57 protein-coding genes, 1 rRNA gene and 1 riboswitch (1 of these 59 running past the window's edge) are annotated in these 55550 nt (G+C 67.3%); of the genes, 34 read left to right on the top strand and 24 right to left on the bottom strand.

Features of this window, described 5'->3' with window-relative positions:
- The 3 genes in view from ACFWO8_RS22535 to ACFWO8_RS22525 are tightly spaced (at most 10 nt apart) and all read left to right on the top strand, a layout consistent with a single transcriptional unit that may run on beyond the window.
- Positions 1–656: the end of an amidohydrolase family protein gene (locus tag ACFWO8_RS22535; RefSeq protein ID WP_378955800.1), read on the top strand. The gene continues 958 nt to the left of window position 1, outside the view; the window shows 656 of its 1614 coding nt (coding positions 959–1614); its start codon lies beyond the left edge, outside the window; it ends in the stop codon at positions 654–656.
- Positions 653–1294, top strand: a complete 642-nt coding sequence (locus tag ACFWO8_RS22530; RefSeq protein ID WP_378955793.1) for a bifunctional 4-hydroxy-2-oxoglutarate aldolase/2-dehydro-3-deoxy-phosphogluconate aldolase — start codon at positions 653–655, stop codon at positions 1292–1294. The genes ACFWO8_RS22535 and ACFWO8_RS22530 overlap by 4 nt, the downstream gene beginning before the upstream one ends.
- Positions 1295–1304: 10 nt before the next feature.
- On the top strand, positions 1305–2735 hold the full coding sequence (locus ACFWO8_RS22525) for a GntP family permease (RefSeq protein ID WP_378955779.1): 1431 nt from the start codon (positions 1305–1307) through the stop codon (positions 2733–2735).
- Positions 2736–2741: 6 nt separating this feature from the next.
- Here ACFWO8_RS22525 and ACFWO8_RS22520 read toward each other — a convergent pair whose 3' ends face one another.
- The 4 genes from ACFWO8_RS22520 to ACFWO8_RS22505 form a co-directional block, all read right to left on the bottom strand.
- Positions 2742–3410, bottom strand: coding sequence for a response regulator (locus ACFWO8_RS22520; protein WP_378955761.1), 669 nt, complete (start codon positions 3408–3410; stop codon positions 2742–2744).
- Positions 3407–4432, bottom strand: a complete 1026-nt coding sequence (locus ACFWO8_RS22515) for a sensor histidine kinase (protein ID WP_378955737.1) — start codon at positions 4430–4432, stop codon at positions 3407–3409. Before ACFWO8_RS22515 ends, ACFWO8_RS22520 begins: the two co-directional genes overlap by 4 nt.
- Positions 4429–5841 (bottom strand): serine hydrolase domain-containing protein, encoded by a 1413-nt coding sequence (locus ACFWO8_RS22510; protein ID WP_378955715.1) that lies wholly within the window; start codon positions 5839–5841, stop codon positions 4429–4431. Before ACFWO8_RS22510 ends, ACFWO8_RS22515 begins: the two co-directional genes overlap by 4 nt.
- 92 nt (positions 5842–5933) lie before the next feature.
- Complete coding sequence (locus ACFWO8_RS22505; RefSeq protein WP_378955706.1) at positions 5934–6482, bottom strand: TetR/AcrR family transcriptional regulator; 549 nt, start codon at positions 6480–6482, stop codon at positions 5934–5936.
- A 100-nt stretch (positions 6483–6582) separates the two neighbouring features.
- Between ACFWO8_RS22505 and ACFWO8_RS22500 the strand changes: the two genes are divergently transcribed.
- Positions 6583–7680: an FAD-dependent oxidoreductase gene (locus tag ACFWO8_RS22500; RefSeq protein ID WP_378955694.1), complete on the top strand. Its 1098-nt coding sequence runs from the start codon at positions 6583–6585 to the stop codon at positions 7678–7680.
- Between the two features lie 166 nt (positions 7681–7846).
- Here ACFWO8_RS22500 and ACFWO8_RS22495 read toward each other — a convergent pair whose 3' ends face one another.
- Complete coding sequence (locus ACFWO8_RS22495; RefSeq protein WP_378955676.1) at positions 7847–8833, bottom strand: MBL fold metallo-hydrolase; 987 nt, start codon at positions 8831–8833, stop codon at positions 7847–7849.
- Between the two features lie 47 nt (positions 8834–8880).
- Between ACFWO8_RS22495 and ACFWO8_RS22490 the strand changes: the two genes are divergently transcribed.
- Positions 8881–9276, top strand: a complete 396-nt coding sequence (locus ACFWO8_RS22490; RefSeq protein ID WP_378955653.1) for a MerR family transcriptional regulator — start codon at positions 8881–8883, stop codon at positions 9274–9276.
- Between the two features lie 43 nt (positions 9277–9319).
- Here ACFWO8_RS22490 and ACFWO8_RS22485 read toward each other — a convergent pair whose 3' ends face one another.
- Positions 9320–10300, bottom strand: coding sequence for a helix-turn-helix transcriptional regulator (locus ACFWO8_RS22485; protein WP_378955638.1), 981 nt, complete (start codon positions 10298–10300; stop codon positions 9320–9322).
- Positions 10301–10362: 62 nt separating this feature from the next.
- On the opposite strand from ACFWO8_RS22485, the gene ACFWO8_RS22480 reads away from it, so the two are divergent.
- The 10 genes from ACFWO8_RS22480 (at position 10363) to ACFWO8_RS22435 (ending at position 19338) form a co-directional block, all read left to right on the top strand.
- The gene (locus tag ACFWO8_RS22480; protein ID WP_378955623.1) at positions 10363–10854 is read left to right on the top strand and encodes a pyridoxamine 5'-phosphate oxidase family protein; all 492 of its coding nucleotides are present in this window, start codon (positions 10363–10365) and stop codon (positions 10852–10854) included.
- A 195-nt stretch (positions 10855–11049) separates the two neighbouring features.
- Positions 11050–11619, top strand: coding sequence for a TetR/AcrR family transcriptional regulator (locus ACFWO8_RS22475; protein ID WP_378955610.1), 570 nt, complete (start codon positions 11050–11052; stop codon positions 11617–11619).
- Positions 11616–12170: a hypothetical protein gene (locus ACFWO8_RS22470; protein ID WP_378955600.1), complete on the top strand. Its 555-nt coding sequence runs from the start codon at positions 11616–11618 to the stop codon at positions 12168–12170. Before ACFWO8_RS22475 ends, ACFWO8_RS22470 begins: the two co-directional genes overlap by 4 nt.
- A 55-nt stretch (positions 12171–12225) precedes the next feature.
- Positions 12226–13449, top strand: coding sequence for a cation:proton antiporter (locus tag ACFWO8_RS22465; RefSeq protein WP_378955592.1), 1224 nt, complete (start codon positions 12226–12228; stop codon positions 13447–13449).
- A gap of 27 nt (positions 13450–13476) precedes the next feature.
- Entirely contained in the window at positions 13477–14535 is a 1059-nt protein-coding gene (gene argC, locus ACFWO8_RS22460; RefSeq protein WP_378955580.1) for an N-acetyl-gamma-glutamyl-phosphate reductase, read from the top strand.
- The gene (gene argJ, locus ACFWO8_RS22455) at positions 14532–15758 is read left to right on the top strand and encodes a bifunctional glutamate N-acetyltransferase/amino-acid acetyltransferase ArgJ (protein ID WP_378955569.1); all 1227 of its coding nucleotides are present in this window, start codon (positions 14532–14534) and stop codon (positions 15756–15758) included. Before argC ends, argJ begins: the two co-directional genes overlap by 4 nt.
- The gene (gene argB, locus ACFWO8_RS22450; protein WP_378955555.1) at positions 15755–16669 is read left to right on the top strand and encodes an acetylglutamate kinase; all 915 of its coding nucleotides are present in this window, start codon (positions 15755–15757) and stop codon (positions 16667–16669) included. The genes argJ and argB overlap by 4 nt, the downstream gene beginning before the upstream one ends.
- Positions 16666–17868 carry an acetylornithine transaminase gene (locus ACFWO8_RS22445; protein ID WP_378955539.1) on the top strand — a complete coding sequence of 401 codons (1203 nt, stop codon included), beginning with the start codon at positions 16666–16668 and terminating at the stop codon, positions 17866–17868. Before argB ends, ACFWO8_RS22445 begins: the two co-directional genes overlap by 4 nt.
- Positions 17865–18797: an ornithine carbamoyltransferase gene (argF, locus tag ACFWO8_RS22440; protein WP_378955515.1), complete on the top strand. Its 933-nt coding sequence runs from the start codon at positions 17865–17867 to the stop codon at positions 18795–18797. Before ACFWO8_RS22445 ends, argF begins: the two co-directional genes overlap by 4 nt.
- 37 nt (positions 18798–18834) lie before the next feature.
- The gene (locus tag ACFWO8_RS22435) at positions 18835–19338 is read left to right on the top strand and encodes an arginine repressor (protein WP_056824335.1); all 504 of its coding nucleotides are present in this window, start codon (positions 18835–18837) and stop codon (positions 19336–19338) included.
- Between the two features lie 121 nt (positions 19339–19459).
- On the opposite strand, the gene ACFWO8_RS22430 is transcribed toward ACFWO8_RS22435, so the two are convergent.
- From ACFWO8_RS22430 to ACFWO8_RS22410, 5 genes are all read right to left on the bottom strand, one after another.
- Positions 19460–20197, bottom strand: a complete 738-nt coding sequence (locus ACFWO8_RS22430) for a DUF4184 family protein (RefSeq protein WP_378955487.1) — start codon at positions 20195–20197, stop codon at positions 19460–19462.
- Between the two features lie 88 nt (positions 20198–20285).
- Complete coding sequence (locus ACFWO8_RS22425; RefSeq protein WP_378955477.1) at positions 20286–21086, bottom strand: aldose 1-epimerase; 801 nt, start codon at positions 21084–21086, stop codon at positions 20286–20288.
- Between the two features lie 73 nt (positions 21087–21159).
- Positions 21160–21315, bottom strand: coding sequence for a hypothetical protein (locus ACFWO8_RS22420; RefSeq protein ID WP_378917529.1), 156 nt, complete (start codon positions 21313–21315; stop codon positions 21160–21162).
- Between the two features lie 62 nt (positions 21316–21377).
- Complete coding sequence (locus tag ACFWO8_RS22415) at positions 21378–21509, bottom strand: hypothetical protein (protein ID WP_378955464.1); 132 nt, start codon at positions 21507–21509, stop codon at positions 21378–21380.
- A gap of 25 nt (positions 21510–21534) precedes the next feature.
- On the bottom strand, positions 21535–21675 hold the full coding sequence (locus tag ACFWO8_RS22410; RefSeq protein WP_378955457.1) for a hypothetical protein: 141 nt from the start codon (positions 21673–21675) through the stop codon (positions 21535–21537).
- A gap of 268 nt (positions 21676–21943) precedes the next feature.
- Here ACFWO8_RS22410 and ACFWO8_RS22405 point away from each other — a divergent pair, with 268 nt between their 5' ends.
- The 3 genes from ACFWO8_RS22405 to ACFWO8_RS22395 all read left to right on the top strand — a co-directional run bounded on the left by ACFWO8_RS22405 (position 21944) and on the right by ACFWO8_RS22395 (position 25123).
- The gene (locus ACFWO8_RS22405) at positions 21944–23146 is read left to right on the top strand and encodes an argininosuccinate synthase (protein WP_378955446.1); all 1203 of its coding nucleotides are present in this window, start codon (positions 21944–21946) and stop codon (positions 23144–23146) included.
- Positions 23147–23251: 105 nt separating this feature from the next.
- Entirely contained in the window at positions 23252–24670 is a 1419-nt protein-coding gene (gene argH / locus ACFWO8_RS22400) for an argininosuccinate lyase (RefSeq protein WP_378955432.1), read from the top strand.
- Between the two features lie 63 nt (positions 24671–24733).
- Positions 24734–24798, top strand: a riboswitch (guanidine-III (ykkC-III) riboswitch).
- A 10-nt stretch (positions 24799–24808) separates the two neighbouring features.
- Positions 24809–25123, top strand: a complete 315-nt coding sequence (locus tag ACFWO8_RS22395) for a DMT family transporter (RefSeq protein WP_378955418.1) — start codon at positions 24809–24811, stop codon at positions 25121–25123.
- 22 nt (positions 25124–25145) lie between these two features.
- Here the strand turns inward: ACFWO8_RS22395 and ilvA are convergent, their stop codons facing one another.
- Positions 25146–26369: a threonine ammonia-lyase gene (gene ilvA / locus ACFWO8_RS22390; protein WP_378955407.1), complete on the bottom strand. Its 1224-nt coding sequence runs from the start codon at positions 26367–26369 to the stop codon at positions 25146–25148.
- Positions 26370–26449: 80 nt separating this feature from the next.
- Positions 26450–27628, bottom strand: a complete 1179-nt coding sequence (locus tag ACFWO8_RS22385; RefSeq protein ID WP_378955387.1) for a serine hydrolase domain-containing protein — start codon at positions 27626–27628, stop codon at positions 26450–26452.
- Between the two features lie 106 nt (positions 27629–27734).
- Between ACFWO8_RS22385 and ACFWO8_RS22380 the strand changes: the two genes are divergently transcribed.
- The 3 genes from ACFWO8_RS22380 (at position 27735) to ACFWO8_RS22370 (ending at position 30757) form a co-directional block, all read left to right on the top strand.
- Entirely contained in the window at positions 27735–28457 is a 723-nt protein-coding gene (locus ACFWO8_RS22380; RefSeq protein WP_378955379.1) for a GntR family transcriptional regulator, read from the top strand.
- Positions 28458–28541: 84 nt separating this feature from the next.
- On the top strand, positions 28542–30029 hold the full coding sequence (locus tag ACFWO8_RS22375; protein ID WP_378955360.1) for an NCS1 family nucleobase:cation symporter-1: 1488 nt from the start codon (positions 28542–28544) through the stop codon (positions 30027–30029).
- The gene (locus ACFWO8_RS22370) at positions 30029–30757 is read left to right on the top strand and encodes an aspartate/glutamate racemase family protein (RefSeq protein WP_378955353.1); all 729 of its coding nucleotides are present in this window, start codon (positions 30029–30031) and stop codon (positions 30755–30757) included. The genes ACFWO8_RS22375 and ACFWO8_RS22370 overlap by 1 nt, the downstream gene beginning before the upstream one ends.
- Positions 30758–30764: 7 nt before the next feature.
- On the opposite strand, the gene ACFWO8_RS22365 is transcribed toward ACFWO8_RS22370, so the two are convergent.
- The 5 genes from ACFWO8_RS22365 to ACFWO8_RS22345 all read right to left on the bottom strand — a co-directional run bounded on the left by ACFWO8_RS22365 (position 30765) and on the right by ACFWO8_RS22345 (position 35671).
- On the bottom strand, positions 30765–31118 hold the full coding sequence (locus tag ACFWO8_RS22365; protein ID WP_378955346.1) for a hypothetical protein: 354 nt from the start codon (positions 31116–31118) through the stop codon (positions 30765–30767).
- A 187-nt stretch (positions 31119–31305) separates the two neighbouring features.
- The gene (gene idi, locus ACFWO8_RS22360; RefSeq protein WP_378955342.1) at positions 31306–31866 is read right to left on the bottom strand and encodes an isopentenyl-diphosphate Delta-isomerase; all 561 of its coding nucleotides are present in this window, start codon (positions 31864–31866) and stop codon (positions 31306–31308) included.
- Positions 31863–32735: a geranyl diphosphate 2-C-methyltransferase gene (locus ACFWO8_RS22355; RefSeq protein ID WP_378955326.1), complete on the bottom strand. Its 873-nt coding sequence runs from the start codon at positions 32733–32735 to the stop codon at positions 31863–31865. Before ACFWO8_RS22355 ends, idi begins: the two co-directional genes overlap by 4 nt.
- Positions 32732–34087: a family 2 encapsulin nanocompartment cargo protein terpene cyclase gene (locus ACFWO8_RS22350; protein WP_378955287.1), complete on the bottom strand. Its 1356-nt coding sequence runs from the start codon at positions 34085–34087 to the stop codon at positions 32732–32734. Before ACFWO8_RS22350 ends, ACFWO8_RS22355 begins: the two co-directional genes overlap by 4 nt.
- Before the next feature lie 12 nt (positions 34088–34099).
- Complete coding sequence (locus ACFWO8_RS22345) at positions 34100–35671, bottom strand: family 2B encapsulin nanocompartment shell protein (protein ID WP_378955254.1); 1572 nt, start codon at positions 35669–35671, stop codon at positions 34100–34102.
- A 175-nt stretch (positions 35672–35846) separates the two neighbouring features.
- On the opposite strand from ACFWO8_RS22345, the gene ACFWO8_RS22340 reads away from it, so the two are divergent.
- Both ACFWO8_RS22340 and ACFWO8_RS22335 read left to right on the top strand, forming a co-directional pair.
- A complete protein-coding gene (locus ACFWO8_RS22340) occupies positions 35847–35981 on the top strand; it encodes a hypothetical protein (protein ID WP_378955227.1) in 135 nt (44 codons plus the stop codon).
- A gap of 128 nt (positions 35982–36109) precedes the next feature.
- The gene (locus tag ACFWO8_RS22335) at positions 36110–39067 is read left to right on the top strand and encodes an AMP-binding protein (RefSeq protein ID WP_378955212.1); all 2958 of its coding nucleotides are present in this window, start codon (positions 36110–36112) and stop codon (positions 39065–39067) included.
- Between the two features lie 138 nt (positions 39068–39205).
- On the opposite strand, the gene rffA is transcribed toward ACFWO8_RS22335, so the two are convergent.
- Positions 39206–40342, bottom strand: coding sequence for a dTDP-4-amino-4,6-dideoxygalactose transaminase (rffA, locus tag ACFWO8_RS22330; protein ID WP_378955199.1), 1137 nt, complete (start codon positions 40340–40342; stop codon positions 39206–39208).
- A complete protein-coding gene (locus ACFWO8_RS22325) occupies positions 40339–41379 on the bottom strand; it encodes a glycosyltransferase (RefSeq protein WP_378957510.1) in 1041 nt (346 codons plus the stop codon). The genes rffA and ACFWO8_RS22325 overlap by 4 nt, the downstream gene beginning before the upstream one ends.
- Before the next feature lie 221 nt (positions 41380–41600).
- Here ACFWO8_RS22325 and ACFWO8_RS22320 point away from each other — a divergent pair, with 221 nt between their 5' ends.
- The 3 genes from ACFWO8_RS22320 to ACFWO8_RS22310 are packed head-to-tail and all read left to right on the top strand — an operon-like array spanning position 41601 to position 44509.
- Positions 41601–43841 carry a hypothetical protein gene (locus ACFWO8_RS22320; protein ID WP_378955186.1) on the top strand — a complete coding sequence of 747 codons (2241 nt, stop codon included), beginning with the start codon at positions 41601–41603 and terminating at the stop codon, positions 43839–43841.
- Positions 43838–44275, top strand: coding sequence for a GtrA family protein (locus ACFWO8_RS22315; RefSeq protein WP_378955173.1), 438 nt, complete (start codon positions 43838–43840; stop codon positions 44273–44275). Before ACFWO8_RS22320 ends, ACFWO8_RS22315 begins: the two co-directional genes overlap by 4 nt.
- A gap of 9 nt (positions 44276–44284) precedes the next feature.
- Positions 44285–44509, top strand: a complete 225-nt coding sequence (locus ACFWO8_RS22310; RefSeq protein ID WP_266287518.1) for a Trm112 family protein — start codon at positions 44285–44287, stop codon at positions 44507–44509.
- 122 nt (positions 44510–44631) lie between these two features.
- Here the strand turns inward: ACFWO8_RS22310 and ACFWO8_RS22305 are convergent, their stop codons facing one another.
- From ACFWO8_RS22305 to ACFWO8_RS22290, 4 genes are all read right to left on the bottom strand, one after another.
- Positions 44632–45267 carry a TetR family transcriptional regulator gene (locus tag ACFWO8_RS22305; protein ID WP_378955146.1) on the bottom strand — a complete coding sequence of 212 codons (636 nt, stop codon included), beginning with the start codon at positions 45265–45267 and terminating at the stop codon, positions 44632–44634.
- 29 nt (positions 45268–45296) lie between these two features.
- Positions 45297–46058: an ABC transporter permease gene (locus ACFWO8_RS22300; RefSeq protein ID WP_378955116.1), complete on the bottom strand. Its 762-nt coding sequence runs from the start codon at positions 46056–46058 to the stop codon at positions 45297–45299.
- Positions 46055–46789, bottom strand: a complete 735-nt coding sequence (locus ACFWO8_RS22295; protein ID WP_378955088.1) for an ABC transporter ATP-binding protein — start codon at positions 46787–46789, stop codon at positions 46055–46057. The genes ACFWO8_RS22300 and ACFWO8_RS22295 overlap by 4 nt, the downstream gene beginning before the upstream one ends.
- A gap of 73 nt (positions 46790–46862) precedes the next feature.
- Complete coding sequence (locus tag ACFWO8_RS22290) at positions 46863–48377, bottom strand: multicopper oxidase family protein (RefSeq protein WP_378955070.1); 1515 nt, start codon at positions 48375–48377, stop codon at positions 46863–46865.
- A 187-nt stretch (positions 48378–48564) separates the two neighbouring features.
- On the opposite strand from ACFWO8_RS22290, the gene ACFWO8_RS22285 reads away from it, so the two are divergent.
- The 8 genes from ACFWO8_RS22285 to ACFWO8_RS22250 all read left to right on the top strand — a co-directional run.
- Positions 48565–49743 (top strand): NAD(P)/FAD-dependent oxidoreductase, encoded by a 1179-nt coding sequence (locus tag ACFWO8_RS22285; protein WP_378955062.1) that lies wholly within the window; start codon positions 48565–48567, stop codon positions 49741–49743.
- A gap of 91 nt (positions 49744–49834) precedes the next feature.
- Positions 49835–50713: an RNA polymerase sigma-70 factor gene (locus ACFWO8_RS22280; RefSeq protein ID WP_378955055.1), complete on the top strand. Its 879-nt coding sequence runs from the start codon at positions 49835–49837 to the stop codon at positions 50711–50713.
- A gap of 71 nt (positions 50714–50784) precedes the next feature.
- On the top strand, positions 50785–51141 hold the full coding sequence (locus ACFWO8_RS22275) for a DUF4377 domain-containing protein (protein WP_378955046.1): 357 nt from the start codon (positions 50785–50787) through the stop codon (positions 51139–51141).
- Between the two features lie 59 nt (positions 51142–51200).
- A complete protein-coding gene (locus ACFWO8_RS22270) occupies positions 51201–51851 on the top strand; it encodes a DNA-3-methyladenine glycosylase (protein ID WP_378955037.1) in 651 nt (216 codons plus the stop codon).
- Positions 51852–51925: 74 nt separating this feature from the next.
- A complete protein-coding gene (locus tag ACFWO8_RS22265; RefSeq protein WP_378955031.1) occupies positions 51926–52351 on the top strand; it encodes a DoxX family protein in 426 nt (141 codons plus the stop codon).
- Between the two features lie 200 nt (positions 52352–52551).
- Positions 52552–53400: an alpha/beta fold hydrolase gene (locus ACFWO8_RS22260; protein ID WP_378955015.1), complete on the top strand. Its 849-nt coding sequence runs from the start codon at positions 52552–52554 to the stop codon at positions 53398–53400.
- Positions 53401–53428: 28 nt separating this feature from the next.
- Complete coding sequence (gene tyrS / locus ACFWO8_RS22255) at positions 53429–54715, top strand: tyrosine--tRNA ligase (RefSeq protein ID WP_378954998.1); 1287 nt, start codon at positions 53429–53431, stop codon at positions 54713–54715.
- Between the two features lie 546 nt (positions 54716–55261).
- Positions 55262–55550: ribosomal RNA gene (locus tag ACFWO8_RS22250) — 16S ribosomal RNA — on the top strand; the annotation flags it as partial.

The raw sequence follows: 55550 nt of genomic DNA, 5'->3' as shown, positions 1-55550 counted from the left end.
GGGCGCGGATCACCGAGGATGTCGACGTCAACGGCTCCGACGGCTGCCACGGCGTCACGGTCGAATGGGAGACCATCCAGATCAGCGGCGTCGGCGACGACGCATTGTCGGACGTGGTGGGCCGCACGCTCGCCGAGATCGCGGCCGAGCGGGGCATCGCCCCGGTGGCCGTGTTCTTCGACCTGCTGCGCCGCGACCAACTCGCCACCACGATCCTGCAGCACGTCGGCCACGAGGAGAACGTGCGCGCGATCATGGTCGACCCCGGCCACATGGGCGGTAGCGACGGTCTGCTCGTCGGCGCCCGACCACACCCGCGCGCCTGGGGCACCTTTCCGCGCTACCTCTCGCGCTACGTCCGGGAACTGGGTGTGCTCGGCCTCGAGGACTGCGTGCACCACCTCACCGGCCGCCCCGCCGCCCGGCTCCGCCTGGCCGAACGCGGCCTGATCCGAGTCGGTTACGCCGCCGACCTCGTCGTCTTCGATCCGGCGACGATCCACGACACGGCAACGTTCGAACACCCTAAACAGCAGGCTCGCGGTATCCAGCACGTGCTGGTCAACGGCGAATTCGCGGTGGAGAACGCCACCGCGACCGGAGTACGCGCCGGTCGTGCCCTGCGCCTTGACACCACGAAGGAGCGGACCCGATGAACCCGTTGCTCAGCTCGTCGTCGGAAGCCATGGATGTGATCCGCGCGGACCGTGCTCTCACGGTGGTCCGCGCCCCCGACATCCCCGACCCGGCCGCGCTCGCCGGAGCGCTCGCGGGTGCCGGGCTGCGGGCGGTCGAACTGACCTTCACCACCCTCGGTGTGCTCGACGCGATCAGCAAGGCCACCGCGGCCACCGGCGCCGTGATCGGGGTCGGCACCGTGACCACCCGCGAGCAGGCCGAGGCCGCCATCGAGGTAGGTGCCCGGTTCCTGGTGACACCCGCATTGCGCCCCGAGGTCGCGGAAGTGGCTGTGGCACACACGATCCCGGTCATCATGGGTGCGTTCACACCGTCGGAGGTCCTCGCCGCGGCGGAGATGGGGGCGGCGGCGGTGAAGATCTTCCCGGCCCGCGCGCTGGGTCCGCAGTACGTCAAAGATCTGCTCGGGCCGTTCCCGCACATGTTCCTGATCCCCTCGGGCGGGGTCAATTCCCACAACGCCCGCGACTTCCTCCGAGCGGGCGCGATCGCCGTCACCGCGGGCACCGAAGTGGTCGCCCCGTCCGACGTCGAGGCCGCGCGCTGGGCGCACATCGGCTCCAAAGCCGCGCATTTCGTTCATTCGCTTGATTGAGAGGTTTTCCATGGGCGCCACCGTCGACTGGTTGCGCACCACCACCCCCGGGTTGCTGGTGCTGTGCGGTCTCGCGATCGCAGTACTACTCATCGCCATCATCAAGGTCAAACTGGAGCCGTTCGTCGCGCTGCTGTTGACCGGACTCCTGCTGGCGCTGGCCGCCGGGCTGCCGATCTCCCAGATCGTCGGTACACCGCTCAAAGCCGGTGAGTCACTACTGGAAACAGGCTTCGGTGGCATCCTCGGCCACATCGCGGTGATCATCGGCCTCGGTACCGTGCTCGGTGCCATCCTCGAAAGGTCCGGTGGCGCCGACGTTCTCACCGACAAGCTGCTGAAGGTGTTCGGCGAGAAGGGCGCTCCCATCGCGATGGGCCTGCTCGGCCTGATCTTCGGCATCCCGGTGTTCTTCGACATCGGCATCTTCGTGCTCGCGCCACTGATCTATGTCGCCGCCAAGCGTGGTGGGCGTTCGCTGGTGCTCTACGCGATGCCGATGCTGGCCGGGCTGTCGATGACGCACGCGTTCCTGCCGCCGCACCCCGGTCCCGTCGCCCTCGGTGGGCTGCTCGGGGTGAGCCTGGGTTGGTTGATCCTGATGGGATTCGTCTGCGGTATTCCGGGTTTCATCGCCGCGGGCATCGTCTGGGGTTCCTACATCGGCAAGCGCGTCCAGGTGTCGGTGCCCGAGGAGTTCGTGCCACTGGAACCGGACGAGGCCGACAGCTCGGCGGGGTCCGGCGGCACCGCCGTCGTCACGAAGGCGCCGCCTTCGGTCGCGCTGATCGGTGCGATCATCGCGATCCCGCTGGTGCTGATCCTCGGTGCCACCTTCGGTTACCAACTCCTGGACAAGGATTCGGCGCTGCTGCAGGTGCTCACCTTCTTCGGTACCCCCGCCGTCGCGCTGCTGATCACCGTGCTCGTCGCGTTCTATCTACTCGGAATCCGGCGCGGCTCGACGGTGCAGGAACTGAGCACGATCACCGCCGAATCGCTCAAGCCGGTCGGCATGGTGCTGCTGGTGGTCGGCGCGGGCGCCTTCTTCGGCAAGGTCATCTCGGCCACCGGTATCGGCGCGGCGCTGGCCGACACGATGTCGGCGGCAGGTCTGCCGATCATCGTGCTCGCCTACCTGATCAGCTGCGGACTGCGCATCGCGCAGGGTTCGGCGACGGTCGCCATCGTCACCACCGGTGGCATCGTCGCACCGCTGGTCGCCGAGCAGGACTACTCGCAGATGTCGATCGCGTTGATCGCCATGGCGATCGCGGCGGGCTCGATCATTCTCAGCCACGTCAACGACGGCGGCTTCTGGATCATCGCGAAGTACTTCAACATGACCGTCAAGCAGACCCTCCAAACCTGGACGGTCCTGGAAACCATTCTGTCCGTGGTGAGTTTCGCGGTCGCCGCCCTGCTGTTCTCGATCGTCTGACACCTGTCAGGAAGCCGGGCTGTCCCCACGGGTCAGCCCGGCTTCGTATGCCAGGATCGCGGCCTGCACGCGGTTGTCCACGCCGAGTCGCCGCAGGATCGCGCTGACGTGGAATTTCACCGTCGCCTCGGCGAGGAACAGACTGCGGCCGATGTCAGCGTTCGACAGTCCACGCCCGACCAGCGCGAGTACGTCCCGTTCGCGGCCGGTCAGCGCTTCGATGCGACGGCGCGCCGCCGTGACAACGGGTGCGGCGTTGCCGGACCGCGCGATGACCTTCTGTGCGATTCGCGGGGACAGATAGGCCGCGCCGCCCGCCACGGCCCGAACACCGGTGAGGAGTTCACGGGGGTCGGCGGCCTTGAGCAGGAAACCGTCGACGCCGTGCGTCATGGCGGCGTCGACGTAGTCGTCCTCGTCGAAGGTGGTCAGCAGGACCACCGCCGTCGCGGGCAGGGTGGCGCGTAGCTCGGCGGCGGCACCGAGGCCGTCCAGCCGGGGCATGCGGATATCGAGGAGCGCGATGTCTGGCCGGTGGTGTCGAGCCAACTCGACCGCTTCGCGCCCATCGCCCGCCTCGGCGATCACATCGATCTCCGAGTCCGTCGCCAGGATGGCCTTGACTCCGGCGCGGATCAACGGTTCGTCGTCGGCGAGCAGCACCCGGATCGTCATCGGCTTCCCCTGTTCCGGTCGAGCGGGATCTGAGCCCGGACGACGAATCGGTCGTTCTCGGAGTCGGCGTGAAATGTGCCGTCCAGCAAGTGGACTCGGTCCCGCAGACCTGCGAGACCGACCCCGGTCGCCGCATCCGGTGGACTGTCCGACAGGTGGTTGTGGCCCATGCCGGGTGCGGGGGATGGCATGGCGCCGATCGACGCACTGCGTTGGTTGTCGATCGTCACCTCGACCAGTGTCGCGGTGCGCCGCACGCGGATCACGACTTCGGCGCCGGGGGCATGGCGCGCCGCGTTCGTCAGTGACTCGCGCACGATGTAGGACACGGTCCGCTCGACGAGCGGCGGCATCGGATCCCCGTCGAAACCCTGTGTCGTGACGATCATTCCGGCGCGGCGGGCATTGTCGACCACCGTGGTGACGTGCTCGATGTGCGGGTCGATCGGGCCCGCCCGACGCAGCACCCCGATCGTGTTGCGGAGCCGATCGGTGGCTGTCGCCGCGGATGCCCGCAGCTCGGCCGCCGCCTGTCGGTGCCGCTCGGACAGGTCACCGGCCAGTTCCAGCGCACCGGCTCGCAAGGCGATCAGCGCCAGATCGTGGCCGAGGCTGTCGTGGATGTCCGCGGCGATCCTGGTGCGTTCGCGCAGTTCGGCGCGCTCGGTGATCAGCCGCTGCTCCTGTTCGAGATGGGTGACGCGCTCGGCGCTCGCCGTGAGCAGTTCGGCCTGCTGACGCCGGAACCGGCCCGCCGACCAGGGCAGCGCGCAGGCGAGAACGAACGATGCGAGCACGCCGCTGCCGACCGAGAAGTCGACCAGCGTGAGCACCACCCCCGGCGCCGCCAGCGCGGCGAGCACCGTCCATTCGTGCGGGAACGGCAGCCGCCGTCCGTGCAGGTAGGCGGGTACGGCGAGCACGAGATACAGCACCTGCCGCCACAGCGGAAGATCGTCGAGGAACAGCCCGTTGATCTGGGTTGCTCCCGCGAGCAGCACCAGCGCGGCCCCGTTCCTCATTCTCCCGACCCTACCGATCGCAGCTGATGCAGCCGAGCCACCATGGTGACCAGCCCGGCCGCGCCTGCGATGCCGACCGCGATCGGGAGCGGCGCGTAGTAGGTCAGTTGCGCCCAGGTGACCGTTCGCCCGCCCATGATGATCGAGATGACCGCGGGGAAACCGGCGAACAGCAGGACGGGAATCAGCGCGGGCAACAGGCGCGCGCCAGTCCACCAGTTCGATTTCCCGAGCCTGGCGCGCGCCCACCGTCGCGCCCGGATGGCACCGAGTACGCCGAGTCCGAGTGCCGTCATCGCGGTCACCGCGAGCGCGACCTCGGTCCACCCTCGGGTGCCGCCAGGCGTTTCCGGTGTCTCGCCGCGGCTCATCGCGGCGAGCCCGAGCATGATCGGGTAGGTGTCATCGGCGAGTCCGGCGCTGTTGGTCATCACCGCGAAGCCGTATCCGGTGTCCGGGTCGATCCCCTGCGCGGCGTTGTAGGTGAACAGGTTTCCGGAATGAACGAGCAGATCTCCTTCTTCCTCGGTGCCCCAACCCATTCCGTATCGATGCAGGGCCGGGGTGTGCATAGTCGTCAGGCTCTGCGCGGTGACGAGCTGCGGGCCGTTACCGGTGTTACTGATCAGCCATCGGCCCATGTCCGCTGCCGTGGTGATGACCGAACCTGCTCCGCCGCCTTCGAATCCGAGCAGATCGGGCCGCGAAATCCACTGCCCGAACAGTGAATTGAAGCCAGGCGGTGCCGACAGGTCGGCATCGGTGCCGCTGGCGGTCATACCCAGCGGGCCGAAGACCCGCTCCCGCAGAAAGTCGCCGAAGCTGCGGCCGCTGGCCACCTCCACCAATCGTGCCGCGATGTCGTAATTGACATTGCAATAGGCCCAGCGGCTCCCCGGCTCGGCGCCCAGCGTGCCGGTGCGCAAGGTGGCGACGTAGTCGGTCAGTGACCGCGCCTCGTCGGTGGCACCGATGTCCACCGTCCGATCCGACAGCCCCGAGGTCTGATTCAGCAAGTGCCGCACGGTAATCCGCTCCGCTCGAGGATCGGACATCCGAAACTCGGGCAACTGCGCGACCACCGGCGCATCCAGTGCGAGCCGCCCGTCGTCGACCAGCATCATCACCGCGGTCGCCGTGATCGACTTGCTCAGCGAAGCGATCCGGATCGGCGAATCCGCCGTCATCGCCTCCCCGCGCGAATCCCGCCCCGCCCCGGTGGCATACACAACACTGTCGCCACGGGTGACCACCAGCGACACCCCCGGCAGCCCGGTCGAATCCATCGCGTCCGCTAGATAGGCGTCGATGGCAGCAGGAGAGAACTCGGCCGAGGCAGGCGCGGCGGCCGCACTCGACGCGGCGACTAGGCCGACAAGAATGGCGGCCGTGATCAGTACACGATGCATAGCTGAACGCTAGAAGCGGTGCGCCGGGGCCGGATCCGACGAACGGCCACGACCTGCCTAGACGAAAGTCGGGAAATGCCGGGCGAGATCGATCAGGCCAGTAGCGCGCGCGTCAGCCGGGCGAGCGCTTCGCGCGGGTCCTTGCCCGCCTCCGCGCCGGTCAGCCGGTGTACGACGGCGCCGTCCAGATAGTCGACGAGAATGCCGGTATCGGTCGCGGCCAGGCCGACAGCCGCGGCCATCTCGACGGCCCAGGCACGCAGCCGCTGGTGGCCTCGATGCACTGATTCGGCGAGAGTGGGCATCGTCTGCGACTCGCCGAACAGGGCTAGGCGTGCCTGTGTGCGGATGCGGTCGGTGGTTGTCGCATGAGTGACGAACAGGGCGAGGCCGTCGATGAGGTGCTCCACCGTGGCGGGGCCCAGTGTGCGGTTCAGCGTCTCCCAGTCGGCGTGATCGCGCTGCTCGAGGCGCTCCGCGACACCACAGAGCAGCGCTTCGCGAGTACGGAAGTAGTTGGACGTCGAACCCGGCGGCAGGTCGGCGGTCCGGTCCACCGCGCGGTGAGTCAGCGCACGCGACCCGCCGGTGCCAAGTACCTCGATAGCGGCATCGAGGACCTGCTCGCGTTTGGTAACCACGTGTCGATACTACGCCCGTAGTGAGACGCACTACATTCATAGTGTCTGGCACTACAGCCGTAGTACAGTCACGGTGGTACCTGAAACGAGGGAGTGCGCGATGTCTACAGCAATCGTCGTCGGTGGCGGAATCGGCGGACTGGCCGCGGCGCTCGCGCTGGCCGCGAGGGGTTGGTCTGTTCAGGTGCTGGAACGAGCGCCGGAGGTCGCGGAGGTGGGATCCGGGATTTCCCTGTGGTCCAACGCCTTACGCGCGCTGGACGCTCTCGGCGTCGGTGAGACGGTCCGTGCGCGGGGAATGGCGGAAGTGTCGGCCGGAATTCGAGACGACCGTGGGCGATGGCTCTCGCGCACCGATGTGGCGACGTTGCGCGCGCGGTTCGGAGCTCCGGTCGTGATCCACCGTGCCCGGCTGTTGGACATTCTGCGCGCGGCGCTCGATGACGGCATTGTGCGCACCGGCGTCACGGTGCGCGAGGTGCTCGCCGACGGGACAGTGGTCCACTCGGCGGGCACCTCATCCGCCGATCTGGTCGTCGGTGCCGACGGGATTCACAGTGTCGTCCGACGTGCGGTCTGCGGCGAAGTCGCACCGCGCTACGCCGGCTACACCGTCTGGCGCGCCGTGGTCGACGTCGATGAGCCGCTCACCGAATTCGGCGAAACCTGGGGTCGCGGGGCGCGTTTCGGCATTGCCCCGCTCGCGGACGGTCGCGTCTACTGCTTCGCCGTCTACAACGCCCCCGAAAACACCACCGGCAGCCTGGCCGAAGTCCGCGATCTCTTCGAGCACTGGCACCACCCGATCCCCGCCCTGCTCGCCGCCGCGGACCCGAACACGGTGCTGCACAACGATATCTACGACCTACCTGCCCTGCCCACCTTCACCGCGGGCCGCGTCGCCCTGCTCGGCGACGCCGCCCACGCGATGACGCCGAACCTCGGCCAGGGCGGCTGCCAAGCCCTCGAAGACGCGGTGGTCCTTGCCCAGCTGGCAGGCGAGTCCGACGGCCTCGCTCGCTATGACCGAGAACGCCGCCCGCGCACCCAGATGATCGCCGGACGCTCCGCCCGGATCGGCACCATCGCCCAACTGTCCGCGCGGCCCCTGGTTGTCCTGCGCAACACGGCATTACGCCTCACGCCCACATCGACCCAGCTCCGTTCGATGGCAGAGGTTCTCGACTGGACCTGCTGAGACGCGCTCAGCGGCCGTTCCGCCGACAGCCTTGAAGCCTGACCCGGCGGTCGTCTGGTTCGTCGTCACGGCGGTGCTGTTGGCCGCTATGAGGGGTGCCCGCACCCGCCCGCTCGTCGTGCAGGCAGACAGAATCAGAGCGGCGGTGAGCGTCGGAACGAGCTGGTCAGATCTCGCTCGGCCGGTGCGAGTGCGCGTCCTCGTTCCATGCGCACGCCGCCCGATGGTCGTGACTGGGAATGATGCGGACGGCGCCGCGGATCGCATGCAGGCGGTGGACGGTTCGCCAGGTCTCGGTGCGGTTGTCGTCGGCCAGCATGCCCGGATAGCCCGACTTCTGCCGCAGTTCCTCGGCCTGGAGGTTGTGCCAGATCGCGTCTCCCGCGAGCAGCACCGGTCCGCGTTCGGTGCGTAAGAGCAAGCCGATGCTGCCGGGGGTGTGACCGGACAGGTCGACGAGCATGACCGCGCCGTCGCCGAACAGGTCGTGGCTGCGGGCGAAGGCGAGAACGGGCGGACCGTCGAGCTCGTAGCAGTCGAGCGGTCGTTCACGAACGGCTCGCCGCACACCGCCGACCGGCGCCACCGGACCCGCCATCGCCCAGCTGTGTTCGGGTCGGTGGAGCCGCAGTGGCAGCCCGGGCAGATCGAGGAGGCCGGCGATATGGTCCCAGTGCAGGTGTGTCGGTAGCGCGAAGTCGATGGCGTGCGCCTCGATACCACTGCGGTGCAGGGACTCTCGGATATCGAGGACGTCCTTCGGCGGCGTCACCGCGAGCCGCAGAACCTGGGGGAGTTCGACCACCGCCTGGCCGTTGACATCGACGCAGATGCCGGGGTCGACAAGAAAGGTCGCCTCGGGATGCCGGACGACGAAAGCCGTCATCGCGGACTCGATCCGCCGCGGGGTGAACAGGCCTTCGACGACGGCCGCCGTCGGCACACTCCTGGCATTCTGCGCCAGAACTGTCAGCTCGACTGTCGCCGTGCCGCGGGGCAGGCCGCTGTCGGGCAGCGACGCGAGGAACCGGCGGTCGGGTCGTCGTGGCCGCACGGCACCCGTCACCGCCGACCCCACCGCTCGGCAACACCGCCACAGGTCCGGTGCCGCGACCGAGTCGATCATCAGTGTCCGATTACCGTTGTGTCCCATGCGAACTAAGCTAATACTTCAGGTCGACCTGAAGTAAAGGGGCGAATGTGTCGGATACCGCAGAGTCGCGTCGCATCGGTGACGCCGCCGCCGAACTGGGCGTCGCCACTCACGTCCTGCGTCACTGGGAGGACGCGGGCGTACTCGTTCCACCCCGCGCGTCCGGCGGTCAACGAATCTACGACGGCGAACTGATCGTCCGAGCCCGTCTCGTCCAGCTCTGCCAACGTGCCGGGCTGTCCCTGGCCGAGATCAAAGATCTGTTCGTGACCAGGTCCCGCACCCGCCGGGTGGCACTGATCGCGGACAAACAAGCGCAACTGCAAGCTCGCGTCGACGATCTCACCCGAACCATCGACTTCCTCGCCCACGTTCTGCGCTGCACCCACCCGCTCGTGGACGAATGCCCGGACTGCGTCGAGTTCAGTCGTCCGGCTCGATGAATGAGGCGGACGTTTTGTCGGCGTCGATGCACTAGGGCGTTGCCTATGTGCCCGTCGATCGGTGGTAGCGCGCGAGCATGGCTGCGGCGGTAGCGGTCATGGCCGTGCGGAGTTCGGGTGGGCCGAGGACTTCGATGTGTTCGCCGAGGGGGAGTAGGGCGTGGGCCAGGACTTCGTAGGACTCGGCGGGAATCGTGATGTCGGTCCAGCCGTCGGCGTCGGGGGTTCCCACGGATGCGAGGGCCTCGCGCACTGCCGCCGGGTCGTTCATGAGGCGCAGCAGGCTCAGCCGGTCGGTGGCGATCCGGCAGCGTGCGCTGACTCGCAGCATTGATCGCGCGAACTCCTCGGCCGCGGATTGCCAGTGGTCGGCGAGGTCGAAAGTGGCCGGGCGGCTGAAGGATTCGCCGGTGGGCTCGGCGGTGGCGATCCGGCTCGCCCGGTAGGAGCGGATATCGGATCGGTCGCGGGCGATCAGGTACCAGGTGCCTGCCTTCATGACCAGGCCGAGCGGGTCGAGTGTCCGTTCGACCGTGCGGTCGCGGCGGCGGTAGGTGATCGCGAGGCGGTGGTCGTGCCAGAGGGCGTCGGCAACCGTGGCGAGGGTGGGGGTTTCGTCGGGACGCTGGAACCAGCCGGGCATGTCGATGTGGACGCGTTCGGCGATTCGGGTGGCCCGGCCGCGGAGTTCCGGCGGGAGGGCGGCGAGCATTTTCAGCTGGGCGGTGGCCAGGACGGTGCCGAGGCCCAGGTCTGCAGCGGCACCGGGGAGGCCGGCGAGGAGGACAGCGTCGGCTTCGTCGGAAGTGAGGCCGGTGAGCCGGGTGCGGTAGCCGTCGATCAACCGCACACCGCCGCCGCGTCCCGGCTCGCTGTACACCGGAACGCCCGCCGCCGACAGCGCCTCCACGTCCCGGTACACCGTGCGCACCGACACCTCCAGCTCCCGGGCCAGCTGGCTCGCGGTCGCGCCGCCGCCCGCTTGCAACAGGAGCAGCAGCTGCACCAGCCTGCTCGCTCGCATATCCCGAGACTAGCCGCAAAACCTGACACAGGATGTCAAGGTTGCGTCGTACCGTACGAGATATGACCACGTGGAGCCAATTCACCGAAGAAGCACCCACCATCGCCGCGCTGTTCCTGCGCCGGCGCCAGGCCACCGGCAACCTGTGCATGCTCGGCACTCTGCGCGCCGACGGATCGCCTCGCATCAGCCCGATCGAACCGATGATCTTCGAAGGCATGCTCGTGCTGGCCGGCATGCCGAACACCCGAAAATTCGACGACCTCGCCCGCGACCCGCGCTTCTGCCTGCACACCGCCACCGTCGACACCATGGTCTCCGACGGCGATGCGAAACTCTTCGGCACCGTCGCCGATCTGCACGACGAGGCGGTCCATGCCCGCTTCGCCCAAAAGCTGTTCGACGACAGCGGTTTCGACATCCGCGGCGAGAAGTTCGACCACTTCTACGTCGCCGATCTCACCGGGGCATCCACCGTCGAGACCAGCGACGACCACCTCGACATCACCGTCTGGAAACCCGGCGCAGGCGAAACGATCGTCCGCAAGCACTGAGTAATCTCGCCGCGCATGCCCGCGCGAACGGTCTCGGCTGGATCGCCCGTTCCGGCGCCGGTCGCGCCGTCCGCCTGACATCGACCGGTGAATCCGGTCTCCACGAAACCCTCGGGACGCCGAGAGCGCTGTTCGGCGGCGGCCCTCAGTCGACGGCGTGTTGATTATGACTGTCTGGTCAGTCATAATCGGAACATGCCGAAGAGAGTGGATGTGCATGCCCGGCGCACCGAAATCCTGGATGCGGCCGTTCGGGTGTTCGCGCGCAAGGGGTTCGCCTCGTCCCGGATCGAGGATGTCGCGGCCGAGGCCGGTGTCGCGAAAGGCAGTGTCTACCTCGCGGTCAGCAGTAGGGAGGAGCTGCTGACCGCGGCGTTCGACCAGTACCGCGCTCGCGCGCAGGAGCAGCTCGCGATTCCCGCGACCGGGTCGGCGCTGGATCGGCTGGCCGAGCTGATCCGGGCGACGGTCACGATGCTGGCGGCTCATCCCGACCACGCGCGCGTGCTGCTGGATGTGTGGGCCGCCCGCACGCCGATCGATATGGCCGCCGTGTACGCGGACTACCGCGCGGCGATCGCCGAGTTGCTGCGCGAGGCGGGCGCCGAGGGGCAGTTGCGGGCGGGGATCGGGGAGGGGCACGCGGCGGTGATCGTCGGCGCGATCGAAGGGTGCTTGGTGCAGTGGCTCGCCGACGATCAGGTCCGGTTCGCCGACCTGGCCGAACCCCTCGTGGCCGTGTGCGTGGACGGTCTGCGGCGATGACGATCACCGACCGGCTGATCGCCCCGAACGCGACGAGAAGTGAAGCCACCCTGTGCTATTCGGCGGCGGTGGCCGGTGGCGCGACAGCCGGTCTGCTCGCCGGGCACACGGGCGGGTCCGCGCTGGTGATCGCCGTGGTCGCGCTCGTCGGCTTCGACCTGTTCGGCGGCGCGGTCGTGAACGCGACGGCATCGGCGAAGCGCTGGTTCCATCGGCCCGGCCGCGACGCCCGCCACCACCTCGCGTTCGTGGCGATCCACGGCCAGCCGTTCCTGCTCGCACTGGTGGTGCCCGGGTTCGGCTGGTGGACGGCGGCCGCGATCTATGGGCTCGTCGTCGTGGCCGCCGTCGTGGTGACCGCGGTGCCGCACGACCTCCGCACACCGGTTGCCTTCGCCGCCACTGTCTTCGGTACCACGATCACCACTGCCGTGCTCACGGTTCCCACGTTCCTGCTCTGGTTCGGACCCGTCCTGCTGATCAAACTCCTGCTCGCCCACCTGCTGCCGGAACCGGGCACCGCCGACGACCGGCTGCCGATAGTGGGGTGACGATCGGCCGCGCGGTTTCGGAGATCGGACGTGCCGCTGTGCCACGATGAGCCGCATGGATCTGCTCGCGTCCGCTGGTGTCGGCGATCCCTCGCCGATCGTCTCGCTGTTCTGGATCGCACTCATCGCGGTGGTCGCGCCGCTGCTGTCGAGACTGGTGCGCGGGTACCTGCCGGATGTGGTGATCCTGCTGGTGGCCGGCGCGGTGGTCGGGCCGCATGTGCTCGGGTGGGCGAGCAGCGCGGGCGGTGTCGACCTGGTCAGCGAGCTGGGACTGGGGATGCTGTTCCTGCTGGCGGGCTACGAGCTCGATCCGCGATTGCTGGGTGGCCGATCGGGGCGGACGGCGTGGGTCGTGTGGATCGTGTGTCTGGTGTTCGCTGTCGCGATTGTCCTGGTGGCGACGGACACGTCGAGCGGCACGCGCGTCGCGGTCGCCATCGCGCTGACCTCCACGGCGCTGGGCACCCTGGTGCCGATTCTGAAGCAGGCGGGAATCGTCGACTCACCGCTGGGCCGGGCGGTGATGACGCACGGCGCGGTGGGTGAGCTGGGGCCGATCGTGGCGATGTCGGTGCTGCTCACCAGTAGAGATGCGGGCAGTGCGGTGGTGGTCGTGTTGATGTTCGTGGCGGCGGCCGTGGTCGTCGGATTCGTGCCGCTGCGGATGCTCGACCGCACCCCTGATCTCGGCGCCGCGATGGCCAAGCTGGGCGGCGGTACCTCGCAACTGCCGGTGCGCGGGGTGGTGCTGCTGCTCTTGGTGCTGATGGTGGTCGCCGAGGTCTTCGATCTGGATGTGGTGCTCGGCGCGTTCGCCGCGGGCATGATTCTGCGGCGCCTCATCGCGGCGGGGCACCCGGATGTGGACTCGTCGCTGGAGGCCATCGGGTACGGGCTGCTGATCCCGGTGTTCTTCGTGGTGTCGGGGATGGGTATCGATGTCGCGGCGGTCGGGCGGAATCCGGCGCTGTGGCTGTGGTTCGTGGTCACCATCGCGATCGCACGCGGCTTGCCCGTCTGGCTGAGCGAGCGGTTCGTGCCGCGCGGGGACAACCTGACGACCGGACGCGAGCGCGTCGAATTGGCCCTCTATGCCGCGACCGGACTGCCGATTATCGTCGCGGTGACCCAGGTCGCCACCCAGACCGGCCTGTTGACCGCCGATGTCGCCTCGATCCTGGTTGCGGCGGGCGCGACGACGGTTCTGGTGTTTCCGCTGGTAGCACGCCTGATCGGGGCGTCGGAGGCGAAGTCGGTCACACCCGCTCATGAATGAGCTTGCATAGTCGTGCATAATCATCACATGGTTGATTCGTCGGGAGGACCCGTGTTGCGGGTGGCGGTTGCCGGTGCGAGTGGATACGCCGGTGGCGAAGTGTTGCGACTACTGCTCGGGCATCCCGAATACCGAGCGGGGCGCCTCGAGATCGGGGCGCTGACCGCCGGTTCCAACGCGGGTACCGCGCTGGGCGCGCTACAGCCGCACCTGCTGCCGCTGGCCGACCGGATCCTCGACGAGACCACCCCCGACATCCTGGCCGGTCACGACATCGTGTTCCTCGGCCTCCCACACGGCCAGTCCGGCGCGATCGCGCAAGCGCTGTCCGACGAGACGGTCATCATCGACTGCGGCGCCGACTACCGGCTCACCGACGCCGCCGCCTGGGAGAAGTACTACGGCAGCCCCCACGCGGGCAGCTGGCCCTACGGTCTGCCCGAACTGCCCGGTGCGCGGGCGAAGCTCACCGGCGCCCGGCGGATCGCCGTTCCCGGCTGCTATCCGACCGTGTCGAGTGTGGCGCTGGCCCCGGCGATCGCCGCCGGGATCATCGAGCCCGCGGTGAATGTGGTTGCGGTGAGCGGTACTTCGGGTGCGGGACGCAAGCTCGATGTCGGTCTGCTCGGTTCCGAGGTGATGGGCAGCGTTCGGGCCTACAGTGTCGCGGGAGCCCACCGGCACACCCCCGAGATCGCGCAGAACCTGAAAGCCGCAGGCGGCGTCGACGTCTCGGTGTCGTTCACCCCGGTGCTCGCGCCGATGCCGCGCGGCATCCTCGCCACTTGCACCGCCCCGACGAAGGTCGATGCCGCGCAGGCACGTGCCGTCTACGAAAAGGCGTATGCCGACGAACCTTTCGTGCACCTGCTGCCCGAAGGCGTACTGCCGCAGACCGGTTCGGTGCTCGGCTCCAACGCCATCACCCTGCAGGTCACCGTCGACGCCGACGCGGGTCTGCTCGTAGTGATCGGCGCGATCGACAACTTGACCAAGGGCACCGCGGGCGCCGCGGTGCAATCGATGAATCTGGCCGTCGGATTCGACGAGACCGCAGGACTTTCCACCGTAGGAGTGGCACCGTGACGACCCCTGATCCGCAGACCCCGGACCACGGCAAACTGATCCACACCCAGGGCGTCACCGCGCCGCTGGGGTTCCGCGCGGCGGGCATCGCGGCCGGCCTCAAGGTCAGCGGCAAGCCCGACCTCGCGCTGGTGCTCAACGAGGGCCCCGAGTACTCGGCGGCCGGTGTCTTCACCAGCAATCAGGTCAAGGCCGCGCCGGTGCTGTGGTCGCAGCAGGTGCTGAAGACCGGTCACCTGCGCGCGGTGATCCTGAATTCCGGCGGCGCGAACGCCTGCACGGGCCACGGCGGTTTCCAGGACACCCACAAGACCGCCGAGGAACTCGCCGCGGCACTGAGCAATTGGGGCACCGAGACGGGCGCGGGTGAGATCGCGGTCTGCTCGACCGGGCTCATCGGTGACCGCCTGCCGATGGACAAGCTGATTCCGGCGATCACCGAGATCGTGCACGAGATGGGCGGCGGCATGTCGGGTGGCTCCGACGCCGCCCACGCCATCATGACCACCGACACCGTCCCGAAGGAGTCGGCGTTCCACAGCGAGGACAAGTGGAACGTCGGCGGTATGGCCAAGGGCGCGGGCATGCTCGCGCCGTCGCTGGCCACCATGCTCGTCGTGCTCACCACCGACGCCGTCGCCACGCCCGACCAGCTCGACTCCGCGCTGCGCAAGGCCACGAAATACACCTTCGACCGGCTCGACGTCGACGGTTCCTGCTCCACCAACGACACCGTGCTGCTCATGGCCAACGGCGCCAGCGGGGTCGCGCCCTCGCAGGAAGAGCTCGACGCCGCGGTGTTCACCGTCTGTGACGACCTGGCCGCGCAGCTGATGGCCGACGCCGAGGGCGTCACCAAGCGGGTCCAGGTCACCGTCACCGGCGCGATCTCCGAGGACGAGGCGCTGACCGTCGCCCGCGCCGTCGCCCGCGACAGTCTGGTCAAGACCGCGCTGTTCGGCTCCGATCCGAATTGGGGTCGCGTGCTCGCCGCGGTCGGCATCGCGCCGGTGACCCTCGATCCGAACCGGATCGCGGTGTCGTTCAACGGCAATCCGGTCTGCGTCGACAGTGTCGGCGCGCCCGGCGCCCGCGAGGTCGACCTGTCCGGCGAAGACGTCGACGTGCTGATCGAGCTCAAGGTGGGCGAGGGCACCGCGATGGTGCGCACCACCGACCTCTCGCACGCCTACGTCGAAGAGAACTCGGCGTACAGCTCATGAGTAGCAGTGTGGTGCACACCCTTTCGGCACTGGACAAGGCGCACGTGCTCGCCGACGCGCTGCCGTGGCTGCAAAAGTTCCGCGACAAGATCGTCGTCGTGAAATACGGCGGCAACGCCATGATCGACGATGAACTCAAGTCGGCATTCGCCGCCGACATGGCGTTTCTGCGCACTGTCGGCGTGCACCCCGTGGTGGTGCACGGCGGCGGCCCGCAGATCAACGCCATGCTGAAAAGGCTCGGGATGGAAGGTGAATTCCGCGGCGGCTTCCGTGTCACCACCCCCGAGGTGATGGACGTGGTGCGGATGGTGCTGTTCGGTCAGGTGGGCCGTGAGCTCGTCGGGCTGATCAACGCGCACGGCCCGTACGCGGTCGGCATCTCCGGCGAGGACGCGCACCTGTTCACCGCCACCCGGCGCACCGTAGCGGTCGAGGGCGTCGCCACCGATATCGGCCTGGTCGGCGACGTCACCGAGGTCAACCCCGGCGCTGTGCTCGACCTGATCGACGCGGGCCGCATCCCGGTGGTCTCCACCATCGCCCCCGACGCCGACGGCGTGGTGCACAACATCAACGCCGACACCGCCGCCGCCGCACTGGCCGAGGGCATCGGCGCGGAGAAACTCGTCGTGCTCACCGACGTCGAGGGCCTCTACACCGACTGGCCGGACCGCTCCTCGCTGACCAGCCGGATCGACGCCGACGCGTTGGCGAAGTTGCTGCCGCGCCTGGATGCGGGCATGGTGCCGAAGATGGAAGCGTGTCTGCGCGCCGTGCTCGGCGGGGTCCCCAGTGCCCACGTGATCGACGGGCGCGTGCCGCATTCGGTACTACTGGAACTGTTCACCGGAGAAGGAATCGGAACCATGGTGACCCCCGCCGGGGCACCGGATGGAACGCAATCATGAGCGAAACAGAGATGCTGCAGCAGCGGTGGTCGGCCGCGATGATGGACAACTACGGCACCCCGAAGGTCGCGCTGGTACGCGGCGCCGGTGCGGTGCTCTACGACGCCGACGGCAAGCGCTACATCGACTTCCTCGGTGGCATCGCGGTCAACAGCCTCGGCCACGCCCACCCCGCCATCCTGGAAGCGGTCACCCAGCAACTCGGCACGCTCGGCCACGTGTCGAACCTGTACGCCAGCGAGCCCGTGATCGAGCTCGCCGAGAAGCTGCTTGCCCACTTCGGCGACGGCGAGGGCAAAGCGTTCTTCTGCAACTCCGGCACCGAGGCCAACGAAGCCGCGTTCAAGATCGCGCGGCTCACCGGGCGGTCCAAGATCGTCGCCGCCGAGGAAGCGTTCCACGGGCGCACCATGGGCGCGCTCGCCCTGACCGGTCAGGCTGCCAAGCGGGCGCCGTTCGAGCCGATGCCGCCCGGTGTCGTGCACGTGCCCTACGGTGACGCCGCCGCACTCGAAGCCGTCGTCGATTCCGACACCGCCGCGGTGTTCCTCGAGCCGATGATGGGGGAGAGCGGTGTGGTGGTCCCGCCGCACGACTACCTGGCTCGGGCGCGCGAGATCACCTCGCGGGCCGGGGCATTGCTGATCCTCGACGAGGTGCAGACCGGAATCGGCCGCACCGGAACGTTTTTCGCGCACCAGGCGGCGGGCATCGTGCCCGACGCGATCACCCTGGCCAAGGGCCTCGGCGGTGGTCTGCCGATCGGCGCCGTGCTGGCGCAGGGCCGGGCCGCCGAACTGCTCACGCCCGGCCTGCACGGCACCACCTTCGGCGGCAATCCCGTGTGCGCCGCAGCGGCATTGGCGGTGCTGCGGACGATCGACTCCGAGGACCTGCTGACCCATGTGGAGTGGATCGGCAAGCGACTCAGCGATGGGATCGCCCTGCTCGAACACCCTGAAATCGACCACGTGCGTGGCGCGGGCCTGCTCATCGGCATCGTGCTGAAAAACGACATCTCCGCCTATGTCGACGAACGGGCGCGCGAGGCCGGCTACCTGCTGAACCCCGCCAAGCCCAACGTGATCCGGTTGGCACCACCCCTGGTGCTCACCGAAACCCAGGCCGACAATTTCGTCGCCGACCTGCCCGAGATCCTCGACAAGGCCGCCGCCGATGCTAAGGGAGCGACCGCATGACCCTGCGTCATTTCTTGCGCGACGACGATGTGACCCAGGCCGAGCAGGCCGAAATCCTCGCCATCGCCGCCGAATTGAAGAAGGACCCCTTCGCGTACCGGCCACTGGACGGCCCACGCGGGGTCGGGGTGATCTTCGAGAAGAACTCCACCCGCACCCGCTTCTCGTTCGAGCTCGGCATCGCTCAGCTCGGCGGCCACGCCGTGGTCGTCGACGGCCGCGACACCCAGCTGGGTCGTGAGGAAACCCTCGGCGACACCGGCAGCGTGCTCTCGCGCTACGTCGACGCCATCGTGTGGCGGACCTTCGAACAGTCGCGCCTGGACGAGATGGCGGTCACCGCAACGGTTCCCGTGGTGAACGCGCTGTCCAACGAGTTCCATCCCTGTCAGGTGCTCGCCGATCTGCAGACGATCAGCGAGCGCAAGGGTTCGCTCGCCGGGCGCAACCTCACCTACTTCGGTGACGGCGCCAACAATATGGCGCACTCGCTGCTGCTCGGTGGTGTGACCGCCGGAATGAACGTGACCGTGGCCGCGCCCGCGGGCTTCGAGCCGCTGCCGTGGATCCTGGACGCCGCCGCCAAGCGGGCCGCGGAAACCGGTGCGACTGTGTCGGTCACGGGTGACCCGGTGGTCGGCGCGACCGGCGCCGACGTGCTCGTCACCGACACCTGGACCTCCATGGGTCAGGAGAACGACGGTCTCGACCGCGTCGGTCCGTTCCGCCCGTTCCAGCTCAATACCGAGCTGCTCGCTCACGCCGAACCGGAAGCGATTGTGCTGCACTGTCTTCCGGCCCATCGTGGCGAGGAGATCACCGACGAGGTGCTCGACGGCGGACACAGCGTGGTCTGGGACGAAGCCGAGAACCGCCTGCACGCGCAGAAGGCGCTGCTGGTGTGGCTGCTCGCGAAAGCCGCCGCGTGAGACCGCGAACCGGGGCCGGTGTGGAGGCCGTGCGATCATGAGTGCACCCGAGAAGGGTTCGCCCGCGATCGCCCGCACCCGCGCCGGCCGCCAGTCGCGCATCATCGAGTTGCTGACCTCCCACTCGGTCCGCAGCCAGACCGAACTCGCCGCGCTGCTGTCGGCCGAGGGCATCGAAACCACCCAGGCCACCCTGTCGCGTGACCTCGACGAACTCGGCGCGGTGAAGCTGCGGGCAGCCGACGGCGGCGCGGGTGTCTACATCGTCCCCGAGGACGGCAGCCCCGTCCGCGGTGTCACCGGTGGCACCGGCCGCCTGTCCAAACTCCTCGGTGACCTGCTCGTCTCCACCGACGCCAGCGGCAATCTCGCCGTCCTGCGCACCCCACCCGGCGCCGCCCACTTCCTGGCCAGCGCCCTCGACCGCGCCGCCCTGCCCTACATCGTCGGCACCATCGCCGGCGACGACACCATCGCCGTCATCGCCCGCGAGCCACTCACCGGCGCCGAACTGGCCGCGAAAATCGAAGACCTGGCCTGAGCCGACCACGGTTGGCTTGCCGTGCCGTTGCTCAACCATGCAGGCTTATGCGCCGCGCTGGGCGCGCAGGCCGGTGAGGCCACGACGGTGAGGAGTGGGGCGGCGGCAGGCGGCGTCGCCTTTACCCTTCCGCGGCATCCGCTCGCCCCGATGGCCGTGCTCGACTCGCACCGATATGCCACAGCACGGCGTAGATCACCCAGGCGCAAGCAGTCGCCTGGGCGGCACCGACGATCGTGTGGCGAACCAGGTCGTAGGTGCTGACTCGCGTGACCGGATCGTCGACAGCGAGCCCCGCGCCGATCGTGGCCGCCGCGAGGAGAACGGCGATGACGGCCCACCGCCACCGCATCGAAGCGGCGGCGGTGCGGCGGGTTCGGCGCACCAAGAGATAGGCGAGAGCCGCCGTTCCGGCGAGAGAGCAGACGTAACCGAGGACGTTATAGGTCTTGTGTGGCTCGACGACCGTCGTCCGCAAGACATCCCAGTGCTGGACAGCGAAACCCGTTGTCTGAGTGAAGGAATCCCAGAGTACGTGTGTCGCGGCGCCGACGAGAACGGCGGTAACGGTCCGCGCCACGCCGCGCCACGCCCGTCCGGAACCAGCCGGGACGGATAGCGACAAGGGCAGCAGCGCACCGGCAGGGCCTTCGGAGAAGCGGAATGCCGACAGCACCACGAGACCGACCAGCAGGTCCCACCACAGGATCCCGATGACCGAGTGGGTCGTGGAGCCGGACAGCGACACCGGCAGGTAGTAGACGACATCCGGGGCGACAGACCCGGCGACGAGGGCGGCAAGGGGAAGGTGCCTGGCAAAGGGCAGCACCGCAATCGGGTGGGCGAACGTGATCGGCACTCAGCCACCGTAATCGGTTGCGGTACTGCGCTACTCGGCCCTCGAACGCGGTGGGGCGCTGGTCGTTGGCGCCGGACCGGTCGAGCTGTCAGCTCTGCGACAGGCGCTGCCAGGTCCAATCGACGCGGATATCGAGGGGTGAGTCGGGCGTGACCAGCCGGGGTTCGGTGTTGAGGCCGTCGGGTGGGCCGGACTGGGCCTCTACGGACAGTGATTGCTCCGGCAGCGTCCAGATGACGACGTCGTGTACCGGGCTGGTGATGGTGAACTCGAGGAACCCGGGCCAGGTGAGGCGGGCGAGAACGCCGTTGGGCATGGCGAAGCAGTCGTCCCATGGTGGTGGCGTCGGCGCGATCTCGCGGCCGGTGGGCAGGTAGTCGTCGCCGCGTTCGTACTGCCATGCCGGGGCGAAATCGAGGCGCACCGGCCCGGTCGCGGGCGGGACTTCGCGCAGGAACCACGGATGCCAGCCGCCCTGGGCGGGGAAGACTTCGTGGTCGGTGGCGATGCGCATCGCCAGGGTGAGGCCGATGTCGGTGAGGGTGAACGTCTGGGTGACGGTGCCCGCGAACGGCCACGGGTCATCGAGACGGTGACTGATCGTCGCCGCGGTCGGCGAAGTCGCGATTACGTCCCACGCCCCGTCGCGCGCGGTGCCGTGGATGCTGTGCGGGGGATTGTTGATCGGCATCCGATACGCCTGGTCGCCGACGGTCAGTTCGCCGTTGCCGAGCCGACCAGCCCACGGCGCCATGACGAAACAGCCTGTTCCCGGGTCTTGCCGGAGCAGTTCGGTGCCGTCGACGGTGAGGCTGTGGATCGCGCCGCCGTCACCCGGGGCGATCGTGAGACCCGCGGAGCCCGCATCGAGCCGCACATCGTCGGTCATGATTCGCACCCTAGCTGCGCGGCTCCGCTATCGGCGGCAACTCGCACCGAAAGCTGGGGCGAGGGTGCGGCTCTCAGTTGAACGGGTACTGTCCGCCGCCCGCGCCGCCACCCTGGTTGTTCGGCGTGGCGATGTCGATGATGTTCTGGACCAGTTCGACGACGGCCCGGCCGACATCGAGAACACCGTTGCCGAGAGTCGAGAATTCCTGCGCGATGTAGTGGAGCATCTTGTTCGTCCTCACGTGTGGCGAGCCGAATAGTGCTCTCCCAGCGTGCCACACGCGGGCGATCAGGAGTTGAGGAAGTTCAGGATCAGCAGCGTCAACGGGGCGGTGATCTCGAAGGTCGTCTGCAAGACGTACAGCCCGAGACCGGCGATGGCGGCATAGTTGTCGGAGAGATACTGCAGGGCGTCGTCCACGGTGTGCTCCTCTGATCGAAATGGGTCAGGCGAAGAATCCCTGGAGCAGGGGAGTGCCCAGCTCGATGACGACCTTGGCCACGGTCAAACTCAAGTTTCCGAGGCCGATGACCACCGTTCCGATCAGGTCGTAGTTGGCCTCGGCGAAATCACGTAGCGACTGCATGATGGCTCCTCTCGGTCCCGACCCATAGCTATCTGCTGTGACCAACGTCTCACAGCCGAGGGTACTCGCCAAGGGTTGCGACGGTGTCGTCGCAGGTAATCGGCTATTTCGGCGTTGCGGGACCGATGCGGCACCCCCCAGTTATGAATGAGATTGCATCATCATGCATAATCATTTGTAGCAACGGCGTGAGCCGAACCGGCGGCCGGAGCATCCATACTGCTCAGGGCAGCCCTTTACGTACCAGACTTCGAGGAGCACAACAGACATGTCCGATCGCGTCGTACTCGCCTACTCCGGTGGGCTTGACACCTCCGTCGCCATCAGCTGGATCGCGAAGGAGACCGGTTCCGAGGTGGTGGCCGTGGCCATCGACCTGGGCCAGGGCGGCGAGGACATGAGCGCGATCCGACAGCGCGCACTGGACTGCGGCGCCGTGGAGGCCATCGTGGTCGACGCGCGCGACGAGTTCGCCGACGAGTACTGCCTGCCCACCATCCAGGCCAACGCCATGTACATGGGCCAGTACCCGCTCGTCTCGGCCATCAGCCGTCCGCTGATCGTCAAGCACCTCGTCGAGGCCGCGAAGTTCCACAACGCCACCACCGTCTCGCACGGCTGCACCGGCAAGGGCAACGACCAGGTCCGCTTCGAGGTCGGCATCGGCGCGCTCGCGCCCGACCTCGAGGTCATCGCCCCGGTTCGCGACTACGCCTGGACCCGCGAGAAGGCCATCGCCTTCGCCGAGCAGAACAGCCTGCCGATCAACGTCACCAAGAAGTCGCCGTTCTCCATCGACCAGAACGTGTGGGGTCGCGCTGTCGAGACCGGGTTCCTCGAGGACCTGTGGAACGCGCCGACCAAGGACGTCTACGACTACACCGCCGACGCGACGGTGAATTTCGAGGCGCCCGACGAGGTCATCATCACCTTCGAGAAGGGTGTGCCGGTCGCCATCGACGGCCGCCCGGTCTCGGTGCTGCAGGCCATCGAGGAGATGAACCAGCGCGCGGGTCGTCAGGGTGTCGGCCGTCTCGACATGGTCGAGGACCGGCTCGTCGGCATCAAGAGCCGCGAGATCTACGAGGCACCGGGCGCCATCGCGCTGATCACCGCGCACCAGGCTCTCGAAGCCGTCACCGTCGAGCGTGAACTGGCCCGCTACAAGCGCCAGGTCGAGCAGCGCTGGGGCGAGCTGGCCTACGACGGCCTGTGGTTCTCCCCGCTCAAGCGCGCGCTCGACGCCTTCATCTCCGACACCCAGCAGACCGTGACCGGCGAGATCCGGATGGTGCTGCACGGTGGGTCCGCGGTCGTCAACGGCCGTCGTTCCGAGCAGTCGCTCTACGACTTCAACCTGGCCACCTACGACGAGGGCGACACCTTCGACCAGTCCCTGGCCAAGGGCTTCGTCCAGATCCACGGCCTGTCCTCGAAGGTCGCCGCCCGCCGCGACCTGAATCAGAAATAATACGGGGAGAACCGCCCTCGTAGTCTCGATACCGGCCGGTCCCCACGGATCGGCCGGTGTCGTCATCATCCATGCCCGCCATCCCGACCGGAGGAGACATCGACTATGACCCACAGTGGAACCAACGAAGGTGCGCTCTGGGGTGGGCGATTCGCTTCTGGTCCGGCCGAGGCGATGGCGGCATTGAGCAAGTCGACCCACTTCGACTGGGTGCTGGCGCCCTATGACATTCGCGCCTCCAAGGCGCACGCCCGGGTGCTGCACAAAGCCGGGCTGCTCGCCGACGATGATCTGCCCGCCATGCTCGCCGGTCTGGACGCGCTCGCCGCCGACGTCGCCTCGGGCGCCTACGGCCCGGCCGATTCCGACGAGGATGTACACGGTGCGCTCGAGCGTGGGCTGATCGAGCGGGTCGGCACCGAGCTCGGTGGTCGGCTGCGGGCCGGTCGCTCGCGCAACGACCAGGTGGCGACCCTGTTCCGGATGTGGCTGCGCGACGGTGTGCGTCGCGTCGCCGCCGGTGTGCTCGACGTGGTCGACGCCCTGGTCGCGCAGGCCGCCGCACACCCCGACGCCGTGATGCCGGGCAAGACCCACCTGCAAGCCGCGCAGCCGGTGCTCCTCTCTCATCACCTGCTCGCCCACGCGCATCCGCTACTGCGCGATCTGGAACGCCTGCGCGACTTCGACAAACGCGCCGCCATCTCGCCGTACGGTTCGGGCGCGCTGGCCGGTTCCTCGCTGGGTCTGGACCCCGAGCAGATCGCCACGGAGCTGAATTTCACTGCTTCCGCGGCCAATTCGATCGACGCCACCTCCTCCCGTGACTTCGCCGCCGAGGCGGCATTCGTGCTGGCCATGATCGGTGTCGATCTGAGCCGGATGGCCGAAGAGGTCATCATCTGGAGCACACCGGAATTCGGCTACGTCACCCTCGCTGACGCCTGGTCGACCGGTTCGTCGATCATGCCGCAGAAGAAGAACCCCGATGTCTCGGAGCTGACCCGCGGCAAGGCGGGCCGCCTGATCGGCAACCTGACCGGTCTGCTGGCAACGCTGAAAGCCCAACCGCTGGCCTACAACCGGGACCTCCAGGAGGACAAGGAGCCCCTGTTCGACTCGGTCGCTCAGCTGGAACTGCTCCTCCCCGCCATCGCGGGATTGGTCGGCACTCTCACCTTCCACACCGACCGAATGGCCGAATTGGCCCCTGCCGGTTTCACTCTCGCCACCGACATCGCCGAATGGATGGTGCGCCAAGGTGTTCCGTTCCGCGTCGCCCACGAAGCGGCCGGTGCGTGTGTGCGGGTAGCCGAGTCGCGTGGAGTCGGCCTCGACGAACTGACCGACGCCGAATTCGCCGCCGTCGATCCGGCACTGACTGCCGGTGTGCGCGAAGTGCTCACGGTGCAGGGCTCCATCGCCTCGCGCAGCGCACGCGGCGGTACCGCCGGTGCGCGGGTGGCCGAGCAGCTCGACGAGGTTCGCAAGACCGCCGACGACGCACGCGCCTGGCTGCGCTGACCGGCAGGTGGTGACTTCACCCACCACCTGCTTGCCAAGTGGTTGCCGGTGTGACAGCTTGGCAGTGAGCCCGAACGGGGCTCCCGGACGAGGGTAGCCGTACCCGGAGTGCGACAAGACGGCCACAGGAGGCTCGTCATGTCGTGGATTCTGCTCATTATCTCCGGTGTACTGGAAGCGGTGTGGGCCACCGCGCTGGGCCGGACCGAAGGGTTCACCCGACTCGTTCCGACCGTGGTGTTCGGCGTAGCCCTGGCCGCCAGCATGACCGGACTCGCGCTGGCCATGCGCGATCTTCCCGTCGGCACCGCGTATGCGGTCTGGGTTGGCATCGGCGCCGTGCTGACCGTCGTCTATGCCATGGTCACCGGCGCGGAGGCGTTCTCGGTTGTGAAGGCCGTGTTCCTGGTGATGATCGTTGCCGGTGTGGTCGGGCTGAAAATGGCGCACTGAACTCGGTGAGGCGCACGGGTTTCTAGAGCTCGGCGTGTACGCGGAAACCCGAGTCACGCAGTGCTTCCAGGACGTCGTCGCGGTGCGCGGAGCCGCGGGTTTCCACGGTGAGCGACACCTCGACCTCGTCGACAGCCAACCACGGACCCGTCCGTGAGTGCACGACATCCACCACGCTCGCGCCCGCGCGCCCGACCACGGCGAGCAGTGCGGACAGCGCGCCCGGCCGGTCATCGATCGTGACGTGCATGGCCAGGTAGCGGCCCGCGGCGCTGAGACCGTGGCCGATCACGCGAGTGAGCAACAGCGGGTCGATATTTCCGCCCGACAAGATGGTCACCACCGGGCCGGGCGGGTCCTCGAGAGCGGAGGTGAGCAAGGCGGCGACGCCCGCCGCACCCGCGGGTTCGACGACGAGTTTGGCCCGTTCGAGGCAGAGCAACAGTGCTCTCGACAGGGCGTCCTCGTCGACGGTGACGATCTCGGACACCAGCTCGGCGACGTGGGCGAAAGGCACCGCACCGGGTAGCCCGACCGCGATACCGTCGGCCATCGTCGACATTCGCGGCACCCGGACCGGCCTGCCCGCCACCAGCGAATCCGGCCACGCCGCCGCCTCGGCCGCCTGCACGCCGATCACCCGGACATTCGGCGCCAACGCGTGCAATGCCACCGCGACACCCGCGAGCAGCCCACCACCACCGGTCGGCACGACCACCGTGCCCACCTCGGGAACCTGCTCGAGGATTTCCAGCGCGACCGTCGCCTGACCGGCGACGATATCGGGATGGTCGAAGGGATGGATCAGGGTCGCGCCGGTCCGATCGGCGAATTCCTGTGCGGCGACCAAGGATTCGTCGATTGTGTCACCCACCAGATGCACGTCGGCACCGTAGGCGCGGGTAGCGACCAGCTTCGGTAGCGAGGCCCCGACCGGCATGAACACCGTCGAGGCGATCCCGAGTTCGCTCGCCGCCCACGCCACTCCTTGCGCATGATTGCCCGCGCTGGCCGCCACCACACCCCGCGCCCGATCCGCCGCGGGCAGATTCGCGATCCGGTTATAGGCCCCGCGCGGCTTGAACGACCCGGTCCGCTGCAAGTTCTCGCATTTGAGTAGCACCCGCGTGCCCGCCCGCTCCGACAACACCCGCGACCCCACGATCGGCGTCCGCCGGATCACCGGCGCCAGCAGTCGCGCGGCTTCCTCGATCCGCTCCAGTCCCACGGTCTCCATCGGCCACATAGTGCCAGGTTCGGCATCGTGAGTCGGGTATCCAGGTGTTGCGTCCATATTGTGCAGTGATCAACCGCCCAGCCAGTGGCTCAGGGGAGTCGCGACGATGTGGCGATGTTGTGGGCGATGGTGCCGAGGCGGGTGAGGCGGGCATCGCCCAGCGGGGTGAGTTTGCCGCCGAGGCGGTTGGTGACGAAGGCGAGGGAGAGGCCGGTTTCGGGATCGGCGAAGGCGCCGGAGCCGCCGAGGCCGAAGTGGCCGAAGGCGGAGATCGGGTCGGCCTTGGAGGGTTTCATCGGGACGCCGTGGAAGCCCATGGCCCAGGGGATGCGGAATGCCAGGACGTAGTCGGGAGTGAAGACCTGACGGGTGGCGAACCGGGGGATCGAGTCGGGGGAGAGGATGCGGGTGCCGTCGAGTTCACCGCCGTTGGCGAGGGCGGCGTAGACGCGGGCCAAGGCGCGGGCGGAGAAGACGCCGTTCACGCCGGGCATCACCGAATCATGGACGCGCGCATCGACTATCAGGTCAGCGAACCCGCGCGGGGTGGTTTCCGCCGCGGCGGCGAAACGGGTGCGGGTCAGCAGATCGGAGCCGGTGTCCCAGTCCATGCCCGCGGCGCGCAGCCGCGGGAAGGTGGTGGCGATGCGGTGGCGCTGGTCGTGCGGTACGCGGAACCAGAGTTCCTCGGCGCCAAGGGGTTCGGCGAGCTCGGTGCGCACGACATCGACGAACTCACGACCCGTGACCCGCGCGACGATCTCGGCGGCCAGGTGCCCGTAGCTGATTCCGTGATAGCCGCTGGTGAGCTGGCGCCGTGGGTCGGGAGTAGCCGCGGCCAGGGCGGCGGTGACGGCGTTGTCGTCGAGGAAACTCTCGATCGGGCCCGGCAGCAGACCGCGCAGCCGGTGCAGGCCGGCCCGGTGGGTGAGCACATCACGCACGGTGATGTCAGCCTTGCCCGCTGCGGCGAACTCGGGCCAGTACTCGGCGACGGGGCTGTTGTAATCGAGCTGCCCACGATCGGCCAACTGGTGAATCACCGTGGAAGCCACGCCTTTTCCGGTGGAGAAACCCAATGCCACCGAATCGGCTGTCCACGGCACACCCGGACTCGCGTAGCCCGCCCACACGTCAACCACCGGCTCGCCGTGCAGATACACACACAGCGCGCCACCGCCGTGCGAGGGCTTGCGGAACAGATGGTCGAAGACACTGACCAAACGGACGAAACGGCGATCCACCGACTGCGCTGTCGAAACTCCCATCCTCCGAGCATGCCATCACGCACTAGGGACCGGTCGGTACGGTGATCGTTTCCCAACTGTCACATCGAACAGCCCGCGCGCAATACACGGTCCATAGCATGTTCGCATGCCCCCGAGACGACGATCGGCGCTGCTGGCAAGGCTTGTGGTCGATGAGCCAGGCCGACCGCAGGTCATTCTCGGCGAACTGCGCCGGGTGATCCTCGACGGTGCCGTACCGCCGTGCACCGTGATCCCGCTGCGCGAAGTCGCCGAGTTGTTCGGGGTGAGTCACATCCCGGTCCGCGAGGCGCTCAAGACGCTGATCGGGGAGGGGCTGGTCACCCACCGCCCGCAGCGCGGCTATCAGGTGGCCCAGCTCACCGCCCGTGAACTGCGCGAAATGTACATCGTGCGTGACACTTTGGAGACGGCATCACTTGCCGCCGCCGCGCTGCACGCCGATGAGCCCGAACGCGCACACCTGCTCGCGGTGAACGAGCTACTCGAACGCGCCATCCTCGACGACGATCCCGCGGCCTACCAGCGACAGTCGCGCAGCTTCCATGTGGCGCTCACGAGGCCGTCGCGGATGTTCCGGCTGCTGCACATGCTCGAAGCCGCGTGGAATGTCACCGAACCGGTGCAGTCGATGGTCCACATCGACCGGCTCGACCGCGAGCGCCTGCACATCGACCACATCGCCATGCTCGACGCGTTCCTCGCACGCGATATCGACCGCCTGCTCGTCGCCGCCGACGAGCACCACCGCAGGCTGGAAACGGTGGTAGCGACCCTGCCGACCGACACCGGACTGCTCGCGCCGGAAGATATATCTTCGGTGCAATAGGCGTGAAATTCCCGGGAAACCGCAGGGCAACCGCTGATACTTACCGTCAGTTCAGCAGATGTACCTTTTCGGACGGGAACGATCATGACCGACACCATTACGTCCTCGGCGATTCCCGCCGGTGAACCACCCACCTATGATCCGCGGCTGACGAACGAGGACCTGGCGCCGCTCCGCAAGCAGAGTTGGGGCACCTACAATATCTTCGCGTTCTGGATGTCGGATGTGCACAGCGTCGGCGGATATGTCACGGCGGGAAGTCTTTTCGCACTCGGCCTGGCCAGCTGGCAGGTGCTCGCCGCGTTGCTCATCGGCATCACCATCGTGTATTTCTTCTGCAATCTGGTGGCGAAACCGAGTCAGATGACCGGTGTGCCCTATCCGGTGATCTGCCGCAGCGCGTTCGGCGTGCTCGGGGCGAACATCCCCGCGATCATCCGCGGGTTGATCGCGGTGGCCTGGTACGGAATTCAGACGTTCCTCGCGTCGGCGGCATTGGATGTCGTTCTGGTGAAACTGTTTCCGGGGTTGGCACCCTACGCGATCACTGCTGATTACGGTTTCCTCGGACTGTCGGCGCTCGGCTGGGGCAGCTTCCTGCTGCTGTGGGTGCTGCAGGCGTGCGTGTTCTGGCGCGGCATGGAATCGATCCGCAAGTTCATCGACTTCTGCGGCCCCGCTGTGTATGTCGTGATGTTCCTGCTCTGCGGATACCTCATCGCGAAGGCCGGTTGGAGTGCCATCGACCTGAACCTCGGCGATGTGAGATACACCGGCTGGGCGTCGGTGCCGGTCATGCTCGGCGCGATCGCGCTCGTGGTGTCGTATTTCTCGGGGCCGATGCTCAACTTCGGCGACTTCTCCCGATACGGCAAGAGTTTCGCCGCGGTGAAGAAAGGGAATTTCCTCGGGCTCCCGGTGAATTTCCTGGTCTTCTCGGTGCTGGTCGTGGTCACCGCCTCGCTGACATTGCCGGTGTACGGCGAGCTCATCACCGATCCGGTCGCCACCGTCGCCAAGATCGACTCTACTTTCGCGATCGTGCTCGGTGCGCTCACCTTCACCATCGCCACCATCGGTATCAATATCGTCGCCAACTTCATCTCGCCGGCTTTCGATTTCTCGAATGTGAGTCCACAGCGGATCAGCTGGCGGGCGGGCGGCATGATCGCGGCGGTCGGTTCGGTGCTGATCACGCCATGGAATCTGTACAACAATCCCGATGTGATCCACTACACCCTCGAGGTGCTCGGCGCCTTCATCGGACCGTTGTTCGGGGTGCTGATCTGTGATTACTACCTGGTGCGCAAGCAGCAGGTATTCGTCGACGATCTGTTCACGATGTCGGAACAGGGGACCTACTACTACACGAAGGGCTATCACCCGGCCGCGATCATCGCGACCGCCGTCGCCGCCGTGATCGCGGTGTTCCCGGTGCTGGCCAACAGCCTGCCCGGCATGCACACCGCCGCCCAGTACAGCTGGTTCATCGGCTGCGGCATCGGCTTCGTTGTCTACTATCTGCTGACCGGCGCCAGGCGCGCGGCCGCTGCCGAGGAGGTCGGTGTCTGATGCGCATCCGGGTCGTCAACCCGAACACCACGCGGGCGATGACCGACACGATCGAGCAGTGCGCACTGGCCGTCGCAGGCCGGGGCACACTGCTCGACGCGGTTACCTCCGAGATCGGGCCCGCCTCCATCGAGAGCCACTACGACGAGGCGATGAGCGTGCCGGGCCTGCTCGCCGCGATCCGGCAGGGCGAGGTCGACGGCGTGGACGGGTATGTCATCGCCTGCTTCGGTGATCCGGGATTGGACGCGGCACGGGAACTGGCCTCGGGGCCGGTGATCGGGATCGCCGAGGCGGCCATGCACACCGCGAGTCATCTCGGTCGCGGATTCAGTGTCGTCACGACGCTCGGACGCACCATCGGGCGGGCCGCCGATCTGGCGGAACACTATGGGATGCAACGGTTCTGCCGGGGGATCCACGCGTGTGAGATACCGGTACTCGCGCTCGATACCGACCCGGACGCGCGCAAGATCGTCACCGAGGCCTGCCGGGCGGCCATCGCGCAGGACGAGTCCGACGCTGTGGTGCTCGGGTGCGCGGGAATGGCCGATCTGTGCGCGCACATTCGCGACGAGATCGGGGTGCCGGTGATCGACGGTGTCGCGGCGGCGACGTTGACCGTGCAGTCGCTGCTGACTATGGGGTTGCGCAAGTCGGGTAGGGGAGAGTTCGCGACACCGCCGCCGAAGATCTATGCGGGTCTGCTGGAATCCTTCGGCTCGTGAATGCTGTTCAGACGCCGGCGGTCTCGATGCTCAGTGCGTTGAGCACTGCCTCGAGATCGCCGACGTCGACGACCAGGCGGGTGAAGTCGGGCCCGTCCAGGTCGATCCGAACCGCGCTGCCGCCGAAGGTGGTGTCCCAGAACTCTTTGCGGCCCTTGCCGCGATAGACCCCCGCGGCGATCACGCCGGGGATGAAGGTGCCGGGAGCGCGGACCCACGGGGGCCGCAGGTCCACCTCGGCGGTGGCGATCTCGGTGATCGCCGCACGGTCGATCACGACCTGCTGGCGCAGGGCGAGTAGGCGATGCCCACCGAGCACATTGACCGTCACCGTGTCGTCGTTGATCTCGACCTCGACCATCACATACCTCACTCGCCGTCGCGGGGACCGTTCGAAGTCCAGCTTCGCCGGGTGGCCTGTTCGCGGACTGTGGTGAGCCTGTGATTTCGCCAAGGAACTAAGAAACATCGACAGATGTAGATATGCGCATCTATCCGGTCTTTGACCAGGGAAGGCCCGAATGCAAGAGATCGCAGGGACGGCCCGGTCAGGGCTGGTGGGCCTGACCGGCGATCTCGAGCACCTGGGCGAGCCATGGCGTGAACTTGCCGGGGTTCTCCGCCATATCGGCACGCACGGCCTGTGGAGGGAGCCACGCCCAGTGGGCGATCTCCGCCGGGTCCGGCCGTGGCGGCAGGTCGCCGACGACACCGATCAAGACGTGGTCGTATTCGTATTCGATGCGTCCGGTCGTCTCGTCGCCGGCGCGGTAGGTGAACACACCGACCTCGGTGAGCTCGGCCGCCATCCCGAACTCCTCACGCAACCGGATCGCGGCGGCCTCGGTCACCGCCTGACCGGGCGCCGGATGCCCACAGCAGGTGTTGGCCCACTGCAGCGGGAACCTGGTCTTCACCGCGGCGCGCTGCTGGAGCAGGACGTGCCCGTCCCGGTCGAACAGCAGCACGGAGAAGGCGCGGTGGAGCGTGCCCGGTGGCCGATGAGCATCGGCCACCGAGCACGCTCCGATCGCTACACCTGATTCGTCGACCAACTCGACAGGCAGGGCTTCACGGTCGGTCGACGGGTCGGCGAGCTGTTCGGTCACCTGGCCACCTTATCGGCGACGATCATCAGGTACTGGAAGCTCCCCTCGCGGTAGGCGGTGAGAAAGGGCTGCTCGACGCCGGTGGCGAGCTCGGAATGGGTGCGCAGATCCCAGTACGGGATGGTGTCGGGGGTGAGGTCGACAACCGTGGTCGGTACAAGGCCGCTGTCGGACAGGGCGCGGAAGTACTCGCTACGCGGGTGGATCATGCAGCCGTAGTGCGCGTCGATCCAGCTGACCGAGGCGGACCGGCCACCGGTGACATCGTTGGAACAGCCGGTGATGCACACGTAGCGGCCGCCTGGTTCGAGCACGCGAGCGAATTCGTCGAAGAGATCGAAAAGGTCGACGTACATGGTGGTTTCGTTGGTCCAGATGGCGCGGGCCGACTCGTCGGCGAAGCCGGTATCGAGCATATTGCGGAAGTGGAACCCGACCCGCTCGGTCACCCCGCGGGTCTTGGCCTGATCGTTGGCGAAGCCGACCTGGTACTCGGAGATGCTCACCCCGTCGACGTGGCAGCCGAACCGGTCGGCGGCCATGAAGCTGGTGCCGCCGCGCCCGGATCCACCGTCGATCAGGCGGTCGTCGGGGGTGATGCCGCCGAGGTTGTCTAGCAGATAGTCGGCCTGCGCGGTTTCGAGGCGGTGCAGTTCGCGCACGATCCGTTCCTGGCGGGTCTGTTCGGGGCCCTCGATCACCGACCAGTCGGGTTCGCCGATGCCGTAGTGGTGGTGGTAGAGGCCGTCGACCTTGCCCAGTTCGGTGTTGACCCGGTCGTCGTTGGGATTGTTGTTCCAGTACGCCGCGACCGAACGCTGGTAGGTGGTGCGCAGGACCGTGCGGTCGGGGGTGTTGACGATGGTCATCTGTCGTCCTCTCCTGGGGTGGTGTCGTGGTAGCGGCGGCTGCCCGCGTGCCAGGCGCGGTTGCCACCCATCCAGGCCCACAGGCCGGCCAGGAAGCGGCGCAGCTGGGGTGAGCCCGAGGCGGCGAGCGGGGCCGCCTCCCGTTCGAAGCGGTGCATCAATTCGTCGTGGATCTGGGCTGTTCGCTGCACGGCCTCGGCCCGGCTGCAGCCCTCCTCGGCGGCCAGGACCGTCGGCAGGTTGAATTCCCTGCCACCCGAAAGGTCCTCGCGCGCCATCGAATACAGGTCGTTCACCATCTGGGCGGCCAGCGCGGCGGTGGTGACCACCCGTCGGACCGCGGGGTCGGCGTAGTCGGCGGCGCTGAGTTCATAGCCGCCGACCGCGTCGATGGGTGCCATGCACGGCAGGAAACTATGTGGCTGCCGATTGGTCAGATACTCCCAGACCGGTGGCATCCGGTTCGCCGTGCGCCAGCCCGCCTCGGCACCGAGTGCGATGAACCATCCCGCGATCTCGGTGCGTAACCGGGCGAGCTGGGCCGGGCTCGCGTACCCCGCCAGGTGCGCGAACGAGGTGCGGAACGCGCGCAGGATCGGGTCGGCCTGCATGGCCTGTTCGAGCCTGGGTGCGTAGCGGACGGGTAGATGGGCTGGATCCATTGCGGCGGCGGCCAATTCGAGCCGTGGCCCGAGTTCGGCGGCGGCGCTGGACGGGGTGCCGTCGGGTGCGGTGTCGCCAGGGGCGTCCTCCTCGCAGTAGTAGTCGTCGACCGACCATTCCGCCACCGCGCAGCGCGCGGCGCCGAGCAGCAGGTCTGGGTCGTCGCAATCGGGATGGGCGAGCATGATCAGGCGTCCGAAATCGGCCTTGCCGAGCTCGTCGAGGCGTCCTTCGTAGAGCCCGATCTCGGCAGCCCAGGCGAGCAGACCCGTATTGACGGCCTCAGCCAATGCCGGGTCGTCACGCTCGGGAGGTGGGCAGTAGAGCGTCGGAATGGTTTGTGGTCCACCGGAATTCGATGATCCGGCAGGGGAGTGCTGCGTCGGGAACAATCGCAGGCCGGCAGTGCCCAGCCCGGTCGGGCCGAGTAGACGACGTGGCGTGATGGTGTCGACCCGGTGCGGCGCGTGGGTGGCGGCCTCGGACGGTGAGAGTGAAGCCCGTTGGGTGAGCGGTGATTTCGGGGCGCTGGGTCGGGGTATCGACAGCAGTGACGAGGTTTGCCGGGGGAGTGGCGCGGCGCCCGCGAATAGGTCGGCCGGGGCGGTGGCACCGTGTAACAGGGCCGCCACCGCGACCGCCAGATCGCCGGCTGCGATCGGGGCACCGGCCCTGGTGAGGATAGACACGGCCCGCGCCGATCAGTCGGCTCGGCGCGCGACGAGCACGTCGTCGAGCACGCCGAGCGCATCGGGAACGAGCACAGCTGCGGAGTAATAGCAGCTCACCAGGTACGACATGATCGACTGGTCGTCGATCTGCTTGAACCGGACGTTGAGGCTCGGCTCGTATTCGTCGGGAATGCCCGTCTGATGCAGACCTACGACGCCCTGATCCTTCTCACCGATGCGCATCGCCATGATCGATGTGGTCTGGGTATCGCTGACCGGGATCTTGCCGCACGGCAGCAACGGCACCCCGCGCCAAGCGGGCACCCGGTGCCCCTGGAACTCCACGGGATCGGGATACAGGCCGCGGCGGGTACATTCGCGACCGAACGCGGCGATCGCTTTCGGGTGTGCGAGAAGGAATTTGGTGCCGCGCCGCATGCTGAGCAGCTCGTCCATGTCGTCGGGAGTCGGCGCTCCGGATTCGGTGGTGATGCGCTGTTTGAGATCGCAGTTGTGCAGCAGACCGAACTCCGGGTTGTTCACCAGGTCGTGCTCGCGCCGCTCATAGAGTGCTTCGACGGTGAGTCGCAACTGTTGGTCGACCTGGTTCATCGGATCGTTGAACAGATCGGCGACGCGAGTGTGGATCCGCAGCACGCTCTGGGCCAGGCTGAGTTCGTATTCGCGGGGGCTGGCGTCGTAGTCGACGAAGGTGCCCTCGAGCAGGGGTTCGCCAGAGTGACCGGACGAGATCTCGATATCGGCTTCGCCCTTGGAGTTCTTGATCCGGCTCGACAGCTGGGCCGCTTCGGCGCGGATCTGAGCCAATTCCGGGTTCAGCTCGAGGAATTGCTCGAACTGCTGTCGAGGCAGGCAGAGAATGGTGGTTTTGGTCACGGTCTTCACCGTGTCCGGCCAGATCGCCGAGGGATCGGTGAGCATTTCCTCGCCGTAATAGTCGCCGCCGGACAGCATGCCGAGTTTGGTGGACTCGCCGTACTCACCGGAGCCGAGCCGGGCGAGTTTCCCGTGGACGACGAGGATCACCTGATCCATCGGATTGCCGAATTCGGCGACGACTGTTCCCGGATCGAGGTCGTATTGCACGAAGTTCTCCGCCAGCGGCCGCAACAGCTGATCGTCGTCGATATCACGCAGCGGCGGAAGTTCCCGCAGTTCCTGGGGAATCACCCTGGCCCGGGATCCGTCGACGACGAATTCGACTTCCCCGTTGCCGACGGTATGGGTGAGCCTGCGGTTGACCCGGTAGATACCGCCCGCGACCTGCACCCATGGCAGTGCGCGCGACAACCAGCGCGAGCTGATGCCCTGCATCTGCGGTTCGGACTTGGTGGTATGTGTGAGCTTCTGCGCGGCCGTGGTACTCAGGCTCTTGCGCACGGAATTGTCTGTGGGCAGCGGCATTTCGATGGTCATGGCATTGGTCCTCACCTCGGGACGGAAATTTGCACGGCCGATCGACCTGTGCGGCGCGACGGTGCGCGACAGGCTTAAGGGGTGGGTAACAGTGCGAAGCGAATGGTCCTGCGCGAAATAGATGGTCCAGCGCGGAGAAGTCTGGCATGTGAAACGGTGTTGCACGAAACCTGATGTGTGTCAGTACGTTCCGGACGTCAACGATGGTAGGTGGTCGAAGTGGCCGCGCGTCGGGAATTCGGGAAAACATGGTGATGACCGGGAGATCCGTTGTGCGGGAGGCGATTGCGGACAGCGAGATGTCCGGGGATAGCCTGCCGATCGACGTCGTGAACAGGCCGTGGTCGTTATGGTCGAATGCCGCCGTCGGTTCACCGTGTCGGCGATTCTGCTCAGCCCGCGCGTGGTGCGGCGGGCCTTCGAGCCCGAGCCCGGCGGAACGAGCCTGTTCGGCTTCTTCCTCGGCGCGATGTGACCCGAATCGCCGCAACATGCGGCCTGTCACAGCCGACACATAATGGAGGTCCGGTGTGGTTAGCTCATATGAGCACATCGGGGTGTGTGAGGTGTGTCACTTTAAGCAGGTAGGGCCAGGTGGGAACGGTGGATATCAGTCCAAAAGGTGTGGTCGGTTCGGTGCAGCGGTTGCTGGCTACCGCGCAGAACGGGCTGGAGGTGATCCGCTTCGGCGGGTTGTCACACGATGTCGAGTCCTCGCCCTTCGAGGTCGTCGAGCGTCGACGCATGTATCGATTGCGGCACTATTTCCCCGACGATACGACGCCCGGCCGTCCGGTGGCGCTGCTCGTGCCGCCGTTGATGGTGAACGCCGACATCTGGGACGTCAATGCGGCAGGCGGCGCGGTCGGCATCCTGCACGCCAGCGGAATCGACTGCTGGGTCATCGATTTCGGCTCGCCCGCGACGGAGGAGGGCGGCTGGGAACGCGACCTGGCCGACCACGTGCTCGCGGTGAACTCCGCCATCGACACCGTCTGTGAGGCCACCGGCGCGCAGCTGCACTTGATGGGGTACTCCCAGGGCGGCATGTTCGCCTACCAGACCACCGCCTACCGCTACGGCAAGGGCGTGGCCTCGATCGTCACCTTCGGCAGTCCCGTCGACATCGTCAACGGTATGCCGTTCGGCCTGCCCTACGGTCTGGTCTCCGAGGTCGCCGACTTCCTGGCCGACCATGTGATGCACCGGCTGCCGATCACCGAGTCGATGGTGCGCATCGGCTTCCAAATGCTCGACCCGGTGAAGACGGCCAAGTCGCGGATCGACTTCCTTCGGCAGCTGCACGACCGGGAAGCGTTGCTGCCCAAGGAACGTCAGCGCCGCTTCCTCAACAGCGATGGCTGGGTGGGGTATTCGGGCCCGGCGGTGGCCGATCTGCTCAAGCAGTTCGTCGCCCACAACCGGATGATGCTCGGCGGCTTCGTGATTCGTGATCACCCGGTATCGCTCGCGGAGCTGAAGTGCCCGATCCTGGCGTTCGTCGGCGAGGTCGACGACATCGGTCAGCCCGCCGCGGTGCGTGGCATCGTGCGGGCCGCCCCCAACGCCGAGGTGTACGAAGCCAGTTTGGTGGCAGGGCATTTCGGGCTCGTCGCCGGTTCGACAGCCACCAACCACACCTGGCCGATGGTGTGCGACTGGATCGCGTGGATGGACGGCAACGGCACCCTGCCCGAGCAGATCGTGCCCATGCAGGAACACGTCGCGAGCAACGCGCCGCGCACCGCCGCCACCCGGATGGTGCACACCGCCGCCGGTCTGGCCGAGGCGGGCGCGGGCGTCGGCAAAGCACTGGAAGGTATCGCGGGCAACACGATTCGCGGTTCGCTCGAAATGGCGGGGGAGGCCGCGCGGGCGCTGCCCCGGCTGACGCGGCTCGGGATGATCCAGCCGCACACCCGCATCTCGCTCGGCAAACTGCTCAGCGAGCACGCGAGCCGTGCGCCGCAGAAGGACCTGGTCCTCTTCGACGACCGGGTGCACACCAATGCCGCCGTCGAGGCGCGCGTCGACAACGTGGTGCGCGGCCTGATCTCCGTCGGGATCCGGCCCGCGATGCGCGTCGGCATCATGATGGAGACGCGTCCGAGCGCGCTGGCCTCGGTCGCCGCGCTCTCCCGCATCGGTGCCGTCGCGGTGCTGCTCGCACCGGGTGCCGAACTCGACCGGGCCATCGAGCTGACCGGCGTGCAGACGTTGATCACCGACCCGGAGAACCTGCGCACCGCCGCGGCGACCGCCGCCAGGGTGCTCGTGCTCGGCGGCGGCGACAGTCGTTCGCTCGCGGTGGCGACCAGCGACCGGGTGATCGACCTCGAGCAGATCGACCCGGTGAAGGTCAGGGTGCCCGCCTGGTACCGGCCGAACCCAGGTCTGGCGCGCGAACTCGCGTTCGTGCTCGTGCTCGGCTCCGGCGACCGCCTGGAGGCGAAGTACATCACCAACCATCGCTGGGCGCTGTCGGCGTTCGGCACCGCGAGCGCGGCCGATCTCGACCGGCGCGACACCGTGTACTGCCTTGCACCACTGCATCATTCGTCAGGGCTGCTGGTGAGCCTCGGTGGGGCGATCGCCGGTGGCAGCCGGATCGCGCTGGCCAGGCCGATGGGCATGGACCCGGGCCGCTTCGCCGAAGAGGTGCACCGCTACGGCGTCACCGTCGTCACCTACACCTGGACGATGCTGCGCGATCTGCTCGACGCCCAGGTCTTCCCGGCCGGCCATAACCACCCGATCCGGCTGTTCATCGGATCCGGTATGCCCGCTGGACTCTGGCGGCGCACGGTCGAACAGTTCGTCCCGGCCAGTGTGCTGGAGTTCTACGCCTCGATCGACGGTGATGTGGTGCTGGCGAATGTCACCGGCGCGAAGATCGGCTCGAAGGGCAGGCCGGTGCCCGGCACCGCGCGGGTGGAACTGGTCGCCTACGACCCGGTCAGCGAGCAGATCCTCGTCGGCGACGACGGATTCGCGCGCCGCTGCGCCGACAACGAACCCGGCCTGCTGCTCGGCAAGGCCGTCGACGGTGGTGACATCTCCGACGGTGGACTGCGCGGTGTATTCCAGGCCGGTGACGCCTGGTGGCCGACGGAGAACCTGTTCCGGCGCGACAGCGACGGTGACTACTGGCTGGTCGACCGTCGCGACACGGTGATCCACACCGCGCGCGGGCCGGTGTTCACCCAGCCGATCGTGGACGTGCTCAATGACATCACGCCGGTCGACATGGAGGTCGCGTTCGGGCTGAAGACCTCGGCGGGCACGATCGCGGCGGCAGCGCTGAGCGTGCGCCACGGTTTCCGGATCGAACCGGGCGATGTCACCGAGGCGATGCGCGGGCTGGAGCACGGTCAGCGCCCCGATCTGGTCTACGTCGTCGACGAGATCCCCCGCAGTTCCAGCTTCCGCCCCTCGGCGTCGGCAGTGCAGGCCGCCGGTCTGCCCAAGGCCGGACCGGGCACCTGGATCTACAACCGGGAAACCGAGGTCTACGAAGCGCTCACCGACGCCGCGGCGGCAACACTGTTCGGCGGAAGCTGACCCGTCGGCCGCGGCAGGCACAGCCTCGCCACGGCCCTGGCGATCTCACGACGAAGGCCGCCCGGCAGAAACCGGGCGGCCTTCGTGTGTGAGTATCCAGAACGCAGCGATCCTCGATCGGCAGCGCGACAGCGACCGCTACACCTGGTATTCGGTGACCGCGTCGATGACGCGGTCCAGCTGACCCGCACTGAGCAACGGCCACAGCGGCAGACGCACGATCGTCGCCGAGAAATTCGCCGAGCGCGTGCACGGCACCGGGGTGCGGCCGTACTTGAGGCCCGCTGGGCTCGAATCCAGCGGAATGTAGTGGAACGGCGCGACGATGCCGTGTTCGGCGAGATGGGCGATGATGCCGTCGCGGCTGTCCTCGGTGGGCATGCGCAAAAAGAACAGGTGCGCGGTGTGGCCCGCGTCGGCGGGCACCGTCATCGGGCGCACGTCGTTTCGCCTCGCCCAGTCGGGCAGCGCGGCCGCGTAGGTGTTCCACACCCGGTGGCGGTTGGCCTGGATGGTGTCGAACTCGGCCAGCTGGGCGTCGAGCACGGCGGCGTTGAGTTCGCTGGGCAGGTAGCTCGAACCGATGTCCTGCCAGGAGTACTTGTCGACCTGACCGCGCAGGAAGCGAGCGCGGTCGGTGCCCTTCTCCCGCATGATCTCGGCGCGACCCATCAGGATCTCGTCCGACAGCAACAGCGCGCCACCCTCACCGCAGTGCACGTTCTTGGTGTCGTGGAAACTCTGCGTGCCGAGGGTGCCGATCGTGCCGAGCTGCCTGCCACGCCAGGTGCCACCGAGGCCGTGCGCGTTGTCCTCGATGATCGCCACACCGTGCGCAGCAGCCAGCGCGAGCAGCGGTTCCATGTCGGCGGCGACACCGCCGTAGTGCATCACCACGATGGCCTTGGTGCGGTCGGTGATCGCGGCGGCCGCGGCGGCGGGGTCGATATTGCCGGTGGCCTCGTCGATGTCGACGAACACACAGGTGGACCCGCGCAATGCCATCGAGGTGGCCGCGGAGGTGAAGGCGAAACTGGGGACGATCACCTCGTCATCGGGGCCCAGCTCGAGCAGCAGCGCGCCCAATTCGAGTGCGTGCGTGCACGACGTGGTGAGCAGCGCGTGCTCGGCGCCGGTGATGGCTTTGATCTTCGCGGTCGCCGACTTGGTGAATTGACCGTCGCCATGACTGTGATCGGAATCGAGCACGGTCATCAGATTGGGGCGTTCAGCGGCGGCGCGGAACGGCCTGCTGAAGATGATGCGGTCGCTCACTCGCGGTGGCCCTTCTCCGTCGCGGCTGCCGGTACCGCGGCGTCGACTAGATGGTTCACGGCCGGCGCATGCATCGTATCCGGGCGCGGTGTGGGGGTCTGCACGGTCAGGTAGAGCGGCTTGCCGACCAGGATGTGCAGCGCGACACCGAGATACTCGGCGATCAGTCCGAGCGAGAACAGCATCGCGCCCGAGCACAGCAGCATCACGACGATGATCGACGCCCAGCCCTCGGGATCGTGATTGTCCTGCGTGAGGGCCTGCACGATGACCACCGCGGCCATGATCACCCCGGCCAGCGCCAGCGTGATGCCGAGCATGCTCACCAGCCGCAGGCCACGAGTGCCGCTGCACAGCACCATCTTCCAGAACAGCGAGAACAGCCGGCGATAGTTGTAGCCGGACTCCTCACGGCCCTCGGCGCGCAGCACCACCGGCACCGACACCGTATTGCCGACGACCCAGGTGAGTGCCACGTCGAGGTACACACCGTTGGCCGCGACCTCGGCGAGCTGGCGGCCGATGTCACCGCGGATCAGCCGGAAGCTCTCGAAGCGTGTCGAATCGGGGAACGCGAACACCGTCGCGAGGACGACTTTGGCGCCGCGCGAGGTGAGATTGCGCAGGAAGCCGTGCGGGCGGGTGTTGGACGGTTTCGAATAGACCAGGTCAGCGCGCGAGGCCAGCGCCGCGTCGAGGAAGTCGGCGATGAACGCGGGGTCGTGCTGACCGTCTTCGTCCATCGTGACGATCCAGTCGCCCTGCGCCGCCGCCATACCGGCGATCGTCGCCGCGTCCTGACCGAAATTGCGGCTCAACCAGACCGCGCGCACCTGCGGGAAGGAGCCCTCGAGTTCCTGGAGGACGACATCGGAGCGGTCGGGACCGTTGTCGTGAACGAGGATGACCTCCTCGACGGCGAACCGGGCGCCCGCTGCCGTCGTGCTCGGGCCAGTGAGCCGGTCCAACTCGGCGACCAGCGCGGCGATCGTGTCCTCACCCCGATACACCGGAACGACCACCGACACCGAGTGCACCGGACTCGACCCGTTGCGATCGGGCGCGCCCGCACGCACCACAGCGCCGGGCCTGGACAAGGGTGCGGACGGAATCGGCATCGCGGACACTTTCGGTGTTTCGGAGGAATTGACCCAACAGTGTGCGCACTTTAACACCGGGGCGTGACAGGTCGGCGGTAGCCGATCCGCTGTGCGGCGGTGCTTGTTCGGGCGTGTGCCTGTAGGGTCTGGTCCTCGTGGTGGAAAGTAGAACCCCGTCCCGTCGTTCCGTCTACATCTGGGGCTTGATCACCGCCCTCGGAGTGATCGCGGGCTATGGTGCGGTTCTCCTCGCCAACGTTCGGCATTTCTATACCGACGACACCGAATCCCAGTACGTCCCGCTGTGGGTGATGCTCGGAAACCGGCTCCGCAATGGTGATCTGCCGGTGATGGTGCCCGAGCACTGGATGGCCGGAAACTACGCGATCGAGGAAGCGGGCCTGCTGAATCCGCCGCAGCTGCTGATCGATCTGATCGCGCCCTCGGTCGACAATCTGGTGCTGTACGCGACCGTGGTGAAGCTGATCTTCGCGATCATCCTCGGCCTCGGCGTCTACCGGATCTGCCTGGCCTACGGCTCGCGCGTGCAGTGGGCGGCGCTGACCGGTGTTTCGATCTCGTTCACCGGATGGCTGCTGTTCTTCGACGAGGCCAGCTGGATGACCGCCTTCACCGGCACCGCGTGGATGGTGCACGCGTGGGCTTCTGGGGTGCGGTACTCGCGCGGTCACGGCGGCCCGATCCCGGTATTTGTGTACCTCTACCTGGCCATCTCGGTGCAGTACATCTTCCCGGCGGTCGAAGCCGGTCTGATGATCGGCGCGGTCGCGGTCGGTGAGCTGATCTACCAGCGGACCTGGCGTCCATCGCTGAGACTGCTGACGGTGGCGGGGCTTGCGGCGCTAGCGGGCGCGGCGACGTATCTGCCGAGCATGCTGTCGGCGAAGGTGACCTGGCGTGGCACCGCCCAGATCAACAACGACCAGTTCCTCACTGTGCCGTGGTCGGAATCGCTGAACGCGAGCTTGCCCTCGACTCTGCCCGCCTTCACCTCGTGGTGGGGTTACGTCCAGCCGCTGCCGGTGGTCTACATCGCCTGGTTCCTGATTCCGGCGCTGGCGTTCATCGACTGGGGCAAGGCGCGCGCGGCCTGGCGCGAGCTCAGCGGCATCGGGCTGTTCGCGATCGCGGCGCTGATGTGGACTGCCGGTCCCGGCACGATCGGCCCGCTGCGCTGGCCCGCCCGGGTGCTGCCGATGGTGGCGCTGGGTCTGCTGCTGCTGGTGTGCGTGCTGCTCGGACGGTTCGCGACCTTCAAGGACTGGCGTGCGCGGGGGACCGCGGCCGCGGTGCTGATCGGACTGCTGTGGGTGCGGTCGTTCTCCGCCGACCCGCACAACTGGATCGCGCATGTGATCGCCGCACTGGCCATCGCCGCGCTCGGCGCCGCGATGGTGTGGCTGGCGGTGAACAAGGGGATCTCGGCGGCGGTCGCGCTGGCGATCATCGCGGTGTCCCCGATCGCCTATGTCCAGGTGGAACGGGCGCAGCCGACGCCGATGAGCTGGAATCTGCCCAGCGATCGAGCCGCGGCGCGCGCGGCGTTCCCCGAATTCGCGGGGACCACGCTGCAGCTCGGTGATCGCGCACTGATCCAGCCGGGGGAGCGCACACTCGACGGCGCCTACGGCTCGCTGGTGTTCGGCAACTACGCCAAGGACATCGAACGCACCTACGTGAGCGGCTACACCCCGAACGGCCATTTCTGGTTCGGTGACATGCTCTGCATGCGCTGGGACACCAGCGTGTGCCCCGACGCCTACCGCCGCGCGTTCGCGGTCGAGCCGTCGACGGGCAAGACCGTTGTCGATCTGATGAACATCGACCGGGTGGTACTGCAACGCGCGCTCTACCCGGCCGCCCGCACCGAGCCCGCTCCGTCCGGTTGGAAGTGGGTCGACTACCCCGGCCACGAGAACTACATCTCGGTCCTCGAACGCGAGGACGGCCTGATCTCCACCCGCAACGGCCGGATCTCGGCGGTCGAGAACGCCACCGCGGTCTCGGCGTCGGAAAGCGATACGACGAGCCGGGTCACCGTGAGCTCCGAGACCGGCGGCCGTGTGGTGTTCGCGCGCCTGGGCTGGCCGGGTTACCGGGTGAGCCTCGACGGCAAGGACATCCCGTTCAAGGTTGTCGCGAAGAGTTTCGTCGCCGTCGATATTCCGGCGGGGACGCGCAACGGCGATCTCGAGCTGACCTGGCGTCCGCCGGGCTGGAAGATCGGCGGCGCCGCGATCGGCCTCGGACTGCTCGGTCTCGCCGTGTTCCAGTGGCTGTATGTGCGCGGACGCAAGCCTGACGACGAGGAACTGGACGCCCCGGCGGCGGAGTCGATCGCGGATGACGACACCGCGCTCGCGGACGCGGTGCGATGACGATCGAGGCCGCGGGCGGCGTGCTCGAGACACCGGGTCCGCTGCTGCGGATCGTGAAACGCCAGGAGCTGGCGTTCGCGATCGTCGGCGGCTTCAACACGCTGTTGGGCATGGCCCTCGCGGTGTTCTGGCTGCACGTTTTCGGCGACGACAGGCCGGGGTTGGCCGTCATCGCCGCCTACGGGATCAGCACGTTCGTCGCGTTCGTCCTGCATCGGACGCTGGTGTTCCGGGTACACGGCCACCTGGTCCGCGACATCCTCGCCTTCTGCGGCGTGAACGCGAGTGGCTTGGTGCTCAATGTGATCCTGGTGGAACTCGCGGTCACCGTTCTCGGCTTCCCCGCCGCGCCCGCCTCGGTGATCGTTATGGGTTTGGTCGCGGTGCTCAGCTTCTTCGGACACCGCTACATCTCGTTTCGCCGGGCGCGGTAGGTTAGGGACATGGCGCACGAATCCACCATCGACGCAACCCTGCTCGGCCTGCTGGCCTGCCCCCAGGACAAGGGCCCGCTGCAACTGGTGCGCACCGAAGCCGATGTGAGTGTGCTCTACAACCCCCGTCTGCGGCGCGCCTACCCGATCGACAACGGCATCCCGGTGCTGCTGATCGACGAGGCCCGCGACGTCACCGACGCCGAACACGAATTCTTCGTCGCCGAATCCTGACCGGCACACCCGGTAGCTTCCGCATTCCTCCGGAATCGGAGTTGGTGCATGCGGAGGTGCTGACTCGACGCCCATCCCGCGCGATGTGCCACCGGCCGTCGTACGGGTGAGTTCGCGTTCGATCACCAACTGCCGGTGGTGATATCGCCCGTCAGGTAGCGCTGGACGGCCGGGCCGACGGCCTCGACCACGGCATCGATCGGCATCGAGGCCAGTGGTTCCAGCGCGATGATCTTGCGGGCGGTCAACACCCCCACCATCTGGGCCGCGGCCAGTGAGACCCTGGCCCGTCCGTCGTCATCCGGGGTCGCGATGCGCACGCGGACCCGTTCCAGCACCACCTGGAGCAGGAACGAGCGCGCGAGATTCTGATCGCCGCCCGCGAAAATACTGCGCACCATGGCCACGATGCCGGGTCCGGCCGGGGAGTCCCACACCGTGACGACCGCGCGCACGATGGTGTGTCCGAGCTCTTCGATCGGTGCGGCGTCGACCGCGCGCAGCGTCGTGTCCGGGTCGACCGGGAAGTCCACCACCGCGGCGAACAGTTGCTGCTTGTTGCCGAAATAGTGGTGCACCAGCGCCGGGTCGACATCGGCATCGGCCGCGATCGCGCGGATCGACGTCTTGTCGAACCCAGCGCCCGCGAACCGCACCCGCGCCGCGTCGAGAATCGCCATCTTGGTGTCGGCGTTGCCCGGCCTGCGCCCGGTCCGCCCGGATTTCGCTGTGCCGGAACTGGATTCGCCGTCACTCATCATGGATCCTCTCATCGGGGCTTTGCTCGCTACGGGGTGCGTCGACGCAGAGTAGCCGCGGCGAGGCCGAGCGCCACCACCGCGAACCCGGCGACGACGGCGATATCGCGCCACATCGCGCCCGTCGGCTCCGCATGGACCGACACCTGCTGTAGCGCGTCCACCGCGTAACTCAACGGCATCACATTGCTGATCGCCTCCAGCCAGCCGGGTAGCTGGTCGCGCGGGACCAGCAGGCCGCACAGGAAGATCTGCGGTGCGACGATCACCGGCATGAACTGCACGGCCTGGAACTCGGTGCGCGCGAAGGCGCTCGCCAGCAGGCCGAGTCCGACGCCGCACACCGCGTCGACCATCGCGATCAGCAGGACCCAGCCGGGATTGCCCGCGGCGGTCAATCCGAGCAGCCAGAACGCGACCACGCTGGCGACGGCGGCCTGCGCGGCGGCGGCGAGGGAGAACGCGCTGCCGTACCCGGCGAGCAGGTCGAGCTTGCTCAGCGGAGTGGTGAGCAGCCGTTCGAGGGTTCCCGATGTGCGTTCACGCTGCATCGCGATCGCGGTGATCAGGAACATCACGATGAACGGCAGGATCCCGAGCATGGTGATGCCGACCCGGTCGAACAGTGTGAGCGGAGAATGCGGCGGACGCGGTGCGTCCTGATAGATGAAGTACAGCAAGGTCATGAGCAGGGCGGGGACAACCAGGATCATCGCCACGGTGCGGTGATCGTTGCGCAGTTGCCGCAGGATTCGGCCGGTGGTGGCGGTGTAGGGGCGCAGGGTGGTCATGGGTGCTCTCCCATCGTGATCAAGGTCAGGAAAGCGGCCTCGAGGTTCTGTTCGTCGGTACGCTCGCGCAGTTCGTCGGGGCTGACCTGGGCGAGCAGTTCGCCGTCGCGCATCAGCAGCAGCTTGTCGCAATGGTCGGCTTCGTCCATCACATGACTCGACACCAGCAAAGTCGTTCCCGCCGCGGCCAATTCGCGGAACTGCTTCCACAATTCCACCCGCAACACCGGATCGAGGCCGACCGTCGGTTCGTCGAGCACCAGCAGTTCGGGCTTGCCGACCAGCGCGCACGCCAGCGACGCCCTGGTCTTCTGCCCACCCGAGAGCTGATCGCCGAGCTGATCGGCGTGATCGGCCAAACCGACTGCGACGAGCGCGGATTCGGTGTCGTCCCGGTCGCGACCGTAGAGCGCGGCGTAGTAGGCCACATTGTCGCGGACGCTGATGTCGGCGTAGATGCTCGGCGCCTGGGTGACGTAGCCGACCCGGCGGCGCAATCCGGCGCTCCCCGCCGGCTCCCCGAGCACGATGACGGTGCCCGACTCCACCAGCTGCGTTCCCACGATGCTGCGTAGCAGGGTGGTCTTCCCGCAGCCCGACGGGCCGAGTAGGCCGGTGATCGAGCCGCGCGGGATGTCCATGGTCAGGCCGCGCAGGACAGCGCGTTTTCCGCGCTTGACGGTCAGGTCCGCGACCTGAACGGCGATCGGTGGCGGTGCGGTGTGCGACATGGTCGCCTCAATTCATCGAGTGTTGAATTCACTATGTGATGAATTTAGCGCGATGGTGTCGATGTGGCAAGCGTCAGTGGGCGTGTCCAGGGGGTGTCGCAGCCTGCTGACCTGGTTCGACGACGGTGAACTGGCCCATCATCCCGACATCCTCGTGCCACAGCAGGTGGCAGTGGTACATGTACGGTGTCGTCGGATCGGCAGGCCCGTCGAAGCGCAGGACCAGGGTGGCCGCCGTATTCGGCGGTAGGAAGATGGTGTCCTTGGCGCCGGCCAGCTCGGGTGGGGGTGGGGCCCCGTCGTAGTCGAGCACCCGGAACTGCACATCGTGGACGTGAAAGTTGTGCGGCATGCCGTCGATGTTGTGCACGACCCAGGTCTCGGTGGTGCCCCGGGTGACGGTCGTGTCGATGCGGCTCATGTCCATGCGCTCGCCGTTGATACCGGCCAGGCTCAGATCGAAGCGGCGTTGTACGACCGAGTCCGTGCCATCGGGAATCGACGGCGGCACAAGGGTTTCCGGCAGCGCGGGAGAGGGCCGCAAAATGGACGCGGCGCGCAGTTCGAGGACATCGAACCTGTCGTCACCGCCCGAGAACCGGTTCGACCAGAAGTCCAGGCCCGCCTCGAGCTTCTCGCTGCGGAGAACGGTGCGCTCACCGGGCCGCATCCGCACCACGATCTCGGCGCGCTCGCCAGGTGAGAGCTGGATGCGATCCAGGGTGGTCGGGCGTTCGAGCAGGCCACCGTCGGAACCGATCATCGCGAACGGGCGGGCATCGTCGAAGGCGAAGGTGTAGATCCGCGCGGTCGACGCATTGAGCAGGCGCAGCCGCACCAGTTCGTCGCCGACCTCCTGGTAGGGCGCGAGCGTGCCGTTGACCATGGTGCGATCACCGAGGAATCCGGTATCGCGGAAGATCGCGTGCGCGCCGTCGAGGCGGTTTCCGCGCAGTCGCATGTCCTGCACGATCACCGGGATGTCGTCGACACCGTAGGTGTTCGGCAGCGGCAGTTCGGCACTCGGCGCGTCATCGATCAGGAACATCCCCGCCAGGCCACGGCGCACGTGGTCCTCGGTCGCGCCGTGTGGGTGTGGGTGATACCAGAGCGTCGAAGCCGGTTGGGCCACAGTCCATTCCGGTGTCCACGACGCGCCCGGATCGACCATCTGGTGTGGCCCGCCGTCCATGGCGGCAGGCAGATGCATGCCGTGCCAGTGCACCGTCGATGCTTCGGGTAACTGGTTGCGCACCTGGACGCGCACCCGTTCGCCACGGGCCGCACGCAGGGTCGGGCCGAGATAGCTACCGTTGAAACCCCAGGTCTCGGTCTCCCGTCCGGGTTCGAACGCGGTTGTCCCCGTGCGCATATCGAGCGAGAACACCCGTGTTCCGGCGGAATCGACCGTCGAATCGGCCAGCGGCGGAATGTGCAGCGGCTGAGTGAATTCCGTTGTGCCGACTGTGGATACGCTGGCCCCGGACCACGTCCACGCCACCCCGGCGCCGATCGCGGTGAGCAGGGTGACGACGAGGGCGCACGCGCCGAGCAGGATTCGGCGTAGCCGACGTGGGGGAGAAGCCATGCATCGACGGTAGGGACGTAAACGTGGCGCCACATCGGGGTGCATCCCGGGTTCGTCCCTGATTCCTCACCGAGGTGTTCAGGGTTTCCCGCAGGTCAGGCTATGTGATGTGGATCACAATGAAGGGTTGTCACGTTCCGGCGGGCTGCTTTGTCCCATGAACACCCCACCGACAAGGAGCACCGCAATGACCACCACCACGCACCGCATCGTCGTCCTCGGCGCCGGCTACACCGGCATGCTGGCCGCGATCCGCCTGGCCCGGCGCACGCGGAAACTGGATGTCGCGATCACCCTGGTCAACCCGTCGGCCCGCTTCACCGAGCGGCTGCGGATGCACCAGATCGCCGCGGGTCAGGAACTCGCCCACCACGACATCCCGGAAATCCTCGATGGCACCGGCATCGAGTTCGTCCAGGGTTGGGTCACCGCCATCGACCCCACCGGCCAGTGCGTCCACGTCGACAGTGCGGGCAAGCTCGCATACGACGAGCTGATCTACGCCCTCGGCAGCACCGCCGAGACGACCGTGGTGCCCGGCGTCGCCGAACACGCCTTCACCCTCGACAACCCCCGTCGCGCCCACGAATTCGCAGGCAAGCTGGCCACTCTCACGACCCAGGGCGCCTCTGTCGCCGTCTGCGGTGGCGGCCTCACCGGCATCGAAGCCGCCACCGAGATCGCGGAAAGCCACCCCGGCCTGCGCGTCACCCTGATCAGCTCGGGCGAGCCGGGCGCGATGATGGGCGACAAGGCTCGCGCGCACCTGAACAAGGCGCTGGACCGGCTCGGCATCGTCCGGGAGATCGGCGTACGCGTCGCGAAAGTGCAGCCCGACGCGGTCGAGCTCGCCAACGGCACGGTGATCGGCGCCGATCTCACCCTGTGGACCACCGGGGTCCGGGTCTCGCCGCTGGCGGCCGAGGCGGGTATCGAGACCGACGCGCGCGGCCTCATCGTCGTCGACCCGACGCTGAAGTCGGTGTCGCACCCCACGATTCACGCGATCGGTGACGCGGCCGCCGTTCGTCAGGCATGGGGGCAGGTGCACGGCACTTGCCAGAGCGGCATGCCCACCGCCGCCTACACCGCCGACGTGATCGCCGCCGAACTGCGCGGCAAGAAGACGCGGCCGTTCCGTTTCGGCTACTTCCATCAGCCTGTCAGCCTCGGCCGTCGCGACGCGGTCATCCAGTTCACCAACGCCGACGACACCCCGCGCCGCCTCTACCTCACCGGCTGGACCGCGCGCACCTACAAGGAGATGGTCAGCGGCAGCCCCGTTCCGACGTTCAAGGCCAGTAAGAAGATGACCATGAACGTGCAATTGTCCAAGGGCGGCAAGGTAACTCGCGCCATTGCGTGAGGGACCTGCCGCCGTCGCCGATCGGGCGTCGGTCAGCCATCGGCGCCCGCTGATTCGCCACAGTGACGGAGCGTGCGAGATGGTAGGACCTATGTCCGATCAGGATCCGTTCCTCGAACACCGCCGCCTGCTGTTCGCGACGGCCTACCGCATGCTCGGTACGGTCACCGACGCCGAGGACATCCTGCAGGACACCTGGCTCAAGTGGAACGACACCGACCACGCCACGGTCACCCACCCCAAGGCATATCTGGTCCGCACCGTCACCAATCTCTCGCTCAACCGGCTCACCTCCGCCCGCGCGACCCGCGAAAGCTATGTCGGCCCTTGGCTTCCCGAGCCGGTACTGACTTCGCCCGATATCGCCGAGGACACCGAATTGGCCGACACCGTCTCCACCGCCATGCTCGTCGTGCTGGAAACCCTCACCCCCGTCGAACGCGCCGTGTTCCTGCTGCGCGAAGTGTTCGGCTACTCGCACGCCGAAATCGCTGACGCCCTCGACCGTCCCGAGGCGGGTGTGCGCCAGATCGCGCACCGCGCGAAGAACCACGTCCAATCCCGCCGCCCCCGATTCGATGCCGACAAGGCCGCTCGCGCCCAGGTCACCGCACAATTCATGGCCGCCTGCGCGGGCGGTGACCTCAATGCCCTGATGGATCTGCTCGCCCCCGATGTCACGTGCTGGTCCGATGGTGGCGGCGTGGTCACCGCCGCGCGCCGACCCCTGTACGGCCCCGACCACGTCGCTCGCTGGATTCTCGGCGTCCTCGCCAAACCGTCGTCCGCGGGCTTCGAACTCACCGCGGCCGACATCAACGGCGAGCTCGGCGCCCTGGCGTCCTTCGCCGGAAACCCCGGCGCCGCATTCACTTTCGACCTCGTCGACGGACACATCCAGAACCTGCGATTCCAGGTCAACCCCGGCAAGCTGGCCGGTCTGTACCGCGGCACCGACCTGCTCGGCTGACGAATCCTCCGCCCCGACCGGTTACGTATCAGCTACCCTTCCTGGACACCCGACAGCCGGAGGACGACACCATGGCTCGACGACCGACCCTGATCGCCACCATGGTGCTCGCGACCGGCTTCGGCATCCTGGGCTGCGCGGACACCAGCGATGATGCCGCGACCACCGAGCAGCGGGACACCGTCCGGATGTTCGTCGCCGCCGAGCAGGTCGACTGCCATGGCGTCGCACCCATGCGGTGCATGCAGGTCCGCTATTCCCCTGATGAGCCGTGGCAATTGTTCTACGACGGCATCACCGGATTCACCTACGAACCCGGCTACACCTACGAACTGCTGGTCAGGGTCGATCCGGTCGAGAATCCACCCGCCGACCACTCGTCGCTCCGATACGACCTGATCGAGGTCGAGGCCAAGACCCCGGACTGAAACACGAGGCCTGCACAGCGCCTGACCCGGCAGCGTCGGGCCACCGGGCCCGGACGACAATGATGGTTGTGTCCGCCCAGGAACTGGCAGTCGATCCGCCCACCGCCGCGCACCGACTGCTCGGCGCCATCCTGACGTCGGGTTCGGTCGCCCTGCGGATCGTGGAGGTCGAGGCCTACGGCAGCGATCCCGCCGGACCGTGGCCCGACCCCGCCGCGCACTCCTGGCCGGGGCCGACCGCCCGCAACGCGGTGATGTTCGGCCCGGCCGGGCGGCTCTACGTCTATCGCTCGTACGGAATTCACCTGTGTGTGAATGTGACCGTCGGCTACGACGGTGTGGCCGGTGCGGTACTCGTGCGTGCGGCCGAAGTGGTCGGGGGCGTCGACATCGCACGCGAACGTAGGCCCGCCGCCCGCAAGGACGCCGATCTGGCGCGAGGGCCGGGCAATGTCGGCAGCGCGCTCGGCATCAGCATGTCCGACTATGGCACCGAGCTGTTCGATCCGTTCTCCGCGCTGCACCTGGAACTGAAACCAGCTGTGCCGCAATCCGATATCGCCTCCGGCCCGAGGGTGGGCGTCAGCGTCGCCGCCGAGATCCCCTGGCGCTTCTGGCTACCGGCCTCGCCCGCCGTCTCGGTCTATCGGCGTAGCCCACGTGCGTTCGGGCCGAGCAGCGGTGCCGAAAGACTTCGCCGACAGCGATGAGTTTGCGGGCGACGGTCCGTCCTATCTGTTGAACGCGCTACCAACCCGGCGCGACCGACTCGAAGGACGAGACAATGACCACTGCGACCCCCTCCGCGAACTTCTCCGATGCCGCCACCTACCGCCCCGGCAAGATCCGCAACCGGGTCCTGTGGACCCTGCAGATCGTGCTCGGCCTCTTCTTCGTGATCGCTTCGGGCGGCCCGAAACTCGTCATCCCGAACACTCTGATGGACAACGCCCCCGAGAACCTGACCATCCCTATCGGGCTGCTCATCTTCATCGGAGTTGTCGAGGTGGCGGGCGGTATCGGCCTGATGGTGCCGCGGCTCAGCGGCCTTGCGGCGGTAGGCCTTTCCGTGCTCACCGTGCTCGCCGCCGCGACACAGGCCTTCATCGCCGACAAGCCCGCGATGGCGATCTTCCCGCTGGTACTGGCCGCGATCTTCGCCTGGATCGCCTACGAACGCCGCGCCACCATCACCGCGCTGGTGGGATGAACCGCGACTCGGCACGCCGATGATCGCCGGAGCCCGGGGGTTCCGGCGATCATCGGCGTGTCGAGGTATTCGGTCGATGCGGGTTCGGCCGCAGAGCCAAGATCACCGCCCTGATCTCGTCTGTGAATCCAATATGGCGAAATCCTCGGGGGTGCGACGATCGAAGCCACATCGAAAAGACCGTACGAGCAGGAGCGCCCGTGTTCACCTTTCCCAGTAGCGACGGCACCGCGATCCACGTGCGGAGCTGGCTCCCCACGGAGACCGAGCCCCGCGGTGTCGTGCAGATCGCGCACGGGATGGGCGAACATTCCGACCGCTACGGCCATCTCGCCGAACGGCTTTCGGGCCTCGGTTTCGCCGTCTATGCCGACGACCACCGTGGACACGGCCTCACCATGGGGCAAGTACCGGGCGACCTCGGCCCCGACGGCTGGAACCTGCTCGTCGCCGACGAGGTCGCGCTCACCGAGATCCTGCGCGAACGTCATCCCGGCCTCCCCGTCACCCTGATCGGCCACAGCCTCGGTTCCTTCGCCGTGCAGCAGTACCTGCTCGACCGTTCCGACCTCGTCGACGAGGTCGTCCTGAGCGGCACGACCGCCGTCGACGGCCTGTTCGGCGAGATCGCGGCCGCCGGCGGTGACCTGACCGGCTTCTTCAACGCCCAATTCCAGCCCACCCGCACCGACGCCGACTGGATCAGCCGCGACGAAGCCCAGGTAGACGCCTACAACGCCGACCCCTGGTGTGGTTTCGCCATCGACGACGCCAACATGGGCCTACTCGCCGCCAACGCCCAGACCCGCCTGTCCGATCCGAGCACCGTGCGCTCCGACCTGCCGATCTATGTGATGGTCGGTGACAAGGACCCGCTCAACGACAAGCTCCGCCTGTCCGACCTGCTCGTGCGGCGCTACCGCGACGCGGGCCTGGACGACATCACCTACGCGGTCTACGCGGACGCCCGCCACGAGGTCCTGAACGAAACCAATCGCGACGAGGTCGAAGCCGATCTGCTCGCCTGGATCACCCGCGCACGCGACTGAGGAACCGCATGCGGAAAGATGGGTCAGCGTGACCGGCGACATCTTCGACGAACTGACCTGGCGCGGCCTGATCGCGCAGTCCACCGACCTGGACGAGCTGCGCGCCGCCGCGGCCGCCGCGCCCCTGACGCTCTATGCCGGCTTCGACCCGACCGCCGCCAGCCTGCACGCCGGCCACCTCGTCCCGCTGCTCGCGCTCAAGCGCTTCCAGCTGGCCGGGCATCGGCCGATCGTGCTCGCCGGCGGCGCGACCGGAATGATCGGCGACCCGCGTGACGTGGGCGAACGCACCATGAACTCGACCGACACCGTCGCCGAGTGGGCGCAGCGCATCCGCGGCCAGCTCGAGCGTTTCGTCGACCTCGACGATTCGCCGACCGGCGCGGTCATCGTCAACAACATGGACTGGACCGGCCCGCTGTCGACCGTGGACTTCCTGCGCGATATCGGTAAGCACTTCTCGGTGAACGTCATGCTCGCCCGCGACACCGTCAAACGGCGGCTCGAAGGCGACGGTATCTCCTACACGGAGTTCAGCTACATGCTGCTGCAGGCCAACGACTACCTGCAGTTGCGGCGCGAGCACGGCTGCACGCTGCAGGTCGGTGGCTCCGATCAGTGGGGCAACATCATCGCCGGCGTCGAACTGAACCGGCGGGTCGACGGCGCGCATGTGCACGCGCTCACCGTGCCGCTGGTGACCTCGGCCGACGGCAAGAAGTTCGGCAAGTCCACCGGCGGCGGCAGCCTGTGGCTCGACCCCGAACTGACCAGCCCTTACGCCTGGTACCAGTACTTCGTGAACACCGCCGACGCCGATGTCGTGCGCTACCTGCGCTGGTTCACCTTCCTCAGCCGCGAGGAACTCGACGAACTCGAGCAGGCGACGGCGGAACGTCCGTTCGCCCGCGAGGCCCAGAAGCGGCTGGCGGCGGAGATGACCACGCTGGTGCACGGCGAGGCCGAGACCCGCGCGGCGGAACTGGCCAGCCATGCCCTGTTCGGTCGCGGTGAGCTCGGCGAACTTCCGCTGTCCACGCTCGGCGCCGCGCTGCGCGAAGCCGCGGTCGACGGCAAGGTCGCCGAGGTCGTGCCGGGTGAACCGAACACGATCGTCGACCTGCTCGTCGCGTCGGGTTTGTGCGAAAGCAAGGGCGCGGCGCGTCGGGCAGTCAACGAAGGCGGCGCGTCGGTGAACAACCAGCGGGTCAGCGACGTCGATTGGACTCCGTCCGATGCCGACTACCTGCACGGTGAGTGGCTGGTGCTGCGGCGCGGAAAGAAGAACATGGCGGGCGTGCATCGGATAGCCTGACGTCGTTGCGGAGGCCTGAATCACATCCGTGTGATTCAGGCAGCCGCTTCGGCTGAACGCACCGCCGTGACCTGCGGAGATCCGGTGTTGTCCAGGCGATTTGACGCGGCGTTATCCGGCGCGTAACTTATTGGAAGTCAGAGCGACACGGACACCAACCCGGAGCCGAGACGCTAGCCCGAGAGGCTGGCGGGCTCAGGGAAAACGCGGTAGTACGGGGAAGCGCCTGACGGAGCTGAAGATCTTGTGACCAGGCTTACGATTGACTTCGTCTGGATGCAAGGTTAGGCTGGAACAGTTGCCCTTCAGGAGATCCGGAACGATCCGGTCATTCTGGTTGTGCGTGTGTTCTTTGAGAACTCAATAGTGTGTCGATGAATGTCAGTGCCAATATTTATATTGGTTCCAACCTTCGCGTACCCCCCGGTCGTGGGAGGTTGGACATAAACAACAGCGAATCTTTTTGCTGGTGTTTGGCTTTGCTAGGTTTTCGGACTCTAGTCTTTAGATTATTCTGATTGACCCTTCGGGGTTGGTTGAGAGTCTTCAACGGAGAGTTTGATCCTGGCTCAGGACGAACGCTGGCGGCGTGCTTAACACATGCAAGTCGAGCGGTAAGGCCCTTCGGGGTACACGAGCGGCGAACGGGTGAGTAACACGTGGGTGATCTGCCCTGTACTTCGGGATAAGCCTGGGAAACTGGGTCTAATACCGGATATGACCCTCTACTGCATGGTGGAGGGTGGAAAGATTTATCGGTACAGGATGGGCCCGCGGCCTATCAGCTTGTTGGTGGGGTAACGGCCTACCAAGGCGACGACGGGTAGCCGACCTG

This window comes from Nocardia sp. NPDC058480, assembly GCF_042720495.1.
In the GTDB taxonomy this organism is placed as follows: domain Bacteria; phylum Actinomycetota; class Actinomycetes; order Mycobacteriales; family Mycobacteriaceae; genus Nocardia.
Note: the sequence above shows the minus strand (reverse complement) of the source record. Positions and strands in the feature narration are given on the sequence as shown.

Excerpts from the sequence above, each read along its gene's own strand:
- ACFWO8_RS22530 (WP_378955793.1), top strand. The coding sequence starts at position 653 with ATGAACCCGTTGCTCAGCTCGTCGTCGGAAGCCATGGATGTGATCCGC.
- ACFWO8_RS22525 (WP_378955779.1), top strand. The coding sequence starts at position 1,305 with ATGGGCGCCACCGTCGACTGGTTGCGCACCACCACCCCCGGGTTGCTG.
- ACFWO8_RS22520 (WP_378955761.1), bottom strand. The coding sequence starts at position 3,410 with ATGACGATCCGGGTGCTGCTCGCCGACGACGAACCGTTGATCCGCGCC.
- ACFWO8_RS22515 (WP_378955737.1), bottom strand. The coding sequence starts at position 4,432 with ATGAGGAACGGGGCCGCGCTGGTGCTGCTCGCGGGAGCAACCCAGATC.
- ACFWO8_RS22510 (WP_378955715.1), bottom strand. The coding sequence starts at position 5,841 with ATGCATCGTGTACTGATCACGGCCGCCATTCTTGTCGGCCTAGTCGCC.
- ACFWO8_RS22500 (WP_378955694.1), top strand. The coding sequence starts at position 6,583 with ATGTCTACAGCAATCGTCGTCGGTGGCGGAATCGGCGGACTGGCCGCG.
- ACFWO8_RS22495 (WP_378955676.1), bottom strand. The coding sequence starts at position 8,833 with ATGGGACACAACGGTAATCGGACACTGATGATCGACTCGGTCGCGGCA.
- ACFWO8_RS22485 (WP_378955638.1), bottom strand. The coding sequence starts at position 10,300 with ATGCGAGCGAGCAGGCTGGTGCAGCTGCTGCTCCTGTTGCAAGCGGGC.
- ACFWO8_RS22480 (WP_378955623.1), top strand. The coding sequence starts at position 10,363 with ATGACCACGTGGAGCCAATTCACCGAAGAAGCACCCACCATCGCCGCG.
- ACFWO8_RS22475 (WP_378955610.1), top strand. The coding sequence starts at position 11,050 with ATGCCGAAGAGAGTGGATGTGCATGCCCGGCGCACCGAAATCCTGGAT.
- ACFWO8_RS22470 (WP_378955600.1), top strand. The coding sequence starts at position 11,616 with ATGACGATCACCGACCGGCTGATCGCCCCGAACGCGACGAGAAGTGAA.
- ACFWO8_RS22465 (WP_378955592.1), top strand. The coding sequence starts at position 12,226 with ATGGATCTGCTCGCGTCCGCTGGTGTCGGCGATCCCTCGCCGATCGTC.
- argC (WP_378955580.1), top strand. The coding sequence starts at position 13,477 with ATGGTTGATTCGTCGGGAGGACCCGTGTTGCGGGTGGCGGTTGCCGGT.
- argB (WP_378955555.1), top strand. The coding sequence starts at position 15,755 with ATGAGTAGCAGTGTGGTGCACACCCTTTCGGCACTGGACAAGGCGCAC.
- ACFWO8_RS22445 (WP_378955539.1), top strand. The coding sequence starts at position 16,666 with ATGAGCGAAACAGAGATGCTGCAGCAGCGGTGGTCGGCCGCGATGATG.
- argF (WP_378955515.1), top strand. The coding sequence starts at position 17,865 with ATGACCCTGCGTCATTTCTTGCGCGACGACGATGTGACCCAGGCCGAG.
- ACFWO8_RS22435 (WP_056824335.1), top strand. The coding sequence starts at position 18,835 with ATGAGTGCACCCGAGAAGGGTTCGCCCGCGATCGCCCGCACCCGCGCC.
- ACFWO8_RS22425 (WP_378955477.1), bottom strand. The coding sequence starts at position 21,086 with ATGACCGACGATGTGCGGCTCGATGCGGGCTCCGCGGGTCTCACGATC.
- ACFWO8_RS22420 (WP_378917529.1), bottom strand. The coding sequence starts at position 21,315 with ATGCTCCACTACATCGCGCAGGAATTCTCGACTCTCGGCAACGGTGTT.
- ACFWO8_RS22410 (WP_378955457.1), bottom strand. The coding sequence starts at position 21,675 with ATGCAGTCGCTACGTGATTTCGCCGAGGCCAACTACGACCTGATCGGA.
- ACFWO8_RS22405 (WP_378955446.1), top strand. The coding sequence starts at position 21,944 with ATGTCCGATCGCGTCGTACTCGCCTACTCCGGTGGGCTTGACACCTCC.
- argH (WP_378955432.1), top strand. The coding sequence starts at position 23,252 with ATGACCCACAGTGGAACCAACGAAGGTGCGCTCTGGGGTGGGCGATTC.
- ACFWO8_RS22395 (WP_378955418.1), top strand. The coding sequence starts at position 24,809 with ATGTCGTGGATTCTGCTCATTATCTCCGGTGTACTGGAAGCGGTGTGG.
- ilvA (WP_378955407.1), bottom strand. The coding sequence starts at position 26,369 with ATGTGGCCGATGGAGACCGTGGGACTGGAGCGGATCGAGGAAGCCGCG.
- ACFWO8_RS22385 (WP_378955387.1), bottom strand. The coding sequence starts at position 27,628 with ATGGGAGTTTCGACAGCGCAGTCGGTGGATCGCCGTTTCGTCCGTTTG.
- ACFWO8_RS22380 (WP_378955379.1), top strand. The coding sequence starts at position 27,735 with ATGCCCCCGAGACGACGATCGGCGCTGCTGGCAAGGCTTGTGGTCGAT.
- ACFWO8_RS22375 (WP_378955360.1), top strand. The coding sequence starts at position 28,542 with ATGACCGACACCATTACGTCCTCGGCGATTCCCGCCGGTGAACCACCC.
- ACFWO8_RS22370 (WP_378955353.1), top strand. The coding sequence starts at position 30,029 with ATGCGCATCCGGGTCGTCAACCCGAACACCACGCGGGCGATGACCGAC.
- ACFWO8_RS22365 (WP_378955346.1), bottom strand. The coding sequence starts at position 31,118 with ATGGTCGAGGTCGAGATCAACGACGACACGGTGACGGTCAATGTGCTC.
- ACFWO8_RS22355 (WP_378955326.1), bottom strand. The coding sequence starts at position 32,735 with ATGACCATCGTCAACACCCCCGACCGCACGGTCCTGCGCACCACCTAC.
- ACFWO8_RS22315 (WP_378955173.1), top strand. The coding sequence starts at position 43,838 with ATGACGATCGAGGCCGCGGGCGGCGTGCTCGAGACACCGGGTCCGCTG.
- ACFWO8_RS22310 (WP_266287518.1), top strand. The coding sequence starts at position 44,285 with ATGGCGCACGAATCCACCATCGACGCAACCCTGCTCGGCCTGCTGGCC.
- ACFWO8_RS22305 (WP_378955146.1), bottom strand. The coding sequence starts at position 45,267 with ATGAGTGACGGCGAATCCAGTTCCGGCACAGCGAAATCCGGGCGGACC.
- ACFWO8_RS22300 (WP_378955116.1), bottom strand. The coding sequence starts at position 46,058 with ATGACCACCCTGCGCCCCTACACCGCCACCACCGGCCGAATCCTGCGG.
- ACFWO8_RS22295 (WP_378955088.1), bottom strand. The coding sequence starts at position 46,789 with ATGTCGCACACCGCACCGCCACCGATCGCCGTTCAGGTCGCGGACCTG.
- ACFWO8_RS22290 (WP_378955070.1), bottom strand. The coding sequence starts at position 48,377 with ATGGCTTCTCCCCCACGTCGGCTACGCCGAATCCTGCTCGGCGCGTGC.
- ACFWO8_RS22285 (WP_378955062.1), top strand. The coding sequence starts at position 48,565 with ATGACCACCACCACGCACCGCATCGTCGTCCTCGGCGCCGGCTACACC.
- ACFWO8_RS22280 (WP_378955055.1), top strand. The coding sequence starts at position 49,835 with ATGTCCGATCAGGATCCGTTCCTCGAACACCGCCGCCTGCTGTTCGCG.
- ACFWO8_RS22275 (WP_378955046.1), top strand. The coding sequence starts at position 50,785 with ATGGCTCGACGACCGACCCTGATCGCCACCATGGTGCTCGCGACCGGC.
- ACFWO8_RS22270 (WP_378955037.1), top strand. The coding sequence starts at position 51,201 with ATGATGGTTGTGTCCGCCCAGGAACTGGCAGTCGATCCGCCCACCGCC.
- ACFWO8_RS22265 (WP_378955031.1), top strand. The coding sequence starts at position 51,926 with ATGACCACTGCGACCCCCTCCGCGAACTTCTCCGATGCCGCCACCTAC.